Raw genomic sequence first — 57,671 nt, forward strand, 5'->3', positions numbered from 1 at the left:
TAAAAAGTCACAAGCTTACAACCAATGACTTAGACCAACCAATCAAACAGAAACAGTAGCATCGGCGAAGCTCAAAAGTATGGGTGAGCTAGAGAGAATAAAAGAAAGAACTGAGAACCGAGATAAAAAGAGATCCAGATCCTAAGGAGGCCGGGGCAATGAAGGCAAGTGAAATCCGTGCAAAATGGTTAGCGTTTTTTGAAGAGAAGGGACATAAGATCGAGCCAAGTGCACCGTTGGTGCCGCACAATGATCCATCGTTGCTATGGATTAACGCTGGAATGGCGCCGTTAAAGCAATATTTTGATGGACGTGTAGTTCCAAGTAACCCGCGTATCGCAAACTCTCAGAAGTGCATTAGAACCAACGATATTGAGAATGTCGGGAAAACGCGTCGTCATCATACCTTTTTTGAGATGCTGGGTAATTTCTCGATAGGGGACTACTTTAAGGAAGAAGTTATTACATGGGCATGGGAATTTCTTACAAGTCCACAATGGATCGGGTTCGATCCAGAGCGTTTATCGGTCACTGTGTACCCTGAGGATACAGAAGCATTTGAGTTTTGGAACAAGAAAATCGGGCTGCCTGCTGAGCGTATTTATAAGCTGGAGGAAAATTTCTGGGACATCGGAGAAGGCCCTTGTGGACCGTGTACGGAAATTTTCTATGACCGCGGCGACGCATATGGCGACTTGAATGATCCGGAATGCTGGCCAGGCGGGGAGAATGAGCGTTTCTTAGAAGTATGGAACCTCGTGTTCTCCCAATTCAACCATAATAAAGATGGCAGTTATACTCCGCTTCCTAACAAAAATATTGATACTGGCGCGGGACTAGAGCGGTTTGCTTCGATATTGCAGAACGTTGACTCCAACTTCGACACGGATTTGTTCCAGCCGATTATTCAAAAGACAAGCGAATTAGCAGGGGTGAAATACCACGTAAATAACGAGCACGACGTAGCGTTGAAGGTAATCGCCGATCATGTTCGTACTGTGGCATTCTCTGTAGGCGACGGTGTACTTCCTTCCAACGAAGGCCGCGGGTATGTTATACGCCGATTGCTGCGCCGTGCGGTGCGTTATGGTAAAGTGATTGGTATGGATAAGCCATTCCTCTATTCTCTGACCCCGATCGTTGGCGAAATTATGGGTGTGTATTATCCAGAAGTGGTTGAGAAACGCGAGTTTATCGAGAAGGTGATTCGTACGGAGGAGGAACGCTTCCACGAAACTCTTTCTGATGGCTTGGCTATTTTGGCAGAAATGACTGAGAAAGCCCGCAAGGAAGGCAGCACTGAAATCAGTGGAGCCGATGCTTTTAAACTCTATGATACGTACGGATTTCCATTTGATTTAACAGAGGATTTTGCCTCCGAAAAAGGAATGACTGTTGACCGTGAAGGCTTCGATCGTTCCATGCAGGAGCAGCGTGACCGTGCAAGAGCAGCTCGCCAAGATTCCGAAAGCATGAAGGTGCAGGGTGGCCCACTTGCTGATTTAACGGTTAAAAGCGAATTTGTTGGTTATAATGAATTGGTAACTACTGCTAAAGTCATCGCGCTTGTTCATGAGAACCAATTCGTTGATTTAGTGGGTGTTGGTGAAACCTGCCAGGTTGTTCTAGACCGGACTCCTTTCTATTCAGAAAGCGGCGGTCAAGTTAGTGACCATGGTTATATTACGGCTGGTGAGCTTCGACTTAAAGTTGAGGATGTCTCCAAAGCGCCGCATGGACAACATGTGCACACAGTGGTTGTAGAATCAGGTGTATTGCGTAAAGACGACACGGTGCAGGCTTCAGTCAGCGCTGCGGTGCGTGACGATATTATCAAGAATCATACGGCGACGCATTTGCTTCATAAAGCCTTGAAAGAAGTGCTCGGCGAGCATGTTAACCAAGCAGGCTCTTTAGTAGCTCCGGAACGGCTGCGTTTTGACTTCTCGCATTTCGGAAGCATAACTACAGAAGAGCTGCGAGATATTGAGCAGCGTGTTAATCAACAGATATGGAAAAGTACACCGCTGAGTATCTCCTTAAAGCCGATTGCTGAGGCAAAAGCGATGGGAGCTATGGCCTTATTTGGTGAAAAATATGGCGATGTTGTCCGAGTTGTACAGGTTGGCGATTATAGCCTTGAGCTATGCGGCGGTTGTCATGTAAGCAACACGAGTCAAATCGGACTTTTCAAGCTGGTAAGTGAATCAGGTATTGGATCTGGCGTACGCCGTATTGAAGCAGTTACAGGACGCAATGCTTACCTGTACTTGGATCAACAGCTAGAGCTGCTTAACGACGCTGCTGCATTATTGAAGTCCAATATCCAGGATGTTCCCAAACGAATCGATTCGTTGTTTGCTCAAATGAAAGAGATTTCCCGCGAGAATGAATCTCTCAAAGTTAAGCTGGGTAAAATTGAAGCGGGCTCCTTATCGGATCAATTGAAGCATATCGATGGGGTTCCCGTGCTTATCGCTCAAGTAAACGCAGGAGACATGGAGTCGCTGCGCAGCATCGTTGATCAGATGAAGACGAAGCTTGGATCGGCTGTTATCGTGCTTGGGGCCGTTGCAGAGGATAAGGTTAACCTTGTAGCCGCTGTAACCTCGGATTGGGTAGCAAAAGGCTACCACGCTGGCAAACTGATTAAGGAGACAGCGGCCGTCGTAGGCGGCAGCGGCGGCGGACGTCCGGATATGGCGCAAGCGGGAGGCAAGGATGCTGCTAAGCTGCCGGAAGCGTTGAATCAAGCCGAACAATGGGTGGCTCAGCAGGTTGCTGTAAAATAAATTTGGTTTGTCAACAGGAATTATTCGACAAATCACGAATATAAGAAGATATCAGCTTTAATCATAGAGGTTTACACTTTTGTGTTAAGGGGGTGTTGGGATGAGTTCGATGGATAAGACGATGAAGTTTAATGTAAAAGCAGAAGAGATCGAAACATCACCCAAGGATGTCATGCTGACGGTATATGACGCTCTCCAGGAGAAGGGGTACAATCCGATCAATCAGATAGTTGGCTACCTGCTATCCGGAGATCCGGCTTATATTCCTCGTCACAACAATGCTAGAAGTATGATACGTAAGCGGGAGCGAGATGAGCTGATAGAAGAACTGGTTCGTTCCTATCTGCAGCAGCATAAATCATAAGTGATGCGGGGCGGGAGAGTGGATTTTTTCTTCCCGCCCCTTAGGAGTTTAAAGAACAATGAAACGATTGATGGGTTTGGATTATGGGGATAAAACGATTGGCATCGCGGTTAGCGATGAGTTAGGCTGGACTGCGCAAGGCCTTGAAGTGATCAGACGCACGACAGTTGAACGTGATCTTACGAGACTGCGTGAATTGATTGCTCAGTACAATGTAGGAGAACTGGTTGTCGGATTGCCAAAAAATATGAATAATACAATTGGTCCGCGTGGAGAAATTTGTATAGAATTTGCCCAGTCCTTGCAAGAAACACTAAGTATGCCCGTGCATTTATGGGATGAGCGGTTGACGACAGTATCTGCAACGCGTACACTTATAGAAGCGGATGTTAGTCGCAAGAAACGTAAGCTTGTTATCGACAAGATGGCAGCTGGACTCATTTTGCAAAACTATATGGATTCCAAAACGAAGAGGTGATTGGCATGTCCAAAGAGGAACAAGTGCAAGAGGAGCCGGAAATTATTTTTATCCCGGACGAGGAAGGTAATGAAGAAGAATTCGAAGTCATCATGAAATTCGAAGTCGACGGATCGGATAAGAAGTACATGATGGTTGTTCCGGTCGACGCCGATGAGGAATCCGATGAAGTGTATGCATTCCGTTACGAAGAAGACGGGGATGACCTGCAGCTGTACACGATTGACGACGAGGAAGAATGGAATATTGTTGAGGAAACCTTCAACACGCTGATGGATGAATTTTCTGAAGATGAAGAAGAAGAGAGCTCCAAGTAAGGAATGAATGGAGAGTCATTCATGTAAGTTTCGCCAATGCGAAACTCAGTGAAGGTTTACGAAGTAAGTTTCGCTAAGGCGAAACTCTTAGGAGGATCAGCTTTTGTACGAATTAAAGGATTTGAAGGAAACGAATCGGTTGCGCAGCGCATACGGAGATGATATTATTTTGTATGATGACCGTGATCAGTCCGTTGTATATAAACTTCTTTCTGAATTTCAGCTGGGCGACCAAATCTATGCAGCACTCCAGCAGGAGAACTCCAAGGATGGAGAGCCCGAAATTTACAAGGTAACCTTCGATGCAGAAGGGGAGCCGGAGCTGGAAACGATAGATGATGATGATGAATGGGAGAACGTCTCGGAATTGTATGATGAGATGACATTCTCGGATAATGATACAAAGTAGACTACAACTTGTTTTAAAAACGGGCGAGCGGAGACGATCCGCTCTTTTCGTTGTTTGAGCTCACGTAGTCGAAAGGAGTTCAGGTGGCTTCCGGAAAAAGGTTAGTAGTAAAGATCGGCTTCACACTCTTGATTATTGCGATAGTCGGTGTTATAGGTTTGGTGTTGTATGTTAAGGAACAGACACAGCCTATGCCGGCTTCGGAGCAAACGGTACGCATTGTGATTCCATCAGGCAGCGGATCCGCACAAATAGCCAAATTATTGGAGCAAAAGGGTATAATTCGCGATGCTCAGATGTTTTCTTACTATTTAAAATACAAGGAACAAGGGTCAAAATTTCAAGCTGGCGAGTATGAAATGACTCCAGGTATAAAGGTAGACGCTATTATTGATATGCTTAATTCAGGATTGGTTGTTAAGGAGCAAGGAATCAAGCTGACGGTGCCTGAAGGCTATACAGTTAGACAAATTGCCGATAAAGCCAGCCAGCAGTTTGGGACAGACCCAGCTTTATTTATAAAGACTGCCCAGGAATATACCGGCTTCACGGCCAAAGTATTTCAACAAATTCCTAACGATTCGAAGCTTCGAAACAAGCTGGAGGGTTATTTATTTCCTGAAACCTTCGAATGGAAAAAGGATATTAAGCCCGAGGAAATGATCGATAATATGATGCTGGAGCTGGATAAAAAGCTGGCAATGCTTCCTGATGACTGGCAGCAGACAATGGCTGCTCATGGGCAAAACTTTCATCAGATGATGACTATCGCCTCATTAATCGAAAGGGAAGTAGCTGTGGATGAAGAACGATTGCTTGTGAGCGGAGTCATCCATAACCGTCTAAAAAAAGGGATGTCCCTTCAAATTGACGCAACGGTTCAGTATATGTTTGATAAGCCCAAGGACCGATTGTATGAGAAGGATTTACAGCTAGAGAGTCCTTATAATACGTATCTTCATCCTGGCTTGCCACCTGGTCCGATTGCCAGTCCTAGTATAGCTTCAATAACAGCTGCGATTTATCCGGCGGACACTAAATATTTGTTTTATGTAACAAAAAAAGATGGCAGTAAGGCGCATTTATTTGCCGAAACGTACGAGCAGCATCAACAAAATATAACAGCCAGTAAAAAGAACAACGGATAGAGAGAGGAGAATTTCAGAATGAAAAAACCGGAGCTGTATATTTCGGCCGGTTCTACAATAGAGGCGCAGCGCTACATTGAAGCGGGGGCCGACGCTGTTGCAGTTGGGGAGCATCGATTCGGCATGAGGTTGCCAGGTAATGTTTCCCTGAAAGAGCTAGGCAGCTTAATCCCTTGGGCGCATGAGCGCGGTGCAAAGGTATATGTAGTCGTTAATAAGATCATGGATAATGAACTGCTGCAATCCTTACCCGATTATTTGCGGAGCGTACATGAGCTTGGAGCAGATGCGGTAGTATTCGGTGATCCTGCCGTGTTGATATCTATTCGCCAAGCAGCACCAGGGATGAAGCTGCATTGGAATGCAGAGATGACTTCAACCAATTCAGAGACTGCCAGCTATTGGGGCTCTAAAGGCGCAGTACGCGTTGTATTGGCCCGTGAGCTGAACATGGATGAAACACTCGATATTAAAAGTAAGCTGCCCTCAATGGAGGTTCAGGTTCAGGTACATGGGATTACAAATATTTATCACTCCAAACGCAGTCTGGTGACTAACTATGAAGCCCACCAGGGTCGCAGCAGCGGTCAGGAAGCCAGCAAGGGCCAGGAGGACGGCTTGTTTCTGATTGAGCAGGAGCGTAAGGATGAGCGATTCCCGGTGTATGAGGATGAGAATGGTACCCATATCATGAGCTCAGATGATGTTTGCATGCTGGAAAATCTCAACGAGCTTATTGATGGACAGATCGACAGCTTGAAGATTGAAGGTCTGCTGAAGAGTGTAGAATATAATGAGACGGTTGTCAAAAGCTATCGTCAAGCCATTAACTCCTATTTAGCTGATCCTCAGAATTATAAGTTTCAAGAGGAATGGCTCGATGCAATTAAGGAACTTCAGGATCCGCGGCGCGAGTTGTCATACGGATTCTTTTATAAAGAGCAAGTCTATTAAGTTCAAGAGGGGTGGAAACCATGACTTTGATCAATCAACAGCTATTAGGGAAACGCGTCCGTCTGGAGAAACCGGAACTGCTAGCTCCTGCTGGCAGCTTGGAGAAGCTTAAGTTTGCCGTTCACTATGGGGCTGATGCCGTTTATATTGGTGGGCAGCAGTATGGATTACGATCCAATGCCGATAATTTTACGTTTGACGAAATGCGTCAAGGGGTTGAATTTGCAAACCGCTATGGGGCTAAGGTATTCGTGGCTACTAATATTTTTGCGCATAACGAAGACATCGATGGATTGGAAGCTTATTTGAAGGGCATTCAAGACGCAGGTGTAGCTGCTATCATTGTAGCTGATCCGATAATTATAGAAACCTGTAAGAGAGTTGCGCCTAAGCTTGAAATCCATTTGAGCACGCAGCAATCGACGATGAATTGGCAAGCCGTGCAATTTTGGAAGGAAGAGGGAGCGGAGCGAGTTGTGCTGGCTCGTGAAGCAAGCATGCAGGAGATTGTCGATATTAAGGAAAATGTGAATGTAGAAATCGAAGTGTTCATTCACGGCGCTATGTGCAGCTCCTATTCGGGCCGCTGTGTGCTGTCGAACCATTTCACGGATAGAGACTCTAATCGCGGCGGATGCTCGCAGTCCTGCCGGTGGAAATATGATCTTTTTACTACGGAAGAGGATCAAAATCAGCAAATAGGCATAAAGGAACTGCCGTTGTTTAGTGAGAACGATGATGCCTTTTCGATGAGCTCTAAGGATTTATGTATGATTGAACATATTCCCGAGCTTATACGCTCAGGGGTAGACAGCTTTAAAATTGAAGGACGGATGAAGAGTGTCCACTATGTGGCAACTGTAGTTAATGCATACCGTCAAGCGATTGATGCCTATTTTGCTGACCCAGAAAACTATGTGATGAAGCCGGAATGGCAGTATGAGATACAGAAGGCTGCGAATCGCCCGCTCAACACAGGTTTCTTCTATGAGCATCCCGATCATGAGGATCACATTTTTGAGCCGGAGGACAAAGCAGCGCCTTTTGATTTTGTTGGAGTTGTGATGGCTTACGACGAAGTGAGCGGCATAGCTACTATCCAGCAGCGCAATCATTTCAAGCCGGGACAAGAAATCGAATTTTTCGGTCCTCAAGGTACGTTCTTTAAACAATCCGTTCCATCGATTCAAGATGAATCGGGTAATGAACTCGATGCGGCACGTCATCCGCTGCAATTGATTCAAATGAAAGTTGAACAACCCGTGAAGCCTTTTGATATGATGCGTAAAAAAATGACTAAGGCTTAAATCCATATATAAATTGTAAGGATCTCTTCTAGTTAAGAGGTTCTTTTTTTTGCCAAATTCATTGGCTAAAAAATGGTTGGAAATCCCGATGGGACGATGGACCCATAGACAAATATGTGGAAAAGGAATATTATCCAACGTGTCGAAAAGGTTTCAACTACATAGCGTTTTATTGCGAATTTGAGGCGGTGGAACTATTTATTTGGAATGAAAGCGATTTATTAAAAGGATTATGGCAAAGCATGTCGAATTAATACTTGGGAAACGAAGAAAGATTTAACAAACTAGCAACTATTTCAGACCAGGGTGGTGGTTCCTTTGAAGGGAATACTGTCTATACTTAAGCAATGGACAGCCAAGATCGGTAAACAGTTCACGACACAGACAGCAGCAAGCAGCACAGGAGACAAGGGGACAACATTTCTGCAAGGTATGCCAGACTCAATGAAAGGTATGCGGTTGGAGAATCCGATTAAATCAATTGGGATGAAATTATTTTTGATTTTCCTTGTCAGCATATTATTTTTTGTTTTGACCGTAGGTTTTACATCCTATAATATTTCAAAAGGTGTTATACAAAAGAAGGTAGCAGACGCATCTGAGCAGACGATTATTCAAGCTGGTCAGAAGCTAGACTTGCTATACGGGACTTATGAAGATGTAACGATGCAAATCCTGTTGGATGAAGAAATGAAGAGGATGTTATCGGATATTACTACTTTTGACAAATCTACTTTTGATTATTTGCAATTACGTCAAAAGCTTGGTGATAAGCTGAATGTGTATGCCTATGCGAACAAAACGATCAAGTCGCTTCAATTGTTCTCCCTGTCAGGCGAAATAATCAGCTCAGCAGGAGCTACCGGTACCAAAGAAAACCCATCTAAAGAAGATTGGTTTAAGAGGATAGTTGATAATAGCGGTAAAGCTACTTGGTTGGAAACGAAGAGCAAGGGCTATGGCGACGCCAGCACTAGCAGTGTTCCTTCATTTGCTATTGGGCGCGTGCTTAAAAATACGACAAACAACAGTCAGCAAAATATATTGGTGATCGAGGTTAATATCGATGTAATCAGTAAGGAGCTTGCCCAGATTAATATGGGTGAGGGTGGTCAAACCTTGGTGCTTGCACCTGATTTTAAAGTGGTTTATTCCCCAGATGCAGCTACGCTAGGTCAGAAGAGCACGATTGATGTTGATGTGGCGTCTCTCCAAGGTGAGAACCACAGCATCATGAACATTAAGAAGGACTTACAGCTTGTCTATTTCCAATCCGCGAAATCAGGTTGGTATCTGATGGGTGCTATGCCGGTTGCCGAGCTGGTAAGGGATGCTAGAACCATTTCTGATATGACTTGGATTATGGCATTGGTTGCGGCGCTAATTGCTGGTGGTATTGGGTTCCTTGTAGCGAGAATGGTAGGACGGCCTGTTATTACCCTTCGCAACTTGATGAAAGAAGGCGAGCAGGGTAATCTGACTGTACGCATGACCGTTAGTTCCCAGGATGAGATTGGACAGCTGGGGAACAGCTTTAACGAAATGATGCAGAAAATTACGGTGCTGGTGCAGCAAACGAACATCTCCGCGCAGGAAGTACTAGACACTGCAACAGAGTTATCGGACGCTTCCAAGAAAACAGCGACTTCAGCAAGAGAGATTGCCGTTGCTACGGAAGAAATTGCCGGAGGCGCATCCAGCCTAGCGGTTGAATCAGAACGAGGCAATGAATTGACCTATAACATCGGCGTGCAAATGAAAGCAGTCGTTGATGGTAATATCGTAATGGGAACGGCTGCTTCTGATGTGCAGAAATCCAGTGAGCAAGGGATTCAGTACATGTCTGAGCTGATCAATAAAACCAATGCCACCGAAGCGATGACGCGTAATATGGTGGAAAAGGTTGATAATTTGAAAGAAAGCACACGCTCGATCCGTAAAATTCTTGAAGTGTTAAGCAATGTTTCCAAACAAACGAATATTCTTTCGCTAAACGCTACAATTGAAGCTGCTCGTGCAGGAGCAGCCGGTAAAGGGTTTATGGTGGTTGCTGATGAGATACGTAAGCTTGCCGACCAATCTCGTCAATCCATTGCTATTGTAGGCACGATTACGGAAACCATTCAAAGAGAAATCGATGAAACCGTCAATGTATTGTCAACAGCCTATCCAATTTTTCAAGAGCAGATTTCATCCGTAAAAGAAGCTGACTCTATCTTTAAACAAGTGCAAACCCATATGGGCGGATTTATTGGGCAGTTGTCGGAAGTTACAGAGTCTATCAGCAATCTGGATGCTTCTCAAATTGTCCTATCCGATGCAATGTCTAATGTTAGTGCAGTTGCTGAAGAGTCTTCGGCTACCTCTCAAGAGGTTGCATCCTTGAGTGCTGAGCAAATGAATATTAGTAATGGACTGGTTCGTCTGTCGGATAAGCTGGATCAATTGTCTAACTCATTAAAAGACTCGCTATCCAAATTTGAAGTGTAGAAATAAAGAGTTCTATTAATATGATTCGTAGGAAAGAATCTTTTTAGCGGTGTATCACACTGTTAAAAAGATTCTTTTTTTTGTTTGAGTAAGCGAGGAGTCGATCATACTGGTTAGTAATAATTAGTCATATCGAGTCAGCGAAAGGGTGCTCAAGATGAAGGACGGAGAACCACTAAAAAAACATCGGCTTTTTTATATACTAATTGTCGTTATAGGAGTATTGGCGATTTTGAATATCCGCTTGTTCTGGATCCAAGTTGCGGCAAGCCGTAATTGGACAGAGCACGGGATTGACTTAGTGGAAAATTCCGTTATCCAACGTGAAAAAGGAATTGTGCTGGATAGTGGGCGGGGGGACTTCTATGACCGCAACGGTCGATCCATTACAGGTCTCGAAACCCAGGTTCTGACCGTATTTCCTATCCGTAATGAGAAATTAGAAGAAGGTAAAGAGAACAATGCCAAGATAGCCCGCATTTTGCAAGTTTCGGAGTCTGTATGGACCCAATTTGTAGAGTCTCTGAAGACCCCTCAGGTGTGGGCAATTGATGGAAAGAACATTACCCTTAGTGAGCAACAGTCTGCTCAAATTACAGCACTTAGGCTGCCTCAATTGATGGTTACAAGTTTGAAGCAGAGATATAATAACGAACAGACAGCAAGTCATGTAATAGGCTTTGTCGGTCAAGATCCAGAGCGGATAACGCGGCAATATACGAATCAGTTTCATCAAGGTGAGCTTCAGCTAACAAGCCAGATAGGAGGGGCGGGTTTGGAGAGATCGTTTGAGCCTTGGTTGCAGGGGATAGGAGCTACTTCGGTTTCCTTATTTACCGATGCAGCCAAAAGACCGCTTCCTGGACTTGATGCAAGAATCGTTAGACCGCACAATGATTATTACCCTGTTAAGGTGATGACAACTCTAGATGCTGCCATTCAGCAGAAAATCGAACAAGCGATGGCCAAGTTGCAAATTAAAGAAGGAGCAGTAGTTGTTTTAGATGCAGCTAACGCGGATGTGATTGCGATGGCAAGCCGACCGGAGTTTAATCCGCAGCATATTGACTTGCAGAATGGGACATGGGCAAATCATGCTTTAAAGGCTGCAGCGCCAGGTTCTATATTTAAAACAGTTACGGCAGCCGCAGCTTTGGAGGAGAATGTCGCAAGAGCTGACGAAACGTTTGAATGCAATGGAGCGCTTGGAAAATACGGACTGACGTGCTGGAACAAAGAAGGACATGGCAGAATTAGCTTTCGTGAAGGGTATGCAAAATCATGTAATATTGTTTTTGCGAAAATTGCTGATAGGTTAAAAGGGGCTGCGATAGAGGATTACGCAAATAAATTAGGTTTAAATGTATCCGTAGGATGGCAGGGTAATTTTATGCAGGATTCCAACTTCAGAGAGTTTGATGCCGAGGAGAAAGGGCAAATATTTGCCGAATCAACCCCGATGGAGGACGGAGGAGTGAAGGCGCAGTCGGCCATCGGTCAACGAGACGTTATGGTTACTCCGCTGCAGGCAGCCAATATGGTAGTTACTCTGCTGCAGCAAGGGAAAGTCCTTTCACCCCGCGTTGTAAAGGAGGTTAGATTTCAAAACGGTAGATTGATGGAAGCATTTGACCAAAAAAGTGTGGAGGGGTTATCCAAAGGTATTTCCTCGGGAACGGCTAAAAGGCTGTTATCATGGATGAACGATGTTGTTGACCACGGTACAGGATCAACGCTTCGTTCTGCAAAATGGTCAGTTGCCGGAAAGTCGGGTACAGCTCAGGTAGCAGATAAAGAGGGGATCGCTCGAGTGAATCAATGGTTTATCGGTTACGGTCCTGTTGAGCAGCCGAAGTATGCAGTGGCCGTTATGGTTCAGAACATGCCGGAAACAGCTGCAAACAAGTCTCTGCCGCTGTTCAAGGAGGTTATGGATATATTAGCGACTGTTCAATGAAAGGAAGAGGAGGAGAGTGATGGAATAAGTAGGGAGAAGCAAGTGCCTTTACCGACTTCGCTAGTCACATCAATTTTACCTTTCATTGTCTGAATGGCTTTGTATGTAATCATCATACCGAGACCTGTACCTCTATCCCTTGTGGAGTAAAAAGGGGTTCCTAGCCTGCGGATCTCCTCATTGGTCATCCCGATGCCATGATCAATGATGTTGATGCTTACCTGGTTAGCCTGTATGCATCCAATTACCTTCAGCTTACCGCCGGCAGGCATAGCTTCGATCCCATTCTTGCACAGTTGGGTGATACATTGGACAAACTTATCTTTATTGGTACTGATGAACAGCTTATCATCGAGATGTATCTCCAAATCCACTTGGCAGCGTACGGCATAGGATTTAAGGGAGTTAAGGGCTTGTTGGATCAAAAGCTTAGCATCTACCAGCTCAATAGATTCCAGATGAGGCTTGGCAAAAACTAAATAATTAGAAATGATAGATTGGGCTTTATCAATTTCATCAAGGACCATCTGTGTATAGATTTGTCTTTTTTCCTCGCTGGTGCCTGGTTGTTTAAGGAATTGCATGAAACCGCGGGCGACAGTCATGGGATTCCTGATTTCATGTGCGAATGAGGCAGCTAGCTCGCTTAATGTATTCATTTTGTCTGTATGTTGAATTTGCTTGCGTAGCTTCAAGTTAATCTTAAATTGTTCGATAATATAAACGGCCGACCCCAGAGTAATGCTATGAACGACGCAATATAATCCGAGAAAGGCTATAATTCTCCGAGATACTGCGAAGCCTTCCCATAGCAACCCCGCAAGTGCTAAGACCGACGCAAGTAAACCTATTATAAACCCGGCTAATGTAGCGTAAGCGATGTTCCTTGTTCGATGTTGGCTAACTACAAATGGCTTACAGTATGACAATATTACGAGTGTTAAAGTGATGATAATAGCAGCCAACAGGCAAGCATAAATACTTCCTCCCATATATAAACGAAAAGCAATTATTGCAGCGGAGACAACTAAAGCAGAACGCAACCCGGCATACAACAGGCAGATTGCTAACGGAACCGCTCGTAAATCATAGAAATATCCTGGAAGCAATTCCATACTTATCATCAAGGAGAGTAACGATGCACAAGTACATAGGACTGTAATTATGCCAACATTAACGACCTTTTGGTATTTATCGATTCGATCTACCCAAAACAGATGGTACATCATAACTGGGGCAAGTATGATAAGCATATTTAAGAGCAGCTCATGGATTATATTCAATAGGATCACCTTATGTGTGATAGGATGTGATGGTTCAGACTAGGACTTTTACTTTATTCGACATATTTTTCAAATTTCCTACTTTAATAACAAAAAAAACCTTTTGCCTCATGAACAAGGAGAAAGGTTTTTATTTTGTGGTATCAGGTAACAGGAAGCTACCACAGAGGGATTTTCCATTCCGAGGATTCGATCCAAGTGCGATTGCTGAATTCCCGTGCGCGAAGCACAACCTGATGTGGATATACCTCTACATATAATCCTTGTGCCGGGTCTGCTTCCCCTCCTGCTACACCACGTGTACGGCCGACAGAAGCATTATTGATCCAGTGAAAGGAATTCTGCCAGTTGTAATGTTCTTCCCCAACAAAATTGCGATGGCTGTGTCCGGACAGCACGAATACATTTTTGTAAGGCGCAAGAATAGCTCTGAACTCCTTAGCTCGTATTACCCGGTGAGTTCCCCCGTCTGTTCCCGGATCCGGCAGCGGCTGATGAATGAATACGATTGCAGGCCGCCCGTCCTTATGAGCTTGCATGATGCTGCGCAGCCATTCCAATTGTTCATCCGAATACCACGCGCCCTCACCCACCTCAGGTCTTTCCTGAACATAAGCTTCCTGTGACATCATAATTAGATGAACATCATTCACCCAGACATCAATATAGGGCTTTTTTGTATAATAGGCCATAAAATTGATAAATCGTTCGCGTGCCATTGAATCCGTTTTGCCGTTAGGCATGGTTTCTGTGGAGAATTCGCCTTTGGATGTCAGCCAAATGTCGTAATAATCGTGGTTGCCCATGTTGGCATAAAGCTGTGGAAGCGTATATCCGTTTAAAATGTCTTTTAACAGCTTATAGTCGCTGGCTCTTCCGAAATCTGTTAAATCTCCTCCAAGAACAATAGCGTCAAGGGGTATTTCCCAAGCGGAAATGTCCTTAAGCGCCAGGTGAAGCCTATCTGTCATGCTGGATTCACTAACCGATATATGAAGATCGCTCAGTAAAAAAAAGGACGCTAGCGGAGTATTGGAAAGTTCTTGTGCAGAGGAATGGGGTTGTCCAAATTTCACGTTTCCCGATTCGGCATTGACCATCCAACGACGGACAAAGGGAATCGAGGCGGTTGCCCCTGCTGACAAAAAGGCTAAAGACATCAGCATTTTTTTAACAAAACTTCTACGGTTCATCTCGGTATCATCACCATCACTTATCCATTAAAATGCTCAATAAAGCCATCTTAATTATACCTTTACAATAGGTGAATCTCAATACTTGGTAAAAATGATGTCGGGATATGTCGAATTGGTCGATGTTAATATGTGACATTGAGGGTTTACAAAAACCGGAAGCATCAAGTATAATGAATTAACTAAATGATTAAGAAAATAAAGGATGAGAGAACAATCGTTTCTAATAAAATGATTTATTTGCAGCAGGTTAAACAAAATAACATGTCAGAGGTGCTCGGACGCATATGGCAATACCGGCAAGCCTCCCGTGTTGAACTGGTTGAACGGACTGGATTAACATCGGGAACGCTAACTAATCTTACACATGAATTGATTGAAATGAACGTTCTGCGTGAGAATGAATCGATCTCGGGAAACGTGGGACGAAGAAGGGTTATGCTTGGATTTGACCCTCGTGTTTACCGGATCATTGGCTTGGATATCGGTCGGACTGCTCTTGAGATTGTAGTCATGGATCTAAATGGGGAAATATTACAATCGATTGAAAGGGATATGAGTGGTTGTAAAGGACCGGAGGAATATTTCCGTATCATCACGCCTATCGTAAATGAAGTTAAGAAAGGTCTCGAAGCAGAGGGCTGTAAAATTCTCGGCCTAGGCGCTGGAATACCGGGCCCAATTGATTATGATCAAGGTACATTGCTTGCACCTCCGAATTTTCCAGGTTGGGAAGGATACCCCGTACAGCGTGTATTGGAAGAGCAGTGCGGTCTTGTTACGCTTATCGATGATGATGCTCGGACTTCCGCAATGGCTGAACGCTGGTATGGATTAGGTAAAAGTAGTCAAAATCTTGTGTTTGTTACGATGGGTGTTGGTATCGGCGGTGGAGTGGTATCTGGAGGAGCGATTGTCAGGGGAGCGAATGGGCTTAGCGGTCAAGTGGGGCATATGACGATTGTACAGGATGGTAAAATGTGTGATTGCGGGAATCGCGGCTGTTGGGAAACTGTAGGCTCAATTCCTGGCATTCTAAGCAGGTGGGCTCAAGGTGGTACTATAGAAGAATTTCAAGCAGCTATAAAGCGTAGAGAACCTGAGGCACTTCAGTGTTTAGATAAAACCATTAGCTATATGGAAACTGCGTTGGTTAACATTCAAAACCTGTATGATCCTGAGGTGATCGTGCTTGGTGGCCGGTTGTATCCTTTATTATCAGACAGCATGGATAGTCTGAAGCCACGTTTCCAGTCAAGATTATATGCCTTCGCCAAAGACCGATTGAGAATTGAATCTTCCACTTTCGGAACATCTCAAGGTGCGGTAGGGGCTGCTGCTTTACTGCTGAATTTCCTTCTATCGGAGCCGGTCAGGCTGCTGTCGCTAACAGAGGGCTGATCGGGAAACTTCAAAATTAGATAGTACAAGGATGGATTAACTTATTTTAAAAAAGAGAGAAGATGGTATGAAATTTTTTTGGTTAATTAACTTAATTATTAAGAAAATTAATTCTGGAGGTGTTTGCCTTGAATGGCTTGTTGTATCGTCCTATCCGCAACGACGGCTGCAGAATTATTGATGATATTGTTTTTAAAGGTTATCGTTCTCTACTGTTGGAAAATGAAAAGCTGCTCATTCATTTGCTGTTGGATAAGGGCGGGGAGCCTGTTCGTTGGCTGCATAAGGAGACAGATACCGATTTCATCTGGTTTACTGAGCAAAGCTTGAGCCGAGCCCATCCTTTGTATGCGGATTATCAAGACAATTATCAGGGTGGATGGCAGGAGATGCTCCCTGAAGTGAGCTACACCTCCCAATACCGGGGGGCAACGGTGCATCGTGGAGAATCCGCCATTACGCCTTGGGATTATCAAATCATCAAGGATGACAGGGATGAGATTCAAGTATTGCTCATCAACCGCATTCGCTCAATGCCTCTAGTTACGGAAAAATTAATTACTCTAAAGTCTGGAAGCGGGACTGTGAGTATTGAGGAAACTCTTCATAATAGATCTGCCTCAACCGAGCTTGAAGTTAATTGGGGGCATCATCTGGCTTACGGATTTCCTTTTCTCGAACAAGAATCTTTCATAACACTGGACGATGGTGCAAAAATAGTTCATCCAGGTACCAAGGAGAGCTGGGATTGGCCGAAGCTCGTACAGAATGACGGGATAACCACCGACCTATCGCTTATGCCTGCTGAGAGAACTGAACGCGAGCTGCTCTATATCCGAATGAACGAGCATAAATACCGCCTAACAAATCCACGCAAGCAGGTTGCTCTAGAGGTTCGATGGGATGGAAAGGTATGGCCGTATTTATGGTATTGGCAAAATTTCAAGGCAGACTGTGACGCTCCATTCTATGGCTGCGAATATAACATTGGCTTGGAAATGTTCAATGTTCCTCCCAAATTGACATTGGGTGAGGCGGCGGAGCTCGGACTAGCCTTGAAAGTTCCAGCTGGGGGAAATATTACTGCATGGTTGGAACTAGAGGCTGTTGATATAAGAAAGGAGGCGGCCAATGACTGTTGATAATCGACTATCATTTCAAGGGATTAAAACAAACTCTGTTTTTGATCGGACCAATCTTGTTACTATTAAAAATATGGCTCGACCCTACGAGGATACTCTAGAGCAGTGGTCTGGCTCCAGTTCTTTGGAATTTCAGCAATTGGTAGACCGAATAATAGCAGCGCGTTTGGCGGGATTGCCTGTTATATGGTCCATGGGGGCCCATGTAATTAAAAATGGGCTTTCACGTTACATCATTGAATTAGTCAGACACGGGTTTCTAACTCATGTTTCAGGCAATGGAGCCACAAGTATTCACGATTTTGAACTGGCTTTTCTGGGCGAGACCTCTGAGGACGTGGCACGTTCGATAGAGGACGGCTCTTTCGGCATGTGGGAGGAAACCGGACGTTATATGAACGAAGCGGTTCAACAGGGGGCCAAGCTCGGCATGGGCTACGGGGCGAGTCTTTATACATATTTATCTGCTCATCCACAACAATTTCCTTATTATGATGATTGCGTCTTTGTTCAGTGCCAGAAATATGGAGTTCCTTATACATGCCACATCTCGATTGGTACCGATATTATCCATCAGCATCCAATAGTTGATTTCGCGGCTCTGGGGGCAGCCTCTGGTGAAGATTTCCGTCTTATGAGCCGTTCGGTAGAGGGAATGCAGGGGGGCGGGGTGTTTCTCAACTTTGGTTCCGCTATTTCGGGTCCGGAAATTTTCTTGAAATGTTTAGCGCTTGCCCGTAACAAAGGCTTGCCGATGAGCGAAATTATGGCTGCCAATTTCGATATCGTTTCGGTGCCTGCCGGGGCAAAGCCCCGAGATACGGACCCAGCCTACCATTATAGGCCGCGGCGTGTTTTTATCGATAGATTGAACGAAATTGGGGGAAAGGGTTATTTGTTTCCCGGTCTGCATCAGCAGACGATACCGGCATTGTTTCACGCATTGCTGCTGAGGAAGGAAGAAATGGGCGTTGAGTTTCCTGAAATATCAACAATGTCTCTCAAGAACGCTCAAATAGACGGGAAGCGTCAGGTCACACTGTATCCGGTAAGTACGAGAAATAACAAGCTAGATGTGGAAGCGTTATCAGAGCTGGAGCAAGACGAGGAGAGCCAAAGCACTCTGGGAAGCTTGAATGGCCCTGAGTTCGATGATTTTATTAAACGACTATGGACTGCTCGTAAGAACGGTTGCCGTGTATTGGTATCGATTGGAAGCAATATGATAGGTAGCGGAGCGAATCGATATTTGATCGATTTAATAAAACGTGGATATATTACGCATCTCGCCCTTACAGGCGCAGCCTGCAGCCAGGATATCGAGTTGGCAGTATGTGGTCGAGCGGAAGAGCTTGAAGAAGGATATCTGCAAGCCGGGAAGCTAGGCATGTGGAAGGAAGCAGGAGATATCATACATCAGGCATTAACGGATGGCCTTGCTGAAGGCTTGGGATATGGGGAAAGCTTAATGGCTTATGCGAGCAAGTATCCGCAGAGTTTTCCCTATTTCGAAGAGAGCTTATTAGGGGCATGCGCGCGATATGGTATTCCTTACACCTGTCACATTACTATCGGCACCGATGATATACAGCTTCATCCGAATTCCAATTTTGCTGAGCAAGCGAAAGCGAGCGGATATGACTTCCAGTCGTACTGCCATTCAGTGGCGAGTTTGGAAGGCGGAGTTTTCATTAATTTTGGCTCAGCCGTGACCGGACCGGAGGTTTTTCTTAAAGCATTGTCCATCTCCAGAAATTTGCTGCATCAGGTACATCATATTACAACTGCGAACTTCGATATTGTAAAGCTTGGCGATTATTCGAAAAAAGTCGGCTACGAGGACTGGGACTATTATTACCGACCGCGCAAAAATATTATTCATAGGCCAACCAGTCTTGGTGGAAAAGGATTTCATTGGGAGGGCTTGCATGCGGATACGGTTCCCGCCGTGTGGAAAGCGCTTGCTTCTGTAGAGAAGGATGCTGGAGATACGAATTCCAAACATTTATAAAGGAGTGCGAGAAAGATGAGCAGCACGAGACAGATTGGAAGGGTTAAGGCGGTACTGTTCGATTTTGACGGTACGCTGTCGACTCTTAGAGCAGGCTGGGAAGAAACGATGGCTCCATTTTTCAAAGAAGCGATTTCTGGAAGCTATAGCATAACACCAGAGGAATCCGCTTTGCTTGAGCAGGAAATTGAAGACTATATTGATCAGTCGACTGGCATTCAAACGATTTTCCAGATGAGATGGCTGGCAGAGAAGGTTAAGGAAAAGGGCTGGAACGTTGAGATTCTGGGGGAATGGGATTACAAAGCAGAATATAATCGCCGTTTGCTGCTTAAGGTGGAAGAGCGTGTGAGAGGCTTGCGTGATGGTTTATACGATCCGACAGATTTTTTGATCAAGGGATCGGAATCACTGCTTGAGGAACTGCATAAGGAAGGCATTCCCATGTACATAGCTAGTGGAACGGACCATCCAGATGTTGTGAACGAGGCTGAAGTGCTTGGCGTTAAGTCTTATTTCAAGGAGATTGCAGGTGCTCCCGTGGGTCGTGCGGATTGCTCTAAGGAAAAAGTGATTCAGGAGCTCTTGTCGCAGCAAGATTTCCGCAAAGAAGGTCTTGCTGTAATAGGAGACGGAAAGGTAGAAATTAGACTGGCCAAGGAGAACGGTGCGGCTGCCTTCGGGCTGGCTAGCGATGAAATCGAACGGGAAGGCATAAACCCGATTAAACAGCAGCGGCTGGAAGCCGCGGGAGCCGACCGCATTGCTGGAGACTTCACGGACATCGCACAATGGCTGGAGTGGCTAGGGATTAGCAGACGAGCAGAGTAGGGGCGGTTGAACACAGCTTGATAAAGCAAGTGAAATAAGTGAAGGGAAATACAGTCGCCTAATAGTGGACTAATCACCTAAGGAGGATTATGCATGTTTTTAACCATGGATAAATTGTGGAAACGAATAGAGGAATTGAAGGAGCATCGTTATGTCGATCATCGCGAGATTCCCACATACGACTTCTGGATCGATCAGGAGGCTGAGATTGCGCAGAAACCGCCCGAAGATGCTGAATGGGGAAGAATGGCTGTTGGCGATCGTTGGCAAGGCTGGGATTTGACCGCGTGGTTGAAGACTGATGCGGTAATTCCAGCAGAATGGTCGGGTAAACAAATTGTCGGTCTATTCGACTTCGGCAAAACCGGTTCCGGACACAATTGGGGCTTTGAATCCCTGCTCTATGTTAATGGTGAGCCTTATCAAGGTGTTGGCAGTAACCACACGGAGGTTTGGTTTCCCGAGTCGTTCCTGGGACAAAATATCGAGCTGCTGTTCAAGGTCTGGAGCGGCTTAAGTGGAGCCGATGGAGCAAAAACAGTGCAGGAGCATCAGCTGCGCATGTCGGCATTAGCAGTTCTTGAAACGGAAACGGATGATCTCTACCATACGGCATTCGCTGTCTGGCATACGATTCAAGTGCTGGAAGAGAATCGCTGGGAAAGGCAAGCACTGGTCAAAGCACTTGATCGTGCGCTGCTGCTGTTGAATTGGCGAGTACCCGGTGATCACGCTTTCTATGAAAGCGTTCACGAGGCCAACCGGAAATTAAAGGGGGAGCTGGAGAGTCTTCCTACCTTCCAGCCCTTGACGGTACGCTGCATCGGCCATACGCACATAGATGTGGCTTGGTTGTGGAGATTGAAGCATACACGAGAGAAAGCGGCTCGTTCATTTTCTACTGTGCTGCGTCTGATGGAGCAGTTCCCTGAGTATGTCTTTCTACAAACACAGCCACAGCTGTATGAATATATAGAGCAGGATTATCCGGAAATTTTCGCCAAAATTAAAGAACGCGTTCAAGAAGGACGGTGGGAAGCCGGTGGTGCCATGTGGCTGGAATCGGATTGCAACATTCCTTCCGGTGAATCCCTTGTACGGCAGTTATTATATGGAATGCGTTATTTCGAGCGTACTTTCGGAGTTAAGTGTGAGTATTTATGGCTCCCAGATGTTTTTGGTTACAGCTGGGCTTTACCACAAATATTACAAAAAAGCGGATTGCGTCACTTCATGACAACTAAAATCAGCTGGAATGTATATAACCGGTTTCCACATGACACCTTTTATTGGAAAGGCATTGACGGTACAGAAATATTAACGCATTACATTACAACGCCTGATCCGGACATTAAGGAAAGCACATTCACCCGGTTTTATACGTATAACGGGCAGGTGCTGCCTGCAACTTTAAACGGTATTTGGAACAATTATCGGGATAAGGAGGTTAACGACTCTGAACTGCTTTTATCTTACGGTTGGGGCGATGGGGGCGGTGGACCAACACGCACGATGCTAGAAATGCGCAGAAGGCTGGAAAAAATGCCGGGAATGCCAAAGGCAATTACCGGACGCGCTGATGAGTTTTTCAATAAGCTGGAGCAGACAGTAGAGAAATCAGACCGCTATGTGCACCATTGGGACGGGGAACTGTATTTGGAGCTGCACCGAGGCACCTACACTTCACAGGGCTATGTCAAAAAGATGAACCGGCGTATGGAATTTCTGCTTCGGGATGCGGAGATGGCTTCGGTTTTCAGCAGTCCACTTACAGGTTATGCGGCTTACCCTCAACAGCAGCTATATGACAGCTGGAAGATTGTATTACGCAATCAATTCCATGATATTTTGCCAGGCTCATCGATAACAGAAGTGTATGAGGATTGCCATATCGAATATGCTGAAGCAGAGCTTTTGGCTCAAGATGCTTTTTCGAAGGGATTAGGACTACTGGGGTCATGCGTAGCAGCAAAAGCAGGAGAATGGCTCGTGTTTAACTCATTGCCATGGAAGCGCAGCGAGATTGTGCATCTTCCTTGGAAGCAAAGCTATGAGGGACAACAATGGATAGATGCATCGGGTGCAGTATTGGCGGCCAATCACATCAGTGGAACCGATGGAGGTGAAGGACAGCTCCAGCTCCTTGTAGGGAACATTCCAGCAATGGGATATACGACCTTGCGTATGCAAGCAGCAGCGTCGATAGAGGTGACATCAGCAGTTGCAGCGCAGCAGTCCTCGTCATTTTCTTTTGGAGAGCAGCGCGTGTCCACACCTTATTATGAGATCGAATGGAATGAAGCCGGCCAGCTCCGCAGGCTACTTGATAAAAGAACCGGTCGTGAGGTCATTGCAGCAGGAGAAAACGCCAACCGTTTTGATATCCATGAGGATAAACCAGCTTTCCATGACAACTGGGAAATCGATATCTTTTATATGGAGAAAGTACGTCATGTAACTGATTTGCGGAGTGTAACTGTGGCAGAAGAAGGTCCACTCCGGGCAGTCATCCATTTTGAATGGGAGTATGGCCCAACAAGGATCACGCAGGATATGATCTTGTATGCGGATCATCCTAGGATCGACTTCTCCACATGGGTTGATTGGCATGAAAGGGAAACGCTGTTAAAGGTGGCATTCCCGGTTTGCGTTCGAGCGGCGGCAGCAACCTATGAAATTCAGTTCGGGCACGTGCAGCGTCCCACACATTGGAACACAAGCTGGGATTATGCGAGATTTGAAACATGTGCTCACAAATGGGTTGATTTATCCGAGCGTGGATTTGGCGTCAGTTTATTGAATGATTGCAAATACGGCCACGACATTAAGGATCATGTAATGCGGCTTACTTTGATTAAATCATCCAATAAGCCTGATCCGGAATGTGATAAAGGGGAGCATACCTTTACTTATTCCCTGCTCCCGCATGACGGGGATTGGTTTACTGCAGGTACTGCTGAGCAGGCGCACAGATTGAATGTGCCGGTAACAGTTATGGAAATATCCGATAGTTCGTCATCGGCAAATAATACTACTACAGCTGGGACGACAGCTGATGCACTGCCTGCTGAGCTTAGCTTCATTGGAGTAACCGGGGACCACGTGATGATAGATTCGATCAAAAAAGCGGAAGACTCTGACAGCTGGATTGTGCGCTGCTATGAATTTGCTGGTAAACGGGGCCATGTCCGTTTTCATACACATTATTCCATTTTAGAGGCAGACGAGGTTAATCTTGCTGAGCTTGAAGCTGTAGCTTTGGACCATGGTGCAAATGAATTTGGGGCTTATTTCAATCCGTTCGAGTTGAAAACGTTCCGGCTCATTCTTACAGGGAAACCCGGAATTTAATAGTTAATTGCATACAGAAGTCGATGAGGGGGGAGAGAAGCTATGGGAACAGAGGAATTGCAGAGTCTTTCTGACATATCGCAATATAACGGATTAACCAGGGAGCGGATTGAATATATTTTGCAGCGTATATCGACTTTGAAGGTCGGTGTAATCGGTGATGGCTGCCTCGATATGTATTGGCAGGCTGATATGATCTTAAGTGAATTGTCGAGGGAGACGCCGCATTATAATCTTCCCGCTGTTGTGGAACGCTTTGCACCAGGTGCCGCCGGCAATGTCGCAGTCAATTTCAAAAGTTTAGGCGCTTCGGAAGTAAGCTTTTGCTCTGTTGCGGGACCGGATTGGCGGGGAGCCTTGCTGAAGGAAGCTTTAACTACCCGTGGGATCGATGATTCATTCGTGATTTTTGAGGCAGGCCGAGTAACTCCGGCTTATTGCAAGGTAATCATGCAAGGAATACAGGGCGTTAGGCAGGAGGCGCCTCGCATCGATTTTATCAATAGAGAGCCTTTATCTGAAGCAGCTCAGCAGCGAGTTGTGGCACAGCTGGACCTTATGGCTCAAAAGGTCGATGTTATTAGCGTAACCGATCAATTGACCCATGGTGTTATGGGGGCTGCCTTAAGAGAACGGCTGCAATATTGGTCCTCGAAAGGGAAAAAGGTGATCGTGGACAGCCGTGACCGAATCGGTTCATACAGCGGAGTTGTACTCAAGCCTAATGAGCTGGAAGCGATTCGCTGGTATCACGGAAGCGTGAAGCAGCTGCAGCCCACAGAAGCTGAAATATTGAAAGCTGGACTGCAGCTCAGCAGGAACTCAGGTGCTCCGTGCTGCATCACAGTCGGAGAAAAAGGGGCGGTTTGGTTCGAGGATGGCCAAGCGACCCTGGTGCCAACAATGCCTGTTCCACCACCCATTGATATTGTTGGAGCTGGCGATTCCTTTACGGCAGCTTTTCTATCTGCATGGGGAGCAGGATGCGAGGGTCCTGAAGCAGCGGCCTTTGCCCATTTGGCGGCGGCCGTGTCCGTTGGCAAAGTAGGAGAGACGGGAACCGCTTCTCCGCAAGAAATAATGAGTCGATGGGATAAAGTAAGGTAGAGGCTGGGAAGCTCAGGAGCGCGGATTCCTCGCATGTTGGAATACCAAAAATGGAAAGTAAATAGAATTTAAATTGGAGGGAAAACGATGTCTGAAGGAAGTAAAATTCATTTGATTGGTAATGCGCATTTGGATCCGGTATGGCTGTGGCGCTGGCAGGAGGGCTATGCGGAGATTAAAGCTACTTTTCAATCCGCGCTGGACCGAATGGAAGAGTTTCCTGACTTTATATTTACTTGCGCATGCGCGGCTTATTACAAATGGGTAGAGGAAAATGCTCCCGAAATGTTTGCCGAAATTCGGGAGCGGGTAGCAGAGGGACGTTGGGTAATTACAGGGGGCTGGTGGATTCAGCCGGACTGCAATCTACCATCGGGGGAGTCGTTTGCACGGCACGGATTATATGGCCAAAGGTATTTCCTGGAGAAGTTCGGCGTTATGGCACGGGTAGGCTATAATGTGGACTCGTTTGGCCATCATGGAATGATGCCGCAGCTTCTGAAGCAGTGCGGGATGGACTATTACCTGTTTATGCGTCCAGAAGCGCATGAGAAACAGCTGCCGAACGATTTGTTCTGGTGGGAGTCAGAGGATGGCAGCCGTGTCATGACATTTCGCCTGTCTGACAGCTATGCCAATTGGGCAGGGAATAACTTGGAAGGTAAAATCGTCAAGCATAAGCAGCGAGCCGAGACAGATGGGCATGCTCATATGTCTTTTTATGGTGTGGGCAACCACGGTGGAGGGCCAACGGTCGCGAACCTTCGTTTAATCAAAGAAATAAGAGAACGGCATGGTCAGGAGGACATCCTTCTTAGCTCGCCCAATCGTTATTTTGAGGAAATGGTGCAGATCAATCCGCTGGTCCCGGTTATTAAGGATGAAATGCAGAGGCATGCGATAGGATGCTACTCTTCCCATTCTGAATCCAAAGCTTACAACCGCAAGGTGGAGCATCGGCTTCTGAGCGCAGAGAAATTTTCTTCTTATGCCAACCTGCTGCTGGGGCTGCCTTATCCAGCGGAGCCGCTAAAGCAGGCATGGGAGAACGTCATGTTTAACCAGTTCCACGATATTATGGGAGGCTGCAGTGTAAAAGAAGCCTTCGATGATGTTCGTGATTTTTACGGCGAGGCGTTGAGCTTGGGAGCGAAAGCATTAAATGCTGCGCTGCAAAAGCTTTCCTGGTCGATTGATACGATGAAGCCGGAGGTCAAGTCGCTCAGCAAGGATAAGGATTGGCAGCTCTGGGAACAGGATGATTTGGGAACTCCACTCGTTGTATTCAATCCGCTATCTTGGGAAGTGGAGGCACCACTTCAAATTAATAGGAAGCTTGCAAGCGTAACGGACGAATCCGGTGTATCGATTTCCATTCAGGAAGTCCGGGCATCCCGCACGAACGGTAAAGATAAGTGGGATACATTGATTACAGCCCGGATTCCTGCTTTTGGCTACCGTGTTTATTGGGTTTACCTTAATAAAGAAGCTCAATCGGAGCTGCCAATGCTTATAGGAGCGGTTCAAGCTGATGCTAACAGTCTGGAGAATAATAAAGTCAGAATTGAACTGGACCCGAATACAGGTTATATCCAGCGTCTTTTTGACAAAAGGGCAAATAGGGAAGTACTTAACGGAAGCGGGGCTGTACCTGTCGTAATCAACGAGCTGCACAGTGATACATGGGGGCATGGGCTTTCACAATATCGCGATGAGATGGGGCGATTTGCTGACGCGGAAGTGAAAGTTCTGGAAAACGGGCCGCTGAGAGGCACGATCCGTGTTACTAGCCGCTACAACGGTTCCCTACTGCGCCAGGATATAAGCTTGTCCAACGATTCTTCGGATATCCAAGTCAAGGTGAAGCTGGATTGGAGAGAACAGCATGCCATGCTAAAGCTTGCTTTTCCGGTAAATGTAGAGCAGCCTCGGACAGTTTCGGAAATTCCTTATGGCTTTATCGAGCGATCAGTGAATGGTGATGAAGTTCCAGGGCAGCAATGGGTGGATGTATTCGGTATAGCAGCGGGAACAGAGAGTGTGCAAGGTAAAGTAACGAGCACTGACATACCGCCAAACCTTTCACCAGGAGCAGCACCAAACTCGGAGCTAGGCACGGAACCTGGCGCCAAATCAAGCTTAGAAACAGGTCAAGATCACTTCATATATGGCATGGCGTTGCTAAACGATGCCAAATACGGCTATGACGTACTTGGCAATGAGCTGAGAATGACCGTAGTGCGCAGTCCTATTTATGCAGATCATTTCGGTGAACGGGATGAGCAAGTTGAATATATGGATCAAGGGATTCAGGAGTTCGCTTACACCCTATCGCCTCATTCGGGTGACTGGAGGGAGGGCGACGTAGTTCGGAAAGCGTATGAACTTAACGTCCCGCTGCTGCAAATTTGGGAGACTTACCATACAGGGATACTTCCTCAGCTTGCAGAGGGAATTATCATTTCCTCGAAGCATGTTGTGGCAGCGGCATTTAAGCTTGCGGAGTCGGGAGAAGGCTGGATTGTCCGCTGCTATGAGACCTCAGGGATAGAAACAGAGGCTGCGCTTGAGCTGCCGGCTCTCAAGCGGAAGTGGAGCTGCCAGTTTGGCAAATGTGAAATTAAAACTTTTCTAATTCCTTTCGATCCAGAGGCTGCTGTTAAAGAGGTCAATTTTATCGAAATCGAATAAAGGAGCTTAAGCTATGAACTCTACTCTTAGTGCAATGTGTGATAAATACCCTGAACTAACGGTATGCATTCCGGATTTGGAAAAGGCTATTACCCTGTTGAAAAGCACCTTCCACTCCGATGGGAAGCTTCTTCTGTGCGGCAATGGAGGAAGCGCTTCCGACAGCGAGCATATTGTAGGAGAGCTGATGAAAGGCTTTCGATCTCCAAGAATATTGCGCGATGAAGATAGAGAGCCGTTCCTGCAGCAGTTTCCGGAGGAAGGTAATTTTCTTGCGGGGCATCTGCAAGGGGCACTTCCTGCGATTTCCTTAGTAAGCCACACTGCTCTTGCTAACGCGTATGCCAACGATGTTTCTTCTGAAATGGTGTTTGCTCAACAAGTGTACGGTTACGGGAGGACGAATGATATATTGCTCGGAATTAGCACATCGGGTAATTCACTCAACGTAATAAGGGCTGTGCAGGTGGCCAAGGTGCGCGGGCTACAAACCATCGGTCTTACAGGTAGAAGCGGAGGGCGAATGGCAGGGCTGTGCGATGTGACTATCCGTGTACCCTGGGATCTAACTCCGGATATTCAAGAGCGACATCTGCCCATTTATCATGCCTTATGCATCGTACTGGAGGAGGAATTTTTTCCTTCATGACACTTCTAGCTGGAATTGATATTGGGGGCACCAAATGTGCGGTAAGCTTGGGTATTCAAACAGACGATCAGGTACGAATCATAGCCAAACGCAGATTTCTCACTTTAGCTTCATCAGACTCAACAATAGAGAGGCTGGTGAGTGATTTGGAGGAGCTGCTGCATGAGCATGCGGCAGAGGGTCCGATTAGGGCTATAGGAATCAGCTGTGGTGGACCTCTTAACAGCAAGGCCGGAATAATCCTGTCGCCTCCTAATTTGCCGGGCTGGTCACGGGTTGATATCATTCGACCTTTTCGTGAGCGGTTCGGTGTTCCCGTCGCGTTGCAAAACGATGCCAACGCATGTGCTTTGGCGGAATGGCAGTGGGGGGCAGGGCGCGGCAGCCGTAATATGATCTTTCTGACCTTCGGTACAGGGATGGGCGCTGGATTGATTTTGGATGGAAAGCTTTATTCGGGAGCATCCGATATGGCAGGAGAAGTAGGTCACATCCGGCTGGAGCCGACAGGACCGATGGGATATGGAAAGATCGGCTCCTTTGAAGGCTTTTGCAGCGGCGGAGGCATTGCCGAGCTCGGAAGGATGATGGCAAACCAGATGTTTGCTGAAGGGAAGCATCCCTCCTTCTGTCCGACGCCTGCAGGGATCGCAGCAATAACCGCAGAAGCAATCGGTGAAGCTGCTCAGAGGGGGGAGACGGATGCGCTGCTTATTTTCCAAGAGGTTGCCTATAATTTAGGCAGAGGGCTTGCTATATTGGTCGATATATTAAACCCTGATTGTATTGTTATTGGCAGTATATATAGAAGACAGCAGGCTATCCTCGAACCCATCATATGGGAAGAGCTGAGATGTGAAGCCCTACCTCATTCTTTATCCGTATGCAAAGTGCTGCCTGCAGAGCTGAAAGACAACGTAGGAGATTTTGCTGGGTTGTCTGTTGCGATGCATCAGCTGTTGAATGAAGGGTCTCTTGCTTGATTTCTATGAAATGCAGGTATTATTTTTCACTAATAAGAAGGTGTTTGGGAAAGGAGCAGCTATAATGAAACAAACAATTGTAAACGGTGTGTGGCCAACCATGCTGACGCCATTCACGAAAACAGGCGCCTTAGATGAGCATGGATTAGAGCAGTTGGTTGACTGGTATATAGATCAGGGGGTTCACGGCTTATTCGCCGTTTGTAATTCAAGTGAAATGTTTAAGCTAAGCTTAGAAGAGAGAGTAAGAGTAGCAGAAATTACGGTTCAACGAGCTGCTGGGCGTGTGCCTGTTATCGCATCGGGTCATACCTCAGAACGTCTGGAGGACCAGATTGAGGAAATTACACGCATATCCGCTACAGGAATCGATGCATTCGTCCTTTTGAGCAACCGACCTGCGGCTGAGAACGAATCAGAGTCTATTTGGAAAAGCAATGTAGAACGGTTACTAGAGGCTGTTCCTGATATGCCTTTTGGTTTATATGAATGTCCGGTTCCGTATAAACGGCTGATGAACCCTGCTTTATTGCAATGGTGCGAATCTACGGGGCGGTTTTTATTTCTAAAAGATACATGTTGCAATCTGGATGAGATCAAGGCGAGACTGGATACTTTGAAAGGAACAGGGCTGCAGCTATTCAACGCAAATGCGGCTACACTGCTTGAGTCGCTAAAACTTGGAGCAGCAGGCTTCAGCGGTGTCATGGCCAACCATCATCCAGCATTGTACGTATGGTTGTTAGAGAATTGGCGGACGCAGCCTGAGGCAGCAGAGCGGTTACAAAACTTTCTGGGAGTAGCATCTGGCATCGAGGGCCTTTATTACCCAGTGGATGCGAAATACAGTCTGCAGCTCGCTGGACTCCCTGTGACACTGACAACACGCGTGAAGGACGCTGCCGGATTTCAGCCGCATCAGCAAATAATGGTGGAACAATTAAAGAAATACTCCGATGAGCTCTTTGAAGGATTATTATCGAAGAAAAATGCTTCATCCCTTTAAGAGAAGATAAGAAGTCTCCATTCCACAAAGAAGTGGCATGGAGGCTTTTTTATTGATCTTGGGAATTGACTAATAATTATTAAATAGTAGCTACCCAGTCGTAGTCTTATGCTGTAACATGGAAATATCTGTTTGATTTTTGGGGCTTTTTCTACATATTTATTTCCTTGAGCTTACGTTATTTTAAGAAAGGATCAGGCAAAGGAAGTTTCATATGAACCAATCCCGCTAACAGCGTCGAAGGAAAATGATGCGTCTGGAAGGTTATTAAAGGGTACTAGAGAAAGATAGTACTTAAATTATTCCTACGGATGGCTATACTTATAAATAAAGGTAATTGCAGAAAGAGGGTGCGTTAAATGAGCAGAAAATGGGTTGAAAAAGAAGGCTTGCGTTGGGTAGATAACCAGATTGTAACCCGCGAGCAATACAATCAAATTGTAAGCTTATATGATGATAAAAAGCATGCAATTGGTGTGCTTCCGGTGTTAGGCAGTATTTTAGTCGGATTAGGCATTCTAAGCTTTGTCGCGGCGAACTGGCAGGACATTCCACAATTAGCCCGATTGTTCATGATTGCAGTACTGATGATTGCTTTTTATGCGGGTGGAGAAACGTTATTGAGGAAAGGGCACGATAAGCTCGGTACTGCATTGATAGCCTTGGGTTTAATTACATTTGGGAGCGGGATCATACTAACCGGTCAAATGTTTCATTTGATGGCATACGACAGTACTTCTTTTATTGTCTGGGGTACAGTTGGAATACTGTTGACTTACTTGTATCGCAGCCGATTTTTATATTTAATAAGCTTGCTGATTTTTACCATAACCCAGTGGTATAGCTCCGTTTCAATGGATCATTTCAGCTTCATAGCTTTTGCGATTATGGTTATCGGTCTCGGCTATTACAGCTGGAAACAGAAAAGTGCACTGCTAGTTTGGTGTTTCAGTTTAAGCTATATCTTACAATCGTTGATGCTTGTAGTTCTTATGGATTGGAAGTTTTTCTGGTTTTTCGTACCGATCATGGCCTTGTACACAGTGGGAGATTACCTTAAGGAACGCAGTGGAGGATACGCATTGCAGTCGGTTCCACTTATAGCAGCTTTTGTGTTTAATGTGTTTGTTGTGCTGCTGTATGACGAATTAAACGCGAACGATCTTAAAGAGTTGCTCCCGGATAACTATTATTTCATTGGAAGCTTACTGCTCCTATTTGTGGTATCTGTCTTAGGTAAGATTAAAAATAAACGGGCCTCCAGCTCGTTCGAATGGATTTTGGTAGCGCCCTTCGCTTATCTGCCGTCCGGTGCCGCTATGCTATATTTGTTAGCTCTGTTTTTCTTCTCCTTCTATGTATTGTGGAGAGGTTATATTGAGGAGTGGCGCTTCAAGATCAATTTCGGTACGGTACTATTTATTTGTTCAACTATGGTCGCTTACGGTAAATTGACATGGGCATTTATGGATAAATCGCTGTTTTTTATAATCGGAGGGCTGCTATTGCTTGCTCTAAGCTGGTTCTTGAATCGCAGGAAAAAGCAATTTTTTGAAGAAGGCAAGGGAGGGAATCCGACATGAGCGAACAAACACAAAAGCGCCCGCGACGTGCTAAGCTGCTGCTCTGGATTGTACTGCTTCAGATCCTTTTTTTAGGTGGAATTGCTGGTTCCTATTATGCGGTTGATTGGTTTGGTGAAGAGATTAAGCTAAAAACGGTGCCTGTAGATCCTCGTGATTTGTTATACGGTGATTATGTCGTTTTGAGCTATGAGATTAGTCAATTGAGTCCAGCCTTGTGGAAAGGCGGAGGCGAACTGCCTAAACAAGGGAGTCCAGTGTTTGTTCTATTGAAACCGGAGAATGGTCTGTATGTAGCTTCTGGTATTTATTCCGAGAAACCAACGGTTGAAGCGGGACAGACGATCTTGAAAGGACGGATTACTTCCAGCTGGAGAGAAGGAATTCATGTGGAATATGGCCTAGAACAATATTATGTTCCTGAAGGTACGGGGAAAGAGCTGGAGGAGAAAGCAAGAAATATGATTGTCGCGGTAAAAATTGCCTCTTGGGGGCAAGCTAAAATCGTCGGCTTGGAATATTGATCCAGAACAGTTGGACAGTTAGGGAGTAGCCCTGGCTGTCTTTTTTTGTTGCTCATAGAATTGATTTGTTGGGGTAAGGGATTGAGCGAAGCTTAGCCCTTGTATCTACCGCGGACCGTTTACTTGCTTTCCTCTAAATGGGATGGGTGCGGAACATGGATACTCTATTTTGCCATGCACACGTGATCATTCAAGTGGAACGGAACTACGATCCTTTATTTGTATCCAAACAGGGCATGTGGGCAGGTTAGAGACGGAAAATAACGCATTGTAGTTCCGCAAATCATGAATTTGATAGGTGCTAAGACAAATAGCGTACTGACGTTCCCTCCCACTAGAATGACTTGAGCAATTTTAAATAAGGCATCCTAGTTCCCTCTACCAATGGTTGCACCTCCACCCTTACGATACCAACGTTTGCAGTAAAGCCTATGCAGGTCTTTGAATACGGATTAAAAAGCAAGAGTCGAACAAAAAAAGGGAAGGGTGAGCGATTGCGTCCGCACTGAGCATAACACAGTGCGTCTGGGGCCCGGTCAGGCAATATTTAGAACGGTGCATGGTTTACAGAAAAATGCAGGGGTGGTACCATTACGATAAATAAACATAAGTGCGGAATGTAGTTAGGTAACTCGGCCGGACGCAGCTAGAAAGGGGAATTAAGTTCGGATGGAAACATGGAAACGAAATTTATGGCTTTTGTGGGTCGGGTGCTTTGTTACCTCGGCTAGCTTTACTATGGTTGTACCTTTTTTACCGTTATTTCTAATTCATATTGGGGTAAATGAAAATTTAGAGATGTGGTCAGGCTTGTTGTTTAGTTCGGCCTTTCTGGCAGGTGCCATTTCGGCTCCGTTCTGGGGTGCGATGGGTGATAAGTATGGCCGAAAGCCAATGATTGTGCGGGCGGGCTTTGTCATATGTATAATTTATGTGCTTACCGCGTTTGTTACTAGTCCCTATCAATTGCTAGCTTTGCGTATCGCACAGGGTTTGCTGACCGGATTTATTCCGGGTTCCATTGCATTAGTGGGAACGAACACACCCGAGAACAAAGTTGGCTACGCGCTTTCCATGATGTCTACAGCAACGGCAACCGGAGGTATTATGGGTCCGCTGCTTGGGGGAGTTATATCCAAATTGCTGGACAACCGTGTTGCTTTTGCTAGCGCAGGGGTTCTTGTTTTGTTGGCGACGCTCTTAATCCTATTTTGGGTGAAGGAGGAGAAAATTGTTGCTGGCAAACAGCGACCTCCTTTTTTCGGATCACTTAAGCTATTGGCGCAAAATCGTGCGCTGATGACAGTACTGTTGTTGACCCTTTTGACACAGCTATCTGTTATGACTATCGAACCGGTATTGCCTTTGTACATTGTTCAAATCGGCGGATCGGTCAAGGATGCTTCATTGTTAGCGGGTATTGTATTTTCAGTAGTTGGAGTTGCCAGTCTTATTTTTGCCCCGCGGTGGGGGAGATTAGGGGACAAAATTGGATTCAGGAAAATATTGCTAGTGGGTTTATTAGTAGGTGGCCTTGGTAATCTTGCGCAAATTCCGTTTCATGATATATGGGGATTTTCTATTGTTCGGTTCGTCTATGGGGCATTCTTCTGTGCTGTATTTCCAGCATTAAACGCTCTTATTGTCCGTACGACACCAACCGAATTCCGTGGGCAGGCTTTTGGTTTGAACCAGACAGCCAATCAATTAGGAGGAATGCTAGGGCCCTTAGTCGGAGGCGTAATAAGTGGCGTGTTCTCGATCCACAGTGTATTTTGGGTCACTGGCTTACTCCTAATTTCCACTATGGGACTGGCATACCTGCTGGATAAAAAGCCTTCCTCGCAGGATTCTGTTGCAGCCTAACGGAGAAGTCTTAAGCTTGTCTGTCGGGTCTGGCACTGGCGGAATAATAGCGTGATTAAGAAGGCTGTACTATACGGCAGGTGCAGCTTAGAGGCAAATACGAGTTTGCGTTAAAATAATAGGAATAGGATTTCCAAAGGTATAGAAGGGAGTGTATAGGATGAAAGCGGAGCAGTGGTCTTTACCAGGCGGTATGTTAATTTGGGACCGCACACAGCAAATAGAGCATGAGGAAGTGCTCGTTCCGTTTGCGTTGGACGAGCTGTTGTGCAGGCAGGTTGGTGAAGGAGGGGCGCCTATTATACATATGTGGCGGCATCCAAGAGCACTGGTTATGGGCCTGAGGGACAGCCGTCTTCCGCATGCGCTGAAAGCTAAGCAGTGGTTGGAAGCTCAAGGGTATTCTGTTGCGGTGCGCAACTCCGGCGGAGCTGCTGTCCCGCTTGATCTGGGAGTCGTTAATATTTCGCTTGTAATGCCCAAGCGACAAGGGCAGATTGATTATCGTCATGACTTTGAGACAATGTACAGCTTAATCAAAGATACGCTGCAAGCCTTATCGCCAGATGTGGAAAAGGGTGAGATCAAAGGCTCCTATTGCCCTGGTGATTATGATCTCAGCATCGGGGGGCGCAAGTTTTGTGGAATTGCACAACGGCGGCAGGCTCACGCGATTGTTGTGCAGGCGTTTGTTGTGGTTCGGGGAGATGGTGCTAGCCAAGCAACGCTAGCCCGTGAGTTTTACCGGATTGCTGCTGAGGGAGCCGATGGGCAATGCTTTCCGAAGGTGGCCGAGCATAGCATGGCCAGCCTGGAGGAGCTCATCGGACTTGCGGATGAGCAGCGGTTCGTTGACTCCGTGAAGCAAACGGTGCGTGAACGGAAGCTGACAGCGGCCGCTGATGCAGGTCCGCTATCGCTGCCCGATGAGCAGCAGATTGCGGAGACGGTAGCGATGCTGAAAGCTCGCTATGGAATTGCATGAGTGCATGAGGCTTGGTGGAGCGGAGTAGGTGAGGCTGGTAGTTATTTTACATGTAAAAGAGAATGGACAACTCTCTAGTGTTTGTTAATCAGACTGGCATCAAAGTACACAACAATGGGCACGCAGGGTTGTGCTCCGATATTATTCTTTGATGCCGGGCAGACGACTTTCTAGCCGCTCTATGAGTTCGCCATAAGTGTCGCGCAGGTCTTTTATAGTTATAAGTTCAGGTGTATTAGCCGCTTCTTCAGCCGTGTGTCCCTTAAGAATAGTATCAAGGCCATTATAATTGAACTTCAAATCTTTATAGGATTGATCAAGCTTTTCCAAAACAACGCCAATTAAAGTGCTATATTGTTCCATAAGTTTGTTTTCACTCCTTTAGGGAATTCCTCCCTCTAGTTTGCTTGCATTGGGGTACGATGTTTCGATGCAGCACCTATCCACAGATTCGGTTAATAGTATGAAGTTAAGTTAAGCTCCATTTATTTCAAAGTATACTCTATTACTGGGCAGTATGAATGCCTTCATTAAAAAAAAGCTGCTTTATCAGCAGCTTAGCATTTCACTGTCCATCCCCACTTATCCTGCACTTTGCCGTATTGTATTCCCGTTAAAGTATCGTACAGCTTTTGTGAGCAGGCTCCAGTTATTCCTTCATTAATCACGATGTCGCGGTTGTTCCAAAATAATCCACCCACTGGTGAAATGACAGCAGCAGTTCCTGTGCCGAATACTTCTTCCAATAACCCATCATCGGATGCGCGCATGATTTCATCTATGGAGATTTTACGTTCCGAAACATGGATACCCCATTCTCTTAACAAGTGGATGACACTATTACGCGTGATCCCCTCCAGGATGCTGCCGTTTAATTCGGGGGTAATAACCTCGCCATTTATTTTGAAAAAAACATTCATACTCCCGACTTCTTCGATGTAAGTTCTCTCAATTCCATCCAGCCATAGCACTTGAGAACAGTTATGCTGTTCCTTAGCTTCCATTTGACCCTTTAAGCTTGAAGCGTAATTCCCAGGAGTCTTGGCATGGCCAGTACCCCCTTGAACGGCTCTAACGTAATGATTATCAACGAAAATGCGTATGGGCTTCAAGCCTTCCTCGTAGTAGGCGCCTCCTGGGGAAAGAATGATAGCAAACAGATAGTGATCGGATGAACGTACGCCTAGAGCGGCCTCCGTGGCAATAATAAAGGGACGGATATATAATGAGGTTCCTTCCATTGAAGGGATCCAGTCCGCCTCAACGCGGATCAGGGTTTGCAGGGCTTCCACAAAAAAAGCTTCATCTATAGGCGGAATACTTATTCTTGTGCTGGAGTGGTTTATTCGCTGCGCGTTTTTGTCAGGGCGGAACAACAGAATCTGTTCATCAACGGAACGATAAGCCTTCAATCCCTCGAACACGGCTTGACCATAATGAAAAACCATCGATGCTGGGTCTAGCTCCAAGGGGCCATAAGGAACAATACGAGCGTCATGCCAGCCTTCATCCGAGGAATAATCCATCAAAAACATATGGTCAGTAAAATGCTTGCCGAAGCCTAATGATTGTTGTTCGGGTTTCGGTTTTAGCTGAGTGCTTTTTTCAATACGTATTGGATTCATAATTAGGTACCTCCTCAAATTGGCAATAAAAATATGTATTCCTCCAAATATAAGAGATTATTATTCATTGATCAATTACAATTTAGTTCTTATTATTATAGATAGCATCGATTAATATTAGCGAGGTGAGCAGTTGTGGAGCATCGGCTTTTGGAATATTTTATTGCGGTATGCGAGGAATTGCATTTTACGAGGGCAGCAGAGAGACTTGGGATCAGTCAATCCACGCTAAGCCATCAAATCCAGCTATTGGAACATCGAGTAGGAGCGCCTTTATTAACGAGGATCGGTAAAAAAACTTATATATCGGAAGCGGGAGAACTTCTTTTAAAGCATAGCAGGAATGCATTTCACGAGCTCGACCAAGCCCAGGCCGCGATTAATGAATTAAGCAGTATGCAGCGGGGAAGATTGCGTATCGGCTGTTCAGGCAACCATCTGCTGACCTCGGCTATGATCTCATTTCATAAGCAATTTCCTGGCGTAGAGCTTTCTGTAACAGAGCTGGCAACCGACGAAACGAAAGAAGGCTTATTGACGAATCAACTGGACATAGGGGTTGTATTTTTACCATTTGAGGACGATTTGCTGGAGAGTATCACATTGTATAACGAAGAATTACAGCTGGTAGTGTCAGATCGAAGCAGCCTAGCAGATGCACAATGTATTGAAATGAAGGAGCTGCAGAGCTACCCCATACTGATGCTGCAGAAAAAGTTTCTGGTTCGCCAAATGATGGACAACTATTGTACGGAGCACGGCTTCCTCATAAAACCGATACTCGAGTTGTCCACCTTGGACTCTTTACTTCAAATGGCTAAAAGCAACATCGGGGGAGCTGTGCTGCCTCGGTCTTATTTGATAAATAATGGGGGTCCGGACATCCGTCCCATTCCCATCATAGATCCGGTCCCTCATAAATCGGTTGGAATTGTTTATCGAAAAGAGACGTATATGTGTGCGTCAATCCAAACCTTTATCCGTGAATTGAGAAACAGCTTCGAGGTGTAGAGGTTGGCAGGAATATAATTATTTTTCATGCACCAGTTCATATCAGTCCCACCTACAGTCGTTCAAAGAGTTGGCCGCGGTTTAAGCTTAAGCCTTATTTATAAAAATAGCTTCATCGCGGCGGGCAGCTCATGCTGCCAAAATCCCCATAAATGCTTGCCTTGTTTCTCGAAGTAAGTCAACTGACAGTTTCTTGCTTCGAGGAGCTCCCGTGTTTGCCGGTTTGCCTCAAGGAAGTCGAAGGTTCCGCGTTCTGTTATTACCTCTTGCTCTTCCAAACCAATCAGCATATACAGCTTCAGCCAAGATAAATCCGCTTCCTTCGCAATCCGCTCCTGAGTTGATTGTAAAAACGCCCCTGATAAGGATATAACTTTGCCAAATAGGTCACGATAATCTAAGGCGAGATGCAAGGATACGGTACCTCCCAATGAATCTCCGGCCAAAATGCGCTCCGATTGGGAAGTGCGAACCGGGTATTTTTGCTCGACAAACGGCAGCAGCTCCTGAGTGAAGAATCGACAATAATCTTCAAAAAGCGCACCATCCGGTGCATACTCAGACGTACGAACGGCTGTAATCGTGTCAACACAAACGATAATTGCAGGTTCTACGCCTTCATCGTAAACTAAACGGTTCATATGAGTGGCGATTCTGCCGAAATTAATGAACTGCTCACCATCCTGGCAATAAATAACGGGATAGGTAATGAGTTCCTGATATCCTGGGGGCAATGAGATACGTACGGTGCGGGATTCACCTAGAATGCTCGACGGAACAAGCTCTTTGACAATGTTTCTTTTGTAATAGAAAGAGTCATCCATGAGGTTGTCCTCCTGTTGTATTATAATAGTTTGCTGAAATTTAATCATCTGTATTATATGTTTTTTGAAACTGTTATATAGCGTAATATCGAAAAAGATCATATAATTCAGGAGGGTAGTTGTTTTATTACGGAAAACAGGTTTATAATACTACTATAACAGAAACTCCGGTTTCAAGGCATTAAAATCTATCGTTGAGGTGAATGTACATGAGTAAGCCATATGAAGTGGCCGTATCTGAGGTGCTTCCTTTATCCGTTTTAGCACCTGATGGTACCATTGTAAATGAAAATGAAATGCCGAAATTGACTGACGATCAATTGAAAGAATTGATGAGACGCATGGTATTTACGCGTACTTGGGATCAACGTGCTGTTAACTTGACCCGTCAAGGACGTCTTGGTTTCTACGCTCCGGTTTCCGGACAAGAAGCGACAATGATCGGCAGCGAATTCGCTTTAAATAAAGATGATTTTATCTGTCCAGGCTATCGGGATATGCCACAAATCGTATGGCATGGTCTTCCGATGTACCAAGCTTTCTTATATTCACGGGGCCATCAGCATGGCGGACAAATTCCGGCTGATGCACATGTACTAATGCCGCAAATCATTATTGGTGCACAAATTTTGCACGCGATGGGCGTTTCCATGGCATTCAAAAAGCGCGGCGAAAAGCGCGTAGCTATTACGTACACAGGTGACGGAGGTTCTTCAGAAGGCGATTTCTATGAAGGAATGAACTTTGCCGGAGCGTTCAAGCTGCCAACGATTTTTGTCGTTCAAAATAACGGCTATGCGATCACAACTCCTTTCTCCAAGCAAACTGCTGCAGCATCTGTAGCTCACAAAGCAGTAGCTGCTGGTATTAAAGGTGTTCAAGTTGATGGAATGGACGTGCTTGCTGTAGTGAAAGCCGTTCAAGATGCTGCTGAGCGCGGACGTAACGGTGAAGGTGCAACACTGATTGAAGCCATCACTTACCGTTTCTTGCCTCACTCCATGTCCGGTGATGATCCGTCCAAATACCGTACGAAGGAAGAGACAGCGGATTGGGAAGCAACAAGAGATCCGTTGAACCGCTTCCGTATTTACTTGACAGCTAAAGGTCTTTGGACTGAAGAAGATGAAAACAAAGCTGTAGAAGATGCGAAAAATACGGTTGCTGAAGAAATTAAAAAAGCAGAGCAAACGGAAAAAATGACAATTCCAGGCTTGATTGATAGCATGTTCGAAACTACACCGCATCATTTGGAAGAGCAAAAAGCGGATTATATCGGTTAAAAGAGGAGGAAGCAGACCATGGCACAAATGACAATGATTCAAGCGATCAAGGACGCAATGCGCGTTGAGCTGGAGCGCGATCCTAACGTTGTAATATTCGGGGAAGATGTAGGTAAAGTCGGCGGTGTATTCCGTGCAACGGAAGGACTGCAAGCAGAATTCGGAGAAGATCGCGTATTTGATACGCCGCTAGCAGAATCCGCAATCGGCGGTTTGGCTGTAGGTATGGGTATTCAAGGCTTTCGTCCGATTGCCGAGATTCAATTCGTTGGTTTTATCTATGAGGCATTGGATCAAATAGCTATCCAAGCCGCACGTATGCGTTACCGTTCCGGCGGCCGCTACAATGCGCCGATTACGTTCAGAACTCCTTTTGGCGGCGGCGTAAAAGCAGCTGAGCTTCATACAGATCCATTGGAAGGCTTGCTTACGCAAACGCCTGGTATCAAGGTAGTTGTTCCTTCAAATCCATACGATGCAAAAGGCTTGTTGATTTCCGCAATCCGTGATAATGATCCTGTATTCTTCATGGAGCATTTGAATTTGTACCGTTCTTTCCGCGCAGAAGTGCCGGAAGGTGAATACACAGTGCCTATCGGCAAAGCGAACGTAGTTCGCGAAGGCTCAGACGTTACCATCATTACTTATGGTGCTATGGTTCATACGTCCTTGAAGGCTGCTGAAGAAATCGAAAAAACTCGCGGAACTAAAGTTGAGGTTATTGACCTTCGTACCTTGATGCCGCTTGATATCGATACCATCGTTGAATCCATTAAGAAAACTAACCGCGCTATTGTTGTACAAGAAGCGCAAAAATCTTCAGGTATTGCAGCCGAAGTTATCGCTCAAATTAATGAGAAAGCGATCCTTCACCTTGAAGCTCCAGTGCTTCGTGTAACACCTCCAGATACGGTATATGCTTTTGCACAAATTGAAGACCAATGGCTTCCTAACCCAGCTCGTATCGTTGCTGGTTTAAATAAAGTTTTGGATTTCTAGAAGTTCGGTGAATAACTGCCGCTGCGAGTGCGGATCATTCTTCCGATCGCTCTTGTCCCCGGATTTTTTGAATAATACCGTTTAACGGTAAAAATCCGTGGACAAAGGCGAACGCTAACGCTTCTCCAGAACGATTCCGCCCTCTTCGCTTTTTTATCATCGAACTTCTAGGCGAAGTAGTGCTAGTAATAAAGAGGTGCTGGGTACAAAGCACCCTACACGGGTAATACAATTAATAGGCCTGCCTTTAAGCGCAAGCTAGTTCTATATATCCCAAGCGTAGCGGGATTGTGATTTTTGGAGTTTAAAAAGATTGAGGGTTAAGCTTTACTTAGATAAAGGGATAGGTGAAGGTCGGTGTAACTGACGGAGAGTTTACGTGCCGCCTTTGAAAACAGGTTTCTTCATCTGAAACTCATCAATTAAGGAAACCTGTTTTCAACAGCGGCCGGAGTCAGTTAGCAGCGAGCCGGAACCGTTGACACTTTATCGGGAGATTGCGAGCTACCCTATCTTTTAAACTCCAAACCAACAATTCCTCCTACGCCATACTTAGGAGGTTGCAAATCGTGGCGGTATTCGAATATAAATTCCCTGAGCTTGGCGAAGGGATTCACGAAGGTGAGATCGTCAAGTGGCTTGTGAAGCCGGGTGACGTGGTCGATGATGAGACGATCATCATGGAAGTGCAAAATGACAAGTCCACGGTAGAAGTGCCATCCCCGTTAGCGGGCAAAATCATCGAGATCAAAGTCGCTGAAGGCACAGTTTGTACGATCGGCGATTTAATCGCTACAATCGAAGTTGAAGGCGAAGTGCCTCAGCAAGCGAGCCATGGACATAGCGAAACCGTTGCTGCGGCACCTACAGCGCCTGCAGCTGCACCAGAAGCTGAGTGTGCAGTTGGCGGAGCTATCGCGGCGAACGTCGCGAACTCGCAGCTGGACACACCGATGGCAAGCGCAGCCCCTGCGGCAGCGCCAACAGCGGGAGCATCCGCTGGCAAGGCTTTGGCTACGCCAAGCGTGCGCAAGCTCGCTCGCGAGAAAGGCTTGAACATCGCACAAGTCACACCTAGCGGGCCAAATGGCCGCGTGACGAAGGAAGATGTTCTTGCCTTTGCCGCAGGCGGAGGTGTGCCTGCGGCTGCACCGGCAGCTGCAAGCGAAGCGCCAGCAGCTGGAGCAGCTCCAACTGCTGCAGCACCTGCAGCAGTAGTGCAAGGAGAACGCGTCGAAGAACGCGTTCCGTTGAAAGGCATTCGCAAAGCTATCGCGAATGCAATGGTCAAATCCGTGTACACGGCTCCGCACGTGACACTTATGGACGAAGTCGACGTCACACAGCTCGTCGCTTTGCGCGGTAGAGCAAAAGCAGCTGCAGAGAAGAAGGGCGTTAAGCTGACTTATCTGCCATTCATCGTGAAGGCTTTGGTTGCTGCGGCACGTCAGTTCCCAGCTATGAACGCAATGATCGACGAAGAGAAGAACGAGATCGTCTACAAAAAGTACTACAACATCGGAATCGCAACAGATACCGACAACGGCTTGATTGTTCCGGTTATCCATGATGCGGATCGTAAAAATATTTGGTCTATCGCTGAATCCATCAAAGATTTGGCAACACGCGGTCGTGATGGTAAGTTGTCCCCTGCAGAAATGAAAGGCGGCACACTATCAATCACTAACATTGGTTCCGCTGGCGGTATGTTCTTTACACCGGTCATTAACTTCCCTGAAGTATCGATCTTAGGAACAGGTCGTATTACTGAGAAGCCGGTTGTGAAAAATGGAGAAATCGTCATTGCTCCAGTAATGGCACTGTCTTTAAGTTTCGATCACCGTATTATTGACGGCGCAACAGCTCAAAACTTCATGAACTACATCAAGCAGCTGTTGGCTGATCCAGAGCTTCTAATTATGGAGGTGTAAGATATGGTAGTAGGAGACGCTTCCGTCGAAATTGACGTATTAGTCATCGGTGCTGGTCCTGGTGGTTATGTAGCAGCTATTCGTGCTTCACAGCTAGGTAAAAGTGTACTGGTTATCGATAAATCCGAGGTGGGCGGCGTATGCTTGAACCGTGGCTGCATCCCTTCCAAGGCATTAATTAATGCAGCACATCAGTATGAGGCTGCTACTCATAATAATTCCATCGGGATTACTGCTGAGAATGTAAAGGTTGATTTCAGCAAGGTTCAAGAATGGAAATCCGGAATTGTGAAGAAGATGACCGGCGGTGTCGGTCAACTGCTTAAAGGCAATAAAATTCAAGTGTTTAACGGTGAAGCTTTGTTTATTAATGAAAATGAAGCGAGAGTGTTTAACGACAATGAAACCGCTCGTTACCGTTTCAATCACTGCATCATCGCTACAGGCTCCCGTCCAATCGAATTAAAAACCTTCCCGTTCGGCGGACGCATCCTGTCCTCAACGGAAGCTCTTGATTTAAAGGAAATTCCGGAGAGCATGGTTGTTATCGGCGGAGGCTATATCGGAATCGAGTTGGGTCAAACCTACTCCAAGCTAGGTACAAAAGTTACAGTGCTGGAAGGCTCTGATTCTGTACTTCCTGGCTTTGAAAAAGAACTTTCATCACTAGTTGGACGCAATCTTAAAAAAGGCGGCGTAGAAGTATTCACTGAAGCTTTGGCGCAAGGTTGTGAGCAAACGGATAAAGACGTAACTGTCACCTTCACGGTAAAAGGCGAAGAACAAAAAGTAACCGCTCAGTATGTTCTGGTAACGGTTGGACGTCGTCCTAACACAGATGGAGACTTGTCTCTTGAATTGGCAGGAGTCGAAATTGGCGAACGTGGATTTATCAAGGTAAATGAAAAATGCCAAACCAATGTACCTCATATTTACGCAATTGGTGATATCGTTGCAGGTCTGGCATTGGCTCACAAAGCCTCCTACGAAGGTAAAATCGCGGCAGAAGCCATTGCAGGACTTACAAGCGTTGTTGACTACAAATGTATTCCGGCAGTCGTATTCTCTGATCCGGAAATTGCAAGTGTAGGATTGAACGAAACCGAAGCCAAAGAGAAGGGAATTAACCTTTCTATCGGTAAATTCCCTTATGGCGTTAACGGCCGCGCAATGACGATGAATCTGTCCGAAGGCTTCGTGAAGCTGATTGGCGACAAGGATTCTGGCCTATTGTTAGGTGCTCAGGTTGTTGGTGCAGAAGCATCGAACCTGATAGCGGAATTGGCTTTGGCTATTGAGTTAGGCGCTACAGTAGAGGATATCGCATTAACTATTCATGCACATCCGACACTAGGCGAGATTACAATGGACGCGGCAGAAGTAGCGTTAGGACACCCGATCCATGTACTAGGACGCAAGTAATTGTTATAAATTGAAAGAGCTTGGGGCTTGTTTGTGCCTCAAGCTCTTTTTTACGTTGAATAGAACCTACTTCCTCATAGCCTGCTTCCTTATGCCAATTATTAGCTGAATATATACCTGAAAAGTTTTACTGTATTCTTCCCTCCAGGGAGCCTCATAAACAGAACAGAACGATGACGGTTTTTCTTCTGCGGTCTGTCCAAGAACTGCCCCAATGTCATAGAATTTTTTTTGTTCATTGGATTCACCTCTTAATTAGTTGTTTATAATTGTATGCTTCGTTCATTTTGTCCTATGAGTTTAATTCCAATTAATTCCTTAATATGATAAAATAAATTTCAGAAAATGTTCGAACATACATATATTGGGCGGGTGGAAAAGCTTGAAAAATCGCAAAATGATACCAAAGCTAATGACCGCTATTATTTTACTAGCAGCACTGAGCCAGATCGATGAGCCGAGAGTGGCCGCTGTTGAGAATAAATCGTTCCCGGATTTGCCAGAGAGCCATTGGAGCTATAAGGCTGTTCAAGAAATGTCCGGGAAACAGATTGTTGATGGATACCCTGATGGAACCTTTCGTCCCAACCAGACGTTGACAAGAGCGGAGTTTGCCGCGTTGCTTTACAAAACAGCTCGATTGGAGGAGGCAAAGGCTAGCTCCAAAGCATCTTCATACCAAGATGTGGATTTATCTGCTTGGTACAAGCCCTATGCTGATGCTCTTAGAGGAATATTTGTACAAAACGAGTTAAAGGGAGTAGAGGAGCTATTTAATCCGGATGCACCCGCTTTGCGGGAGGATGTTGCAGCCGCTATTGTGCGTTTACGTGGTTGGAGCGGTGGGAGCTCGTCAGACCTGAGGGCTAGGTTCAAAGATGTTAACACCATCTCCGAAGGAGCAACTCAGGAGCTGGCCACCGCCGTTGACCGTGGCATTATTTCTGGATATGAGGATGGAACCATCCGCGGCAAAGCGGCACTGACAAGGGCGGAAGCCGCGATGCTTCTTACCAAATCGTTTTCTGAAGGACCGTCTTCGGTAGCGGATCAAGTTAGTGTAAAGCAAACCGAGGTTGAATCCCAAACTTCCGTGATTCCAATTAAGGCTAAGCCTGTGAATCAGAAGCCGCTTTATGCAATTGTCGATATGCTGGCCAGAGATGATGGTGTGAATACTTATACATCAAGTAAATTAGATTTCACCCTTAGTAATGGTATTCATTCGCAAAATAAAATAACTAAACATCTTATTACTGATCTATCAGTAGATTATAAAGGAGATATTTATTTTGTAGAGACAAAGGTTGACTTAAATACTCCTTCTACAGTAAAGCGATTGGACGAGGAGTCTCATCTTCCTGTAACAGAATTATTTATAGATGATTCTTTGTTTTCCTCATTATCCGGTCCTATATTCGAGAAAATGAAAGAAAATAGAGTGTTAACAAAGAATCATTTTCTACCAGTCAAGTTACTTTCTTCTGTTAACAATGTAGACAAACAATTCATAGGTAATTGGCCTGACACTAAGTTTTGGTCCTTATTCACTTTTTTAGGTCGAAAGGTACATATGGCAAGCACGAAAATAGGGACCATGATGAAGTCGGAAGATTTCATCATTCAGCTGCCGAATGGAGATTACATATTCAGTGATATTACAAATGGAACTATTCAGCGAATAAAACCTGGTGACGGAGATAATGAAGAGTTGGTATCTACTTCTTTTAGTGGGAGGCCGTTAGCTGCACTGATTGAAGGGGAACAGCTGTATATATTGGATCCTGGATTAAAATCGATAGTGAAAGTAGATATCCATTCAAGGAAAGTAGTTGAAAAAGTAGTTATACAAATAGAGAATATTACTTACGCAGTTGCAAAAGATAACCAATTTTATATTTCTTCTGAAAAAAACTTGTTTTCCGTTGATGTATCCGGTCGTATAGACCCATTTCTGGAGGAGAGGCAGTTTGTTTATAACGATTTAATTTCAGGCAATCAAACTGTAGGGACTAAGAATCAAATGGATATAGTGCAGATCAGCGAATTTGCATTTGAACCGACAGGTAATATAGTTTTTATAGATGACATGACGGGGAGCTTTATTCGCAGGTTAAGATTAGTTAAGGAGCAGCCGAATCAATCGAAATCACTTCCTATTATTCAGACTGGTGCTAAATTGGCTAAAATCCAGATGGAAAAAATTGCACATGGAGTAGGAATTCAAGTAGATCAAAAAGAAAATATGATTTCGTCGATAATGATGAATGAAGAAGGTAACTTATACTTGTTAGAAAAAAACAAATCATTTAGTACTATCATAGACCCTTTGATTCTTAAAAAAAGCAGCTTTCTAAAATTGTGGAACCAAGGCTCGTCAAGGTGGAACGATTTGGATAACAGATATTATGGTATGCGATTTGAATATTATGATGCCGAACAGAAGCTACTTAAACCCAAGGATTATTGGTACACCGGTGGGCTATATTTCGATGGCCGAAACAATGCTATGCACAGAGCGGCTTGGAGTCAGGAACTGAACATTGCTACAGTAAATAGAATATACCCAGAATCGATAACTGTTGGTTATATGGCTGGAAGGGGAGCTGTTACCGAGCAAGACTTTGTTGCCTTCGATGGCACGGGTCAAATCGTTGTGAGTGATGTGAGCCAAGGAGATTTATGGTTTATTGGTCGGGATCGTCAGGGCTACAAGCTTTCTCCGTCTGAGGTTGGCAAACATATTCGTTATTCAGGGAAATCTACAGCAGCCATCTGGAAAGATCAGAATCTGTATGTTCTGGATGCCGGCAATAAAACAGTGACAGAGCTGAAATTGAATGTCCCCCAATACATTGCGCAAGCAGTAGATGTAAAAATTGACGGTGTAATTGATGCAGTGAACGTATATGGAGATAAATTTTATGTGATGTCCGGGAGCAAGCTTTACCGAATTGAAACGGATGGAAGTATTAGTTCATCGGAAGATTTGACTGAATATTTGATCGAGAAAACACCAGTTAGCAAGATAAGCATAGACTCGAATGGAAGGTTGATGCTGCTGGATCAGAAGGGTAATTTGCTAAGAATTCATTTTTAATATGATAAATGATTAAAATGAAAAGGGAAGCCTGCGGATATCCGAAAGCTTCCCTTTGATATTAGAATGAAGTAAGACGGTAAGATTGACTTATTTCTTCAACATTTCAAATACTTGCTCAACGTCTTTATCCCCGCGGCCAGACAGATTGATGATAATAATCTGATCCCTGTTCATTGTTGGTGCAAGCTTCTTAGCATGAGCTACGGCGTGGGCACTTTCAAGAGCAGGGATGATCCCTTCGGTTCGGGATAGCTCCTGAAATGCTTCCAAAACCTCCTCATTGGTTACAGTTACGTATTCAGCACGACCTGATGCTTTAAGGTAACTGTGTTCAGGCCCAACACCTGGATAATCGAGACCAGCCGCAATCGAATAAGTTGGCTTCGGGTCGCCATTCTCATCAAGCAGTACCAAGCATTTAAATCCATGAATGACGCCTGGTACTCCTTCGGTTAAAGTAGGTGCCCGATCGGGCTCTACACCGATTAACCGTACGGAGGGCTCATCAATATAATGGGCAAAAGCACCTATGGCGTTGCTTCCACCACCGACACATGCCAGAACGGCGTCAGGAAGTCTGCCTTCCTTTTCCAGTATCTGACGTTTCGATTCCTCACTCACAATGGATTGGAAATGCTTAACCATTGTTGGGAATGGATGCGGACCCACTGCAGAACCTAATAAGTAGAATGTGGTTTTATAATTCTGGATTAAGTCATTAAGCGCTTCATCGACCGCATCTTTCAATCGGGCTTGTCCTTTTGTGACAGGTACTACCTTGGCACCAAGCAGTTCCATACGGAACACATTTAATGATTGGCGGCGGGTATCTTCAGCACCCATATAAATTATGCACTCCATATCGAACATAGCACAAGCTGTTGCTGTTGCTACACCGTGCTGGCCTGCGCCGGTTTCGGCAATCACTCTTTTGGCTCCCATACGTTTGGCAAGAAGGATTTGCCCAATAACATTGTTGATTTTATGTGCGCCTGTATGATTGAGGTCTTCGCGTTTCAAGTAAATTTTTGCGCCGTTCCAACGATCGGTCAGCTGCTGGGCAAAGGTGAGCGGATTCTCACGACCCACGTATTCTCTAAGATAATAGCGGAATTCCTCGTTGAACTCGACATCATCCTTGTATTTATTAAATTGTGCAGCCAAATAGTCCAATACTTCCTTTAAATCAGGGGGAACAAAGCTACCGCCAAACTCTCCAAAATATCCTTCTTGTGACAATTCCTGATTCAAATTGATCAGCCTCCTAATTTGGTTCGTATGTAAATGTAATCTTTTGTTTATTATAGCAAAAAAAAGCGTAGTAATTGTAAAATAAAATTTACGTGGTAGGGTGGGAAAATTGAAGTTGAGCAAATCAGGCCGAATTGGGGCCGTACTAACGAGTGGTTTATTTCTGGTTGCATTGTGCGGAGTAAGCATAGAGGCTGCCAGTGCAGAATAAAGATTGTTTCTGGATCTACCAGAATCGCATTGGAGCTACGAAGCCGTTCAGAAGATGGCTATCAAACAAATCATAGAAGGCTACCAGGATGGAACCTTCCAACCCTCTCAGAACTTAACGAGAGCCGAATTTGCTGCGCTGCTGTACAAGACGGCTCGTTTGAACGAATTAGAGACGAAGCCTCCTGGTTCCTCATTTCGTGATGTAGACCAAGCTGTCTGGTATAGACCTTTTGCTGAAGCGCTCGGAGGAGCATTTGTTCGAAATCATGCGGTAACTGAACTGGATGTGTTCGATCCAGAAGCTCCCGCGCTGCGCGAGGATGTAGCCGCAGCTATTGTGCGAATTAGGAAGTGGACTGGCAGCGGGCAGATGCAGTTGAAGGATCAATTCAAGGATGCTGATACAGTCGCTCCTAACGCTGGATTCAAACGGTCGTTTGGTAATGCGGGACCAGAGTGGAACTATAAAAAGAATTCAGTTCTATGGCAAATAAAAAGCTGGGAACGCGGGTGACTCGAGGAGAGCGATTGTTTACTAGTTAGTCCGAGGAAGTTTAATGGGGTACGGTCTTCTTAGTATATCCACTTGTAAATTATGGCATGCTAATATAAAAGGGGATAAAGTTATGGACTTTGCATCGATCGTATTATTAGCATTAATTACTCCGGTATTCATTTTGATCATATATATTATGACAAAAACAGTGATAAAAAATAAAATTCCTGACAGTCGATATAACCCATTTGATTACATTACAGGGCAAACTAATGTTCAATTTCAGGATCAAAAGGAAGAAAAAGAAGAAGATGACGAGCATGGCGATGACAAAGATAAGAACCTCAAATAAACTAAATCCTGTTCCCCCTCCGGGGATAGCAGGATTTTTTTGTTGTGGCCTCTTACTATTTAATACCAACCCAAATATTTCCTTTAAAAAACCAAAAAAACTATTGCAATAAAATTTATTAAGATGTACGATACAAATAATATAAAACGCTTACATTTACATATATTCCTTTTTGAACCGAATCAATAATGCTTGACACCTATTCTATTAAACCGGTTTAATACGTTTTTTAACACTCAATAAAACAAGGAAAAGCTATTATTTTAAATGCTATTAAACCGGTTTAATCTATCAGGAGGTGAGGGTGCAGCAATGATTTTTAGTTTTTTTATGAAGAAGAACTGAAGTATTAGTTATTACAATGGAGGGGATTAGTTTGAAAAAGAACGGCTTGCTCTTTTTGATGATTTTGATCCTAACAGTAGTTTTGGCAGCATGTGAAAGTGATCCAACAGCCAAAACAACAGTGGAGGTAACGAAGACTCCTGCTCCTGTTGTTCCAGTGAAGACAGATGGGTATAAAGAAGCTCCGATGCTCAATAAACTTGTTACTGCCGGCACGCTGAAGCCAGTTGTAGAACGGATGCCTGTTAAAGAAGATATCATGGTGGAAAACGTTCTTGAGGAGATAGGCAAATACGGCGGTGAATGGAAGCTCCCCTGGAAGGGACGGGATGACCGTTGGGTTGTAGGTCAACCTACCGAGGAGGCGCTGTTCCGTTTTAATAAGGATGGAAGTACGATTGAGCCGAACGTGGCCAAAGGCTATGAAGTGAATAAAGATTCGACTGAGTTTACGATCTTTTTGAGGAAAGGTATGAAGTGGTCGGACGGAATGCCTTTTACAGCTGACGATGTGCTGTTCTATTGGGAACACATGTTGACTAAAGAAACCTTCGGTAAAAAAATATATGACGCTTATTACTCAGTTGATGCGAAAACCGGAGAAAAAGCATTAGCCCAAATTACAAAAGTGGATGATTATACATTTAAGGTTACTCATAAGTTTCCTAGCGTGCAATTTTTAGAGCGTGTAGCGATTGACAATAAGTGGTTCCACGCACCGGCTCATTTTCAAAAAACGATTCTTCCGGAATATATCGGTGAAGAAAAAACGCTCGAAATAGCTAAAAAATGGGGCTTCGCCGATGTGAAATCCTTCTTGGTTGCAACGGGATATTACTATTGGGTACACCCGGAAATCCCGACATTAAGAGCTTGGGTAGCTAAGAACGATCCGAATAGCGACCAATTTATTATGGAACGTAACGCTTATTTCTGGAAGGTCGATAAAGAGGGCAACCAACTCCCTTATATGGATCGTATCGTAGCTTCTAAGGTTCAAGATCCTGCTCAAAGAATTCTGGGAGCGTTGGCCGGAAATTTCAATCTTCTTGACTTTGACTTTAAGGATTTTACGGTTTTGAAGGAAAATGAGAAAAAAGCGGACTTCCGTGTAATGAATTGGTCCACACCAGATTGGTCAAGTACCGGTCTTCAATTAAATCAAACAACCGAAGACCCTAAGCTGCGCAAGCTGTTCCAAGATATTAAATTTAGAGAAGCATTGTCTGTTGCCGTTGACCGCAAAGAAATTTCGGAAATTGTAACGAATGGATTAGGGAAATCTCAGCAGGCATCTGTTCCAGAAGGTTTGGTCGGATACCAAAAAGGTTGGGCTGAGCAATGGAGTGCTTATGATCCGAAACGTGCTAACCAGCTGTTGGATGAACTAGGCTTAACTAAGCGTGATAAAAATAACTTCCGTTTACATGAGGATGGTTCGGATTTATCACTTACCATCATTGAGTCAGGTCCTGAAAGCATGTCTTTCCTTGAGTTAGCCAAAAAGTATATTGAGACTGTCGGCGTTAAGGTTGATATCAAAGTGGTTGATAAAGGAACACATCAGGAGCTTAAGTACTCCAACAAAATTCCTGTAACGACAGAAAACATGGGTTTGGTCAATGTTGCTTTCCGGCCGGATACACTCGTACCTTTGAGAGTATTAACGCCTTGGAGCATCCAGTACGGACTTTATAATCAATCCGGTGGGAAAGAAGGAGTTAAACCCGAAGGGGATGTAGCTTTAATATTCGAAAACTGGAATAAAGTAAAAGCCTCTACATCGAAAGAGGAAGTTCTGAAATGGAGCAATGAAATTATTAAGATTCATCAAAAGAACCAGTGGGTGATCGGATATACAGGTCCAACACCTAAGCTGATTGTCGCTTCGAATAAAGTACGCAATGTGCCGAAGGATTTGATTTTCGCGGACGAATTCCGAAGCATCGGCCATGGCCATCCTTCCCAATTTTTTATTAAGCAATAGCTTGATTCTTTAAACGGAATCTAATAGGGAGTGATTAGGGTCATTCCCTTATTAGATACTTAGCTGGATCTTCGAATTAAGCGGAGAGGATAGGATAGAATGCTCCAATATATTTTAAGAAGAATCATTCTGGTTATACCGGTCGTTATTGTCATTTCAGCCATCGTCTTCTACATTATTCAGCTGCCGCCGGGGGATTATGTATCTAACTATGCAGCCAAGATGTCAGTGGCAGGCGATATCATGTCACAGCAAGATATGGATGAGATGAGAGCAAGCTTGCAATTAGATAAGCCATGGTTTATTCAATATTTGGTTTGGGTGAAAAACATCGTTTTTCATTTTGACTTCGGCTATTCCTTCCTTTTTAATAAACCGGTTCTTGCCGTCATCGAACAGTACATGGCTTTGACGTTAATTGTTTCTTTGGTAACTATGGCTTTTACTTATTTAGTAGCCATTCCTATCGGCATTTACTGTGCGGTCAAGCAATATTCAGCAGGTGACTATCTTTTTTCAGCTTTAGGGTTTCTTGGTATGGCTACCCCGCATTTTTTATTAGCCATTATATTAATGTATTTATCGTACGTATATTTCGGTGATCCGCTGCTAGGGCTATTTTCAAGCGAATATGTAAATGCCTCATGGTCTATGGGCAAGGTTTTGGATTTGCTGAAGCATATGATCATTCCTGTTATTGTAATTGGGCTGGCGAATACAGCAGAGCTGATTCGTGTCATGCGAGGCCAAATGCTGGATGAATTGAACAAGCCTAATGTCGTTACGGCCAGATCGAAGGGCCTGTCAGAAACGAAAATATTGCTTAAATATCCGACACGTGCTGCTTTGAATCCTATCGTCAGTACGATTGGATGGTCACTAACCTCTATTTTTACGGGTTCAACCATTACAGCCATTGTTCTGAATTTACCTATTCAAGGACCTGTGATGTATAACGCCTTATTAGGTCAAGATATGTACTTGGCTGGTACCTGGTTGTTGTTCATGGCAGTATTAACGGTCGTGGGAACATTGATTTCGGATATTTTATTGGCATGGCTCGATCCAAAAATTCGCACAGAGTTCAGAGGTATGTGATCTATGAAAACAATACCGGTACCGGGAAAACAGAGAATGAACCTTTTCAGAAAGAAAACAAACAACGATGTCTACTACAGCTCACAATGGCGTCTTATGTACCAAAGGTTGAAAAGGCATAAACTGGCAAGAGTCAGCTTGTTTATTTTATCTATTTTCTACATTGCAGCCCTCTTCGCACAGTTTATTGCGCCCTACGACTTGCAGAGCTATGACAGTAAATATGTCAATGCACCTCCAATGAAAATGAAGTTTATAGATGCCGAAGGTCAATTTCATCTTAGACCGTTCGTCTATGAATTGAAATCAGGCAGAGATCCGGTTACATTCCGCAAAATGTTTGTGGACGACGAGAAGATCAAGTATTCGGTCCGTTTTTTAGTAGAGGGCGAAAGCTATAAATTTCTCGGTCTCATCCCTACCAAAATCCATTTGTTTGGAGTCGATCAACCAGGACGTTTATTCATGTTCGGTACGGATGGAATGGGCAGAGACATATTTTCGCGAATCATTCTCGGCAGTCAAATTTCATTAAGCATCCCTCTGCTTGGAGTAGCGATTAGCTTTGTATTAGGCTTGATTATCGGAGGGATCTCCGGATATTTCGGAGGATGGATCGATTCTGTGATTCAGCGGATTATAGAAGTCATTCGTTCGTTCCCGACGCTACCCTTGTGGATGGCATTATCAGCTGCAATACCGCCACGTATACCTGTAGTCACGATGTATATTTATATTGTTATCATCTTTGCATTTATTGGGTGGACGGAGCTGGCAAGGGTTGCCAGAGGTAAGTTTATCTCATTGAAAAATGAGGAGTATGTATTAGCAGCCAAGATAGCCGGTGTCAGTCCTGCCAAAATCATAATGAAGCATCTTATACCCGGGTTTATCAGCTATTTGGTTGTAGCAACGACTCTGGCTATACCTAGTATGATTCTCGGCGAGACGGCTATGAGTTTTCTAGGGCTTGGCATTCGTTCACCTGCGACCAGCTGGGGAGTTCTTCTGCAAGAAGCTCAGCAGATCGATAATGTGGCTTTATATCCATGGAAGCTCATTCCTCTAGGCTTTGTTATCGTTACCGTATTAACATTTAATTTTCTGGGTGACGGATTACGCGATGCTGCAGATCCATACAAGAAGTAAGGATATTAACTTATGGGTATAGTGAGGGGATATTATGACAGCTCATGCTTCACCCTCGGAACAGCCCCTTCTCTCCGTTCAAGATCTCAGAATTCGCATTCAAATGGATAATGGGGAATTGAACGCCGTAGATGGGGTAGACTTCGAGATTCGGAAGGGAAAAACATTAGGTCTTGTTGGAGAATCCGGTTGCGGTAAAAGTCTGACAAGTAGGGCTATTATAAGTATCAATCCGAAAGAGTGTGAAACGACAGGCACAATTGTATATCAGTCATCATCCGAGAAGGAATTGAACTCATTAAACTTGTTGTCCTTGGATTCGCGGAGTAAACAGATACGATCGATTAGAGGCCGAAAGATAGCGATGATATTCCAAGAGCCTATGACCGCATTTTCACCTATGTATACAATTGGGAATCAGATTATGGAATCGATTTTAATCCATCGTACCAAGAATAAAAAAGAAGCTAAGCAAATTGCGCTTGAAATGCTAAGCAAGGTTGGTATATCTGATCAAGAGAAGCGGTTCGATCAGTATCCGCATGAATTTTCCGGAGGTATGCGGCAGCGGGCGATGATCTCTATGGCCTTGTCCTGCAATCCTGAATTATTGATCGCTGATGAGCCCACAACGGCACTTGATGTAACGATTCAGGCACAAGTGCTGGAATTAATGAAAGGGCTGCAGAAGGAATTCGGTATGGCCATTCTGCTAGTGACTCATGATCTTGGCATCATCGCGGAAATGTGCGACGAGGTGGCTGTTATGTATTTGGGGAAAATTGTCGAGCAATCGACAGTCAAGGAAATTTTCAATAATCCTAAACATCCTTATACTAAAGGGCTGCTGAGGTCGATGCCGAGAATGGGCAGCAATAAAACGAAGCGGTTGGAATCGATTGAAGGAACCGTTCCGATTGCTACGAATATGCCGCCGATGTGCGGCTTTTATGAACGCTGCAATGACCGGATTGAAGGCGTATGCAACATGCAAGCTGTACCGAAAACTCAGATTGCAGAGAATCATATGGTCAGATGCTTTCTTTACCAGGATAAGAATGAAGGAGACTAAGTATGTCTAAACGTATACTGAATGTAAGCAATCTGAATAAGGATTTTCATGTGAAATCCGATAAAAAGTTGTTTAGCAAGCCTTCTTCAATCCGAGTGTTAAGCAATGTTTCATTTGAGCTTTATGAGGGTGAAACCTTAAGTATTGTAGGTGAATCGGGCTGCGGAAAAACGACTTTAGGCCGATGTCTTGTAAGAGTGGTCAATGCCTCCTCGGGTGAAGTTATGTATCATACGGGAGAGGGAGAGCAGGTTGATTTCTTAAAGCTGCGGGGAAAAGAATTTAAGAAGCTTAGAAAAGATATTCAAATGATATTTCAAGATCCTTATTCATCGTTAAGTCCGAGGATGAGCGTATATGACATTATCTCCGAGCCTTTGCTGGCCAACTTCAAGCTATCTAAGGCGGAGGTGGATGAGAAGGTTACACAAATTGCTCAAAAAACCGGATTAAACGTCAGTTACCTGAAACGGTATCCGCATGCTTTTTCCGGGGGGCAAAGACAGCGTATCGCTATAGCTCGGTCACTTATTACTAATCCCAGACTTATCGTATGTGATGAAGCTGTTTCGGCATTGGATGTATCGATTAAAGCACAAATAATTAACCTGCTTAAGGACCTTCAAGAGCAGCTGCAGATCACGTATATTTTCATTTCCCACGATCTATCTATCGTTCAGAACATCTCCGACCGAGTAGCTGTAATGCACTTGGGAAGAATTGTGGAATTAGCGCCTGTGGATTCAATATTTGAACATCCGAAGCATCCTTATACGGAAGCGCTTTTGTCAGCTGTACCTGAGCCTGATCCCAATTTGAAAAAGGATAGAATTATTCTTGAAGGTGAGGTTCCCAATCCGGCGAATCCACCAAGCGGTTGTCATTTTCATCCAAGATGCGCTTACAGGACCGATAAATGTATCCAGCAGGAGCCAGAGCTTCGTGCGGTAACCGATAATCATTATGTTGCATGCCACTATGCAGACGAACTCCAATTGAGAGGTGTAAACAATGGACACTAATACAGAGATTTCCGAAGTTTCTGAGCCTAAGAAGCTAATTATTTTTCTGGATTGCGGAGATACGATTATTGATGAAGGAACGGAGATACGGGATGAGCATGATGTCGTCATTCAAGCAAATGTAATTCCAGGAGCAGATGTAATGGTTAAAACGCTGGCCGAACGAGGCTATACACTTGCTATAGTGGCGGATGGCCTTGCGCAATCGTTTAAAAATATTTTGACGCAAAACGGTTTGTACGATTATTTCACGACGATGGTTTATTCAGAAACGGTTAAAGCGTTCAAGCCGAGTCCACGTATGTTTAAAGCGGCGATTGGAGCTTTGGATCTTAGTGAAGAGGACTGCTCTCGAATTATTATGGTTGGCAACAATTTGAGCCGGGACGTAAAGGGAGCCAATCAGATGGGGATCCGAAGCGTTTTCCTAAGCTGGACACCCCGATATCCTAAGCTGCATGCAGACGATAGCGAGAAACCGGACTATACAATCAGTGAACCGTTGGAATTGATTGATTTAGCGGAAAAGCTCAATCAGCAATTAGAGTTGGTTGAAATGCCGAAAGGATGCTTAACAAGGAATGGCCAAAATTGATGATGTTGCTAGATTGGCGAAAGTTTCAAAAGGGACCGTATCGAATGTGTTTAGCCAAAAGAGACCTACAAGTAAAGAAGTAACAGACAGAGTAATGAAGGTTTCCAGACAATTAAATTACGTACCGAATCATATTGCGCGCAGCTTAGTGACTAAGAAAACAATGGCTATTGGGCTGACCATTCCACATGGGAACTTCTTCTTCAGCGCATTTCATAATCAATTTATCAACGGGGTTATTTTAGAGGCTTCCTATTACGGATATAGGGTCTTGCTTGATATGATTCCTGTGCAAAAGGTAAAAACACCGTTCTTGTCGAGTTATCCGATTGATGGTGCGATTGTAATGAGTCCTGCCACGGATGATGAGCGTATCAACCTTATGCATCATGAACAAATCCCCTTTATTACGGTTGGTAGAGTAATGAATTCCAATGTTAAGGACACGTCGAGTGTGGATAGTGATAATTTGATGATTATTTATTCCATATGCCAATATTTAATAGATAAGGGTCATAGGAACATCATGTTTTTAAATGCTAATGAGCTTATGACCGTTTCCATTGACAGAAAAGCAGGGTTCATAAAGGCAATGGAAGATAATCAAATCCATATAGAGGAGCACATGATTCATCATAAGCCTGCTATACTTTCGAGTGAATACATGGATTACGGATATGAAGAGACCATGCATACACTAGGCAAGCTTGAGAAAAAGGTAACGGCTATTATCGCAGATGATGACCGCACTGCATTTAGCGTTATGAACGCTATCAAGGATTTGGAGCTTAGGGTGCCTGAAGATGTATCTTTATTTGTAATATGCGGAGATCTCTCTATGATGAATCAATCCAACCCTTCCTTAACCAGCATGGATTTACAGCCCTCGGAGCTGGGAGTTCAAGCTGTCAGAATGTTAATGCACAAATTAGATGTGTTACCCGGATATTTCCCGGAAAATATTATTGTAGAAAGTAAAATTATTGAAAGAGATTCTTGTTCATCCATTTCCTCAGCACATGCTTACGAAGAAAGTTTCCCTAAAGCGAAACTCTAAGGAGGATAAAATGA

46 protein-coding genes (1 of these 46 running past the window's edge) are annotated in these 57,671 nt (G+C 44.9%); 40 read left to right on the forward strand and 6 right to left on the reverse strand.

Annotated elements, in window-relative coordinates:
• The first annotated feature begins 158 nt into the window (after positions 1-158).
• From alaS to GC093_RS23325, 10 genes are all read left to right on the forward strand, one after another.
• The gene (alaS, locus tag GC093_RS23280; RefSeq protein ID WP_171654298.1) at positions 159-2,792 is read left to right on the forward strand and encodes an alanine--tRNA ligase; all 2,634 of its coding nucleotides are present in this window, start codon (positions 159-161) and stop codon (positions 2,790-2,792) included.
• 100 nt (positions 2,793-2,892) lie between these two features.
• The gene (locus GC093_RS23285) at positions 2,893-3,156 is read left to right on the forward strand and encodes an IreB family regulatory phosphoprotein (RefSeq protein ID WP_171654299.1); all 264 of its coding nucleotides are present in this window, start codon (positions 2,893-2,895) and stop codon (positions 3,154-3,156) included.
• Between the two features lie 58 nt (positions 3,157-3,214).
• Positions 3,215-3,634 (forward strand): Holliday junction resolvase RuvX, encoded by a 420-nt coding sequence (ruvX, locus tag GC093_RS23290; protein WP_171654300.1) that lies wholly within the window; start codon positions 3,215-3,217, stop codon positions 3,632-3,634.
• 5 nt (positions 3,635-3,639) lie between these two features.
• Positions 3,640-3,951: a DUF1292 domain-containing protein gene (locus tag GC093_RS23295; RefSeq protein ID WP_171654301.1), complete on the forward strand. Its 312-nt coding sequence runs from the start codon at positions 3,640-3,642 to the stop codon at positions 3,949-3,951.
• 103 nt (positions 3,952-4,054) lie between these two features.
• Entirely contained in the window at positions 4,055-4,360 is a 306-nt protein-coding gene (locus tag GC093_RS23300) for a DUF1292 domain-containing protein (RefSeq protein ID WP_171654302.1), read from the forward strand.
• Positions 4,361-4,443: 83 nt separating this feature from the next.
• Positions 4,444-5,508 (forward strand): endolytic transglycosylase MltG, encoded by a 1,065-nt coding sequence (gene mltG, locus GC093_RS23305; protein ID WP_171654303.1) that lies wholly within the window; start codon positions 4,444-4,446, stop codon positions 5,506-5,508.
• Between the two features lie 18 nt (positions 5,509-5,526).
• Positions 5,527-6,462 (forward strand): peptidase U32 family protein, encoded by a 936-nt coding sequence (locus tag GC093_RS23310; protein WP_171654304.1) that lies wholly within the window; start codon positions 5,527-5,529, stop codon positions 6,460-6,462.
• 20 nt (positions 6,463-6,482) lie between these two features.
• Positions 6,483-7,769: a peptidase U32 family protein gene (locus tag GC093_RS23315; protein ID WP_171654305.1), complete on the forward strand. Its 1,287-nt coding sequence runs from the start codon at positions 6,483-6,485 to the stop codon at positions 7,767-7,769.
• Between the two features lie 444 nt (positions 7,770-8,213).
• Positions 8,214-10,259 (forward strand): methyl-accepting chemotaxis protein, encoded by a 2,046-nt coding sequence (locus GC093_RS23320; protein ID WP_446686373.1) that lies wholly within the window; start codon positions 8,214-8,216, stop codon positions 10,257-10,259.
• A gap of 232 nt (positions 10,260-10,491) precedes the next feature.
• Complete coding sequence (locus tag GC093_RS23325; RefSeq protein WP_246315112.1) at positions 10,492-12,216, forward strand: peptidoglycan D,D-transpeptidase FtsI family protein; 1,725 nt, start codon at positions 10,492-10,494, stop codon at positions 12,214-12,216.
• Here the strand turns inward: GC093_RS23325 and GC093_RS23330 are convergent.
• Both GC093_RS23330 and GC093_RS23335 read right to left on the reverse strand, forming a co-directional pair.
• Positions 12,210-13,499, reverse strand: coding sequence for an ATP-binding protein (locus tag GC093_RS23330; protein WP_171654307.1), 1,290 nt, complete (start codon positions 13,497-13,499; stop codon positions 12,210-12,212). The genes GC093_RS23325 and GC093_RS23330 overlap by 7 nt on opposite strands.
• Before the next feature lie 158 nt (positions 13,500-13,657).
• Complete coding sequence (locus GC093_RS23335; RefSeq protein ID WP_171654308.1) at positions 13,658-14,692, reverse strand: metallophosphoesterase family protein; 1,035 nt, start codon at positions 14,690-14,692, stop codon at positions 13,658-13,660.
• Between the two features lie 186 nt (positions 14,693-14,878).
• Here GC093_RS23335 and GC093_RS23340 point away from each other — a divergent pair, with 186 nt between their 5' ends.
• The 14 genes from GC093_RS23340 to GC093_RS23405 all read left to right on the forward strand — a co-directional run bounded on the left by GC093_RS23340 (position 14,879) and on the right by GC093_RS23405 (position 34,822).
• Positions 14,879-16,093: an ROK family protein gene (locus GC093_RS23340; RefSeq protein WP_171654309.1), complete on the forward strand. Its 1,215-nt coding sequence runs from the start codon at positions 14,879-14,881 to the stop codon at positions 16,091-16,093.
• Between the two features lie 128 nt (positions 16,094-16,221).
• Positions 16,222-17,235, forward strand: coding sequence for a DUF4432 family protein (locus tag GC093_RS23345; protein WP_171654310.1), 1,014 nt, complete (start codon positions 16,222-16,224; stop codon positions 17,233-17,235).
• Positions 17,225-19,246, forward strand: coding sequence for a GSU2086 family protein (locus GC093_RS23350; protein WP_171654311.1), 2,022 nt, complete (start codon positions 17,225-17,227; stop codon positions 19,244-19,246). The genes GC093_RS23345 and GC093_RS23350 overlap by 11 nt, the downstream gene beginning before the upstream one ends.
• A 15-nt stretch (positions 19,247-19,261) precedes the next feature.
• Positions 19,262-20,077, forward strand: coding sequence for an HAD family hydrolase (locus GC093_RS23355; RefSeq protein ID WP_171654312.1), 816 nt, complete (start codon positions 19,262-19,264; stop codon positions 20,075-20,077).
• A gap of 93 nt (positions 20,078-20,170) precedes the next feature.
• Entirely contained in the window at positions 20,171-23,428 is a 3,258-nt protein-coding gene (locus tag GC093_RS23360) for an alpha-mannosidase (protein WP_171654313.1), read from the forward strand.
• A gap of 42 nt (positions 23,429-23,470) precedes the next feature.
• A complete protein-coding gene (locus GC093_RS23365; protein ID WP_171654314.1) occupies positions 23,471-24,535 on the forward strand; it encodes a bifunctional heptose 7-phosphate kinase/heptose 1-phosphate adenyltransferase in 1,065 nt (354 codons plus the stop codon).
• An 87-nt stretch (positions 24,536-24,622) separates the two neighbouring features.
• Complete coding sequence (locus tag GC093_RS23370; RefSeq protein WP_171654315.1) at positions 24,623-27,226, forward strand: alpha-mannosidase; 2,604 nt, start codon at positions 24,623-24,625, stop codon at positions 27,224-27,226.
• Positions 27,227-27,239: 13 nt separating this feature from the next.
• Complete coding sequence (locus tag GC093_RS23375; RefSeq protein WP_171654316.1) at positions 27,240-27,875, forward strand: D-sedoheptulose-7-phosphate isomerase; 636 nt, start codon at positions 27,240-27,242, stop codon at positions 27,873-27,875.
• On the forward strand, positions 27,872-28,858 hold the full coding sequence (locus GC093_RS23380) for an ROK family protein (RefSeq protein ID WP_171654317.1): 987 nt from the start codon (positions 27,872-27,874) through the stop codon (positions 28,856-28,858). Before GC093_RS23375 ends, GC093_RS23380 begins: the two co-directional genes overlap by 4 nt.
• Positions 28,859-28,922: 64 nt before the next feature.
• Positions 28,923-29,864, forward strand: coding sequence for a dihydrodipicolinate synthase family protein (locus tag GC093_RS23385; protein WP_171654318.1), 942 nt, complete (start codon positions 28,923-28,925; stop codon positions 29,862-29,864).
• A gap of 359 nt (positions 29,865-30,223) precedes the next feature.
• Positions 30,224-31,447 (forward strand): DUF2157 domain-containing protein, encoded by a 1,224-nt coding sequence (locus GC093_RS23390; protein WP_171654319.1) that lies wholly within the window; start codon positions 30,224-30,226, stop codon positions 31,445-31,447.
• Positions 31,444-31,971 carry a GDYXXLXY domain-containing protein gene (locus GC093_RS23395; RefSeq protein ID WP_171654320.1) on the forward strand — a complete coding sequence of 176 codons (528 nt, stop codon included), beginning with the start codon at positions 31,444-31,446 and terminating at the stop codon, positions 31,969-31,971. The genes GC093_RS23390 and GC093_RS23395 overlap by 4 nt, the downstream gene beginning before the upstream one ends.
• A 669-nt stretch (positions 31,972-32,640) precedes the next feature.
• Positions 32,641-33,837 (forward strand): MFS transporter, encoded by a 1,197-nt coding sequence (locus GC093_RS23400; RefSeq protein WP_171654321.1) that lies wholly within the window; start codon positions 32,641-32,643, stop codon positions 33,835-33,837.
• Between the two features lie 160 nt (positions 33,838-33,997).
• On the forward strand, positions 33,998-34,822 hold the full coding sequence (locus GC093_RS23405) for a lipoate--protein ligase family protein (protein ID WP_171654322.1): 825 nt from the start codon (positions 33,998-34,000) through the stop codon (positions 34,820-34,822).
• A 141-nt stretch (positions 34,823-34,963) separates the two neighbouring features.
• Here GC093_RS23405 and GC093_RS23410 read toward each other — a convergent pair whose 3' ends face one another.
• Positions 34,964-35,185 carry a hypothetical protein gene (locus GC093_RS23410; RefSeq protein ID WP_171654323.1) on the reverse strand — a complete coding sequence of 74 codons (222 nt, stop codon included), beginning with the start codon at positions 35,183-35,185 and terminating at the stop codon, positions 34,964-34,966.
• A gap of 194 nt (positions 35,186-35,379) precedes the next feature.
• Positions 35,380-36,447: a branched-chain amino acid aminotransferase gene (locus GC093_RS23415; protein WP_171654324.1), complete on the reverse strand. Its 1,068-nt coding sequence runs from the start codon at positions 36,445-36,447 to the stop codon at positions 35,380-35,382.
• Positions 36,448-36,582: 135 nt separating this feature from the next.
• On the opposite strand from GC093_RS23415, the gene GC093_RS23420 reads away from it, so the two are divergent.
• Positions 36,583-37,458: a LysR family transcriptional regulator gene (locus tag GC093_RS23420; RefSeq protein WP_171654325.1), complete on the forward strand. Its 876-nt coding sequence runs from the start codon at positions 36,583-36,585 to the stop codon at positions 37,456-37,458.
• 98 nt (positions 37,459-37,556) lie between these two features.
• Here GC093_RS23420 and GC093_RS23425 read toward each other — a convergent pair whose 3' ends face one another.
• Positions 37,557-38,282: an alpha/beta hydrolase gene (locus GC093_RS23425; protein ID WP_171654326.1), complete on the reverse strand. Its 726-nt coding sequence runs from the start codon at positions 38,280-38,282 to the stop codon at positions 37,557-37,559.
• Positions 38,283-38,491: 209 nt separating this feature from the next.
• On the opposite strand from GC093_RS23425, the gene pdhA reads away from it, so the two are divergent.
• The 5 genes from pdhA to GC093_RS23450 all read left to right on the forward strand — a co-directional run bounded on the left by pdhA (position 38,492) and on the right by GC093_RS23450 (position 47,017).
• Positions 38,492-39,565 (forward strand): pyruvate dehydrogenase (acetyl-transferring) E1 component subunit alpha, encoded by a 1,074-nt coding sequence (gene pdhA / locus GC093_RS23430; protein ID WP_171654327.1) that lies wholly within the window; start codon positions 38,492-38,494, stop codon positions 39,563-39,565.
• Positions 39,566-39,583: 18 nt separating this feature from the next.
• Complete coding sequence (locus GC093_RS23435) at positions 39,584-40,564, forward strand: alpha-ketoacid dehydrogenase subunit beta (RefSeq protein WP_171654328.1); 981 nt, start codon at positions 39,584-39,586, stop codon at positions 40,562-40,564.
• A 569-nt stretch (positions 40,565-41,133) separates the two neighbouring features.
• Positions 41,134-42,495 (forward strand): dihydrolipoamide acetyltransferase family protein, encoded by a 1,362-nt coding sequence (locus GC093_RS23440; RefSeq protein WP_171654329.1) that lies wholly within the window; start codon positions 41,134-41,136, stop codon positions 42,493-42,495.
• Between the two features lie 3 nt (positions 42,496-42,498).
• Positions 42,499-43,917, forward strand: a complete 1,419-nt coding sequence (lpdA, locus tag GC093_RS23445) for a dihydrolipoyl dehydrogenase (protein ID WP_171654330.1) — start codon at positions 42,499-42,501, stop codon at positions 43,915-43,917.
• Between the two features lie 397 nt (positions 43,918-44,314).
• Positions 44,315-47,017: an S-layer homology domain-containing protein gene (locus tag GC093_RS23450; RefSeq protein ID WP_216624771.1), complete on the forward strand. Its 2,703-nt coding sequence runs from the start codon at positions 44,315-44,317 to the stop codon at positions 47,015-47,017.
• A gap of 90 nt (positions 47,018-47,107) precedes the next feature.
• Here the strand turns inward: GC093_RS23450 and trpB are convergent, their stop codons facing one another.
• Positions 47,108-48,271, reverse strand: a complete 1,164-nt coding sequence (gene trpB / locus GC093_RS23455; protein WP_216624772.1) for a tryptophan synthase subunit beta — start codon at positions 48,269-48,271, stop codon at positions 47,108-47,110.
• A gap of 214 nt (positions 48,272-48,485) precedes the next feature.
• On the opposite strand from trpB, the gene GC093_RS23460 reads away from it, so the two are divergent.
• The 10 genes from GC093_RS23460 to GC093_RS23505 all read left to right on the forward strand — a co-directional run.
• Positions 48,486-48,998, forward strand: a complete 513-nt coding sequence (locus GC093_RS23460; RefSeq protein WP_171654332.1) for an S-layer homology domain-containing protein — start codon at positions 48,486-48,488, stop codon at positions 48,996-48,998.
• Positions 48,999-49,110: 112 nt separating this feature from the next.
• The gene (locus tag GC093_RS23465; protein WP_216624773.1) at positions 49,111-49,332 is read left to right on the forward strand and encodes a DUF3951 domain-containing protein; all 222 of its coding nucleotides are present in this window, start codon (positions 49,111-49,113) and stop codon (positions 49,330-49,332) included.
• Positions 49,333-49,708: 376 nt separating this feature from the next.
• Positions 49,709-51,664 (forward strand): ABC transporter substrate-binding protein, encoded by a 1,956-nt coding sequence (locus tag GC093_RS23470; RefSeq protein ID WP_246315114.1) that lies wholly within the window; start codon positions 49,709-49,711, stop codon positions 51,662-51,664.
• A gap of 99 nt (positions 51,665-51,763) precedes the next feature.
• Complete coding sequence (locus GC093_RS23475; RefSeq protein ID WP_171654335.1) at positions 51,764-52,762, forward strand: ABC transporter permease; 999 nt, start codon at positions 51,764-51,766, stop codon at positions 52,760-52,762.
• A 3-nt stretch (positions 52,763-52,765) separates the two neighbouring features.
• Positions 52,766-53,911 carry an ABC transporter permease gene (locus GC093_RS23480; RefSeq protein ID WP_216624774.1) on the forward strand — a complete coding sequence of 382 codons (1,146 nt, stop codon included), beginning with the start codon at positions 52,766-52,768 and terminating at the stop codon, positions 53,909-53,911.
• A 34-nt stretch (positions 53,912-53,945) separates the two neighbouring features.
• Positions 53,946-54,983, forward strand: a complete 1,038-nt coding sequence (locus GC093_RS23485) for an ABC transporter ATP-binding protein (RefSeq protein WP_171654336.1) — start codon at positions 53,946-53,948, stop codon at positions 54,981-54,983.
• 2 nt (positions 54,984-54,985) lie between these two features.
• On the forward strand, positions 54,986-56,005 hold the full coding sequence (locus GC093_RS23490) for an ABC transporter ATP-binding protein (protein WP_171654337.1): 1,020 nt from the start codon (positions 54,986-54,988) through the stop codon (positions 56,003-56,005).
• Entirely contained in the window at positions 55,995-56,600 is a 606-nt protein-coding gene (locus GC093_RS23495; RefSeq protein WP_171654338.1) for an HAD family hydrolase, read from the forward strand. The genes GC093_RS23490 and GC093_RS23495 overlap by 11 nt, the downstream gene beginning before the upstream one ends.
• A complete protein-coding gene (locus tag GC093_RS23500; RefSeq protein WP_171654339.1) occupies positions 56,587-57,657 on the forward strand; it encodes a LacI family DNA-binding transcriptional regulator in 1,071 nt (356 codons plus the stop codon). The genes GC093_RS23495 and GC093_RS23500 overlap by 14 nt, the downstream gene beginning before the upstream one ends.
• A gap of 10 nt (positions 57,658-57,667) precedes the next feature.
• Positions 57,668-57,671: the beginning of a Gfo/Idh/MocA family protein gene (locus tag GC093_RS23505; protein WP_171654340.1), read on the forward strand. The gene runs 1,058 nt beyond the window's last position; 4 of the gene's 1,062 nt are visible here — the first part of the coding sequence; its start codon is at positions 57,668-57,670; the stop codon falls past the right edge of the window.

This window comes from Paenibacillus foliorum, from assembly GCF_013141765.1.
Classification (GTDB): Bacteria; Bacillota; Bacilli; order Paenibacillales; family NBRC-103111; genus Paenibacillus_S; species Paenibacillus_S foliorum.

Bases quoted from the DNA above. Each gene is read 5' to 3' on its own strand.
- alaS (WP_171654298.1), top strand. From the start codon at position 159: ATGAAGGCAAGTGAAATCCGTGCAAAATGGTTAGCGTTTTTTGAAGAG.
- GC093_RS23285 (WP_171654299.1), top strand. From the start codon at position 2,893: ATGAGTTCGATGGATAAGACGATGAAGTTTAATGTAAAAGCAGAAGAG.
- ruvX (WP_171654300.1), top strand. From the start codon at position 3,215: ATGAAACGATTGATGGGTTTGGATTATGGGGATAAAACGATTGGCATC.
- GC093_RS23295 (WP_171654301.1), top strand. From the start codon at position 3,640: ATGTCCAAAGAGGAACAAGTGCAAGAGGAGCCGGAAATTATTTTTATC.
- GC093_RS23310 (WP_171654304.1), top strand. From the start codon at position 5,527: ATGAAAAAACCGGAGCTGTATATTTCGGCCGGTTCTACAATAGAGGCG.
- GC093_RS23315 (WP_171654305.1), top strand. From the start codon at position 6,483: ATGACTTTGATCAATCAACAGCTATTAGGGAAACGCGTCCGTCTGGAG.
- GC093_RS23320 (WP_446686373.1), top strand. From the start codon at position 8,214: ATGAAAGGTATGCGGTTGGAGAATCCGATTAAATCAATTGGGATGAAA.
- GC093_RS23335 (WP_171654308.1), bottom strand. From the start codon at position 14,692: ATGAACCGTAGAAGTTTTGTTAAAAAAATGCTGATGTCTTTAGCCTTT.
- GC093_RS23340 (WP_171654309.1), top strand. From the start codon at position 14,879: ATGATTAAGAAAATAAAGGATGAGAGAACAATCGTTTCTAATAAAATG.
- GC093_RS23350 (WP_171654311.1), top strand. From the start codon at position 17,225: ATGACTGTTGATAATCGACTATCATTTCAAGGGATTAAAACAAACTCT.
- GC093_RS23355 (WP_171654312.1), top strand. From the start codon at position 19,262: ATGAGCAGCACGAGACAGATTGGAAGGGTTAAGGCGGTACTGTTCGAT.
- GC093_RS23360 (WP_171654313.1), top strand. From the start codon at position 20,171: ATGTTTTTAACCATGGATAAATTGTGGAAACGAATAGAGGAATTGAAG.
- GC093_RS23365 (WP_171654314.1), top strand. From the start codon at position 23,471: ATGGGAACAGAGGAATTGCAGAGTCTTTCTGACATATCGCAATATAAC.
- GC093_RS23370 (WP_171654315.1), top strand. From the start codon at position 24,623: ATGTCTGAAGGAAGTAAAATTCATTTGATTGGTAATGCGCATTTGGAT.
- GC093_RS23375 (WP_171654316.1), top strand. From the start codon at position 27,240: ATGAACTCTACTCTTAGTGCAATGTGTGATAAATACCCTGAACTAACG.
- GC093_RS23380 (WP_171654317.1), top strand. From the start codon at position 27,872: ATGACACTTCTAGCTGGAATTGATATTGGGGGCACCAAATGTGCGGTA.
- GC093_RS23385 (WP_171654318.1), top strand. From the start codon at position 28,923: ATGAAACAAACAATTGTAAACGGTGTGTGGCCAACCATGCTGACGCCA.
- GC093_RS23390 (WP_171654319.1), top strand. From the start codon at position 30,224: ATGAGCAGAAAATGGGTTGAAAAAGAAGGCTTGCGTTGGGTAGATAAC.
- GC093_RS23395 (WP_171654320.1), top strand. From the start codon at position 31,444: ATGAGCGAACAAACACAAAAGCGCCCGCGACGTGCTAAGCTGCTGCTC.
- GC093_RS23400 (WP_171654321.1), top strand. From the start codon at position 32,641: ATGGAAACATGGAAACGAAATTTATGGCTTTTGTGGGTCGGGTGCTTT.
- GC093_RS23405 (WP_171654322.1), top strand. From the start codon at position 33,998: ATGAAAGCGGAGCAGTGGTCTTTACCAGGCGGTATGTTAATTTGGGAC.
- GC093_RS23410 (WP_171654323.1), bottom strand. From the start codon at position 35,185: ATGGAACAATATAGCACTTTAATTGGCGTTGTTTTGGAAAAGCTTGAT.
- GC093_RS23415 (WP_171654324.1), bottom strand. From the start codon at position 36,447: ATGAATCCAATACGTATTGAAAAAAGCACTCAGCTAAAACCGAAACCC.
- GC093_RS23425 (WP_171654326.1), bottom strand. From the start codon at position 38,282: ATGGATGACTCTTTCTATTACAAAAGAAACATTGTCAAAGAGCTTGTT.
- pdhA (WP_171654327.1), top strand. From the start codon at position 38,492: ATGAGTAAGCCATATGAAGTGGCCGTATCTGAGGTGCTTCCTTTATCC.
- GC093_RS23435 (WP_171654328.1), top strand. From the start codon at position 39,584: ATGGCACAAATGACAATGATTCAAGCGATCAAGGACGCAATGCGCGTT.
- lpdA (WP_171654330.1), top strand. From the start codon at position 42,499: ATGGTAGTAGGAGACGCTTCCGTCGAAATTGACGTATTAGTCATCGGT.
- GC093_RS23450 (WP_216624771.1), top strand. From the start codon at position 44,315: ATGATACCAAAGCTAATGACCGCTATTATTTTACTAGCAGCACTGAGC.
- GC093_RS23465 (WP_216624773.1), top strand. From the start codon at position 49,111: ATGGACTTTGCATCGATCGTATTATTAGCATTAATTACTCCGGTATTC.
- GC093_RS23475 (WP_171654335.1), top strand. From the start codon at position 51,764: ATGCTCCAATATATTTTAAGAAGAATCATTCTGGTTATACCGGTCGTT.
- GC093_RS23480 (WP_216624774.1), top strand. From the start codon at position 52,766: ATGAAAACAATACCGGTACCGGGAAAACAGAGAATGAACCTTTTCAGA.
- GC093_RS23485 (WP_171654336.1), top strand. From the start codon at position 53,946: ATGACAGCTCATGCTTCACCCTCGGAACAGCCCCTTCTCTCCGTTCAA.
- GC093_RS23490 (WP_171654337.1), top strand. From the start codon at position 54,986: ATGTCTAAACGTATACTGAATGTAAGCAATCTGAATAAGGATTTTCAT.
- GC093_RS23495 (WP_171654338.1), top strand. From the start codon at position 55,995: ATGGACACTAATACAGAGATTTCCGAAGTTTCTGAGCCTAAGAAGCTA.
- GC093_RS23500 (WP_171654339.1), top strand. From the start codon at position 56,587: ATGGCCAAAATTGATGATGTTGCTAGATTGGCGAAAGTTTCAAAAGGG.